The 57,671-nt window shown below is 45.7% G+C and carries 48 protein-coding genes (2 of these 48 cut by a window edge); 29 read left to right on the plus strand and 19 right to left on the minus strand.

Translation table 11 applies throughout. The annotated features are described in order from the left end of the window. The 3 genes in view from AB4Z08_RS22770 to AB4Z08_RS22780 are tightly spaced (at most 12 nt apart) and all read left to right on the plus strand, a layout consistent with a single transcriptional unit that may run on beyond the window. Nucleotides 1-2,382: the 3' portion of a glycoside hydrolase family 2 TIM barrel-domain containing protein gene (locus AB4Z08_RS22770; protein WP_441576091.1), read on the plus strand. Its footprint begins 483 nt before the window's first position; only the last 2,382 of its 2,865 coding nucleotides appear in the window; its start codon lies beyond the left edge, outside the window; the stop codon is at nt 2,380-2,382. Between the two features lie 12 nt (nt 2,383-2,394). Beyond that, nucleotides 2,395-3,561 (plus strand): mandelate racemase/muconate lactonizing enzyme family protein, encoded by a 1,167-nt coding sequence (locus tag AB4Z08_RS22775; RefSeq protein ID WP_441576092.1) that lies wholly within the window; start codon nt 2,395-2,397, stop codon nt 3,559-3,561. Between the two features lie 6 nt (nt 3,562-3,567). Next, nucleotides 3,568-4,362, plus strand: coding sequence for an SDR family NAD(P)-dependent oxidoreductase (locus AB4Z08_RS22780; RefSeq protein ID WP_441576093.1), 795 nt, complete (start codon nt 3,568-3,570; stop codon nt 4,360-4,362). Between the two features lie 94 nt (nt 4,363-4,456). Here AB4Z08_RS22780 and AB4Z08_RS22785 read toward each other — a convergent pair whose 3' ends face one another. Beyond that, nucleotides 4,457-5,452 carry a YXWGXW repeat-containing protein gene (locus AB4Z08_RS22785; protein WP_441576094.1) on the minus strand — a complete coding sequence of 332 codons (996 nt, stop codon included), beginning with the start codon at nt 5,450-5,452 and terminating at the stop codon, nt 4,457-4,459. Between the two features lie 258 nt (nt 5,453-5,710). Then, on the minus strand, nt 5,711-6,514 hold the full coding sequence (locus AB4Z08_RS22790; RefSeq protein ID WP_441576095.1) for a DeoR/GlpR family DNA-binding transcription regulator: 804 nt from the start codon (nt 6,512-6,514) through the stop codon (nt 5,711-5,713). Nucleotides 6,515-6,815: 301 nt separating this feature from the next. On the opposite strand from AB4Z08_RS22790, the gene AB4Z08_RS22795 reads away from it, so the two are divergent. From AB4Z08_RS22795 to AB4Z08_RS22830, 8 genes are all read left to right on the plus strand, one after another. Further along, nucleotides 6,816-9,986 (plus strand): SusC/RagA family TonB-linked outer membrane protein, encoded by a 3,171-nt coding sequence (locus AB4Z08_RS22795; RefSeq protein ID WP_441576096.1) that lies wholly within the window; start codon nt 6,816-6,818, stop codon nt 9,984-9,986. A 22-nt stretch (nt 9,987-10,008) separates the two neighbouring features. Beyond that, complete coding sequence (locus AB4Z08_RS22800) at nt 10,009-11,568, plus strand: SusD/RagB family nutrient-binding outer membrane lipoprotein (RefSeq protein ID WP_441576097.1); 1,560 nt, start codon at nt 10,009-10,011, stop codon at nt 11,566-11,568. A gap of 2 nt (nt 11,569-11,570) precedes the next feature. Next, nucleotides 11,571-13,886 (plus strand): glycoside hydrolase family 20 protein, encoded by a 2,316-nt coding sequence (locus tag AB4Z08_RS22805; RefSeq protein WP_441576098.1) that lies wholly within the window; start codon nt 11,571-11,573, stop codon nt 13,884-13,886. A 115-nt stretch (nt 13,887-14,001) separates the two neighbouring features. Beyond that, nucleotides 14,002-15,318, plus strand: a complete 1,317-nt coding sequence (locus tag AB4Z08_RS22810; protein ID WP_441576099.1) for a gluconate:H+ symporter — start codon at nt 14,002-14,004, stop codon at nt 15,316-15,318. A gap of 72 nt (nt 15,319-15,390) precedes the next feature. Then, nucleotides 15,391-15,861, plus strand: coding sequence for a RidA family protein (locus AB4Z08_RS22815; RefSeq protein WP_441576100.1), 471 nt, complete (start codon nt 15,391-15,393; stop codon nt 15,859-15,861). 104 nt (nt 15,862-15,965) lie between these two features. Beyond that, entirely contained in the window at nt 15,966-17,003 is a 1,038-nt protein-coding gene (locus AB4Z08_RS22820; protein ID WP_441576101.1) for a PfkB family carbohydrate kinase, read from the plus strand. Nucleotides 17,004-17,017: 14 nt separating this feature from the next. Further along, nucleotides 17,018-18,091, plus strand: a complete 1,074-nt coding sequence (locus tag AB4Z08_RS22825; RefSeq protein ID WP_441576102.1) for a dipeptidase — start codon at nt 17,018-17,020, stop codon at nt 18,089-18,091. A 228-nt stretch (nt 18,092-18,319) separates the two neighbouring features. After that, on the plus strand, nt 18,320-19,303 hold the full coding sequence (locus AB4Z08_RS22830; protein WP_441576103.1) for an ABC transporter ATP-binding protein: 984 nt from the start codon (nt 18,320-18,322) through the stop codon (nt 19,301-19,303). Here AB4Z08_RS22830 and AB4Z08_RS22835 read toward each other — a convergent pair. Continuing rightward, nucleotides 19,300-19,707 carry a YrdB family protein gene (locus AB4Z08_RS22835; protein ID WP_441576104.1) on the minus strand — a complete coding sequence of 136 codons (408 nt, stop codon included), beginning with the start codon at nt 19,705-19,707 and terminating at the stop codon, nt 19,300-19,302. The two genes, AB4Z08_RS22830 and AB4Z08_RS22835, sit on opposite strands and share 4 nt — an antisense overlap. A 66-nt stretch (nt 19,708-19,773) precedes the next feature. Here AB4Z08_RS22835 and AB4Z08_RS22840 point away from each other — a divergent pair, with 66 nt between their 5' ends. From AB4Z08_RS22840 to AB4Z08_RS22880, 9 genes are all read left to right on the plus strand, one after another. After that, nucleotides 19,774-20,439 carry a GDSL-type esterase/lipase family protein gene (locus AB4Z08_RS22840; protein WP_441576105.1) on the plus strand — a complete coding sequence of 222 codons (666 nt, stop codon included), beginning with the start codon at nt 19,774-19,776 and terminating at the stop codon, nt 20,437-20,439. A gap of 90 nt (nt 20,440-20,529) precedes the next feature. Further along, a complete protein-coding gene (locus AB4Z08_RS22845) occupies nt 20,530-20,985 on the plus strand; it encodes a YhcH/YjgK/YiaL family protein (protein WP_441576106.1) in 456 nt (151 codons plus the stop codon). Between the two features lie 89 nt (nt 20,986-21,074). Further along, complete coding sequence (locus AB4Z08_RS22850) at nt 21,075-21,707, plus strand: RNA polymerase sigma factor (RefSeq protein WP_441576107.1); 633 nt, start codon at nt 21,075-21,077, stop codon at nt 21,705-21,707. A 79-nt stretch (nt 21,708-21,786) separates the two neighbouring features. Further along, nucleotides 21,787-22,983 (plus strand): FecR family protein, encoded by a 1,197-nt coding sequence (locus AB4Z08_RS22855; RefSeq protein ID WP_441576108.1) that lies wholly within the window; start codon nt 21,787-21,789, stop codon nt 22,981-22,983. A gap of 232 nt (nt 22,984-23,215) precedes the next feature. After that, complete coding sequence (locus AB4Z08_RS22860) at nt 23,216-26,476, plus strand: TonB-dependent receptor (protein ID WP_441576109.1); 3,261 nt, start codon at nt 23,216-23,218, stop codon at nt 26,474-26,476. A gap of 20 nt (nt 26,477-26,496) precedes the next feature. Further along, nucleotides 26,497-28,137: a RagB/SusD family nutrient uptake outer membrane protein gene (locus AB4Z08_RS22865; RefSeq protein ID WP_441576110.1), complete on the plus strand. Its 1,641-nt coding sequence runs from the start codon at nt 26,497-26,499 to the stop codon at nt 28,135-28,137. Nucleotides 28,138-28,333: 196 nt separating this feature from the next. Further along, nucleotides 28,334-29,467, plus strand: a complete 1,134-nt coding sequence (locus tag AB4Z08_RS22870; RefSeq protein WP_441576111.1) for an aryl-sulfate sulfotransferase — start codon at nt 28,334-28,336, stop codon at nt 29,465-29,467. A gap of 29 nt (nt 29,468-29,496) precedes the next feature. After that, on the plus strand, nt 29,497-30,504 hold the full coding sequence (locus AB4Z08_RS22875) for a c-type cytochrome (protein ID WP_441576112.1): 1,008 nt from the start codon (nt 29,497-29,499) through the stop codon (nt 30,502-30,504). 92 nt (nt 30,505-30,596) lie between these two features. After that, nucleotides 30,597-31,631 (plus strand): Gfo/Idh/MocA family protein, encoded by a 1,035-nt coding sequence (locus tag AB4Z08_RS22880; protein ID WP_441576113.1) that lies wholly within the window; start codon nt 30,597-30,599, stop codon nt 31,629-31,631. 64 nt (nt 31,632-31,695) lie between these two features. Here AB4Z08_RS22880 and AB4Z08_RS22885 read toward each other — a convergent pair whose 3' ends face one another. From AB4Z08_RS22885 to AB4Z08_RS22900, 4 genes are all read right to left on the minus strand, one after another. Continuing rightward, nucleotides 31,696-33,009 carry a TolC family protein gene (locus AB4Z08_RS22885; protein ID WP_441576114.1) on the minus strand — a complete coding sequence of 438 codons (1,314 nt, stop codon included), beginning with the start codon at nt 33,007-33,009 and terminating at the stop codon, nt 31,696-31,698. Between the two features lie 37 nt (nt 33,010-33,046). Then, the gene (locus AB4Z08_RS22890) at nt 33,047-34,627 is read right to left on the minus strand and encodes a DHA2 family efflux MFS transporter permease subunit (RefSeq protein ID WP_441576115.1); all 1,581 of its coding nucleotides are present in this window, start codon (nt 34,625-34,627) and stop codon (nt 33,047-33,049) included. Between the two features lies 1 nt (nt 34,628). After that, nucleotides 34,629-35,696, minus strand: a complete 1,068-nt coding sequence (locus AB4Z08_RS22895; RefSeq protein WP_441576116.1) for an HlyD family secretion protein — start codon at nt 35,694-35,696, stop codon at nt 34,629-34,631. 323 nt (nt 35,697-36,019) lie between these two features. Continuing rightward, nucleotides 36,020-36,613 carry a TetR/AcrR family transcriptional regulator gene (locus tag AB4Z08_RS22900; RefSeq protein WP_441576117.1) on the minus strand — a complete coding sequence of 198 codons (594 nt, stop codon included), beginning with the start codon at nt 36,611-36,613 and terminating at the stop codon, nt 36,020-36,022. A gap of 200 nt (nt 36,614-36,813) precedes the next feature. On the opposite strand from AB4Z08_RS22900, the gene AB4Z08_RS22905 reads away from it, so the two are divergent. Both AB4Z08_RS22905 and AB4Z08_RS22910 read left to right on the plus strand, forming a co-directional pair. After that, a complete protein-coding gene (locus tag AB4Z08_RS22905) occupies nt 36,814-37,620 on the plus strand; it encodes a hypothetical protein (protein WP_441576118.1) in 807 nt (268 codons plus the stop codon). A gap of 379 nt (nt 37,621-37,999) precedes the next feature. Then, complete coding sequence (locus AB4Z08_RS22910; protein WP_441576119.1) at nt 38,000-38,488, plus strand: hypothetical protein; 489 nt, start codon at nt 38,000-38,002, stop codon at nt 38,486-38,488. On the opposite strand, the gene AB4Z08_RS22915 is transcribed toward AB4Z08_RS22910, so the two are convergent. After that, the gene (locus AB4Z08_RS22915; RefSeq protein WP_441576120.1) at nt 38,456-38,869 is read right to left on the minus strand and encodes a helix-turn-helix domain-containing protein; all 414 of its coding nucleotides are present in this window, start codon (nt 38,867-38,869) and stop codon (nt 38,456-38,458) included. The two genes, AB4Z08_RS22910 and AB4Z08_RS22915, sit on opposite strands and share 33 nt — an antisense overlap. A 135-nt stretch (nt 38,870-39,004) precedes the next feature. On the opposite strand from AB4Z08_RS22915, the gene AB4Z08_RS22920 reads away from it, so the two are divergent. Continuing rightward, nucleotides 39,005-39,943: a DUF4349 domain-containing protein gene (locus AB4Z08_RS22920; RefSeq protein WP_441576121.1), complete on the plus strand. Its 939-nt coding sequence runs from the start codon at nt 39,005-39,007 to the stop codon at nt 39,941-39,943. On the opposite strand, the gene AB4Z08_RS22925 is transcribed toward AB4Z08_RS22920, so the two are convergent. The 3 genes from AB4Z08_RS22925 to AB4Z08_RS22935 form a co-directional block, all read right to left on the minus strand. Then, complete coding sequence (locus AB4Z08_RS22925) at nt 39,923-40,630, minus strand: alpha/beta fold hydrolase (RefSeq protein WP_441576122.1); 708 nt, start codon at nt 40,628-40,630, stop codon at nt 39,923-39,925. The two genes, AB4Z08_RS22920 and AB4Z08_RS22925, sit on opposite strands and share 21 nt — an antisense overlap. 49 nt (nt 40,631-40,679) lie before the next feature. After that, nucleotides 40,680-41,288 carry a Crp/Fnr family transcriptional regulator gene (locus AB4Z08_RS22930; protein WP_441576123.1) on the minus strand — a complete coding sequence of 203 codons (609 nt, stop codon included), beginning with the start codon at nt 41,286-41,288 and terminating at the stop codon, nt 40,680-40,682. A gap of 154 nt (nt 41,289-41,442) precedes the next feature. Continuing rightward, entirely contained in the window at nt 41,443-41,907 is a 465-nt protein-coding gene (locus tag AB4Z08_RS22935; protein WP_441576124.1) for a PA2169 family four-helix-bundle protein, read from the minus strand. A gap of 92 nt (nt 41,908-41,999) precedes the next feature. On the opposite strand from AB4Z08_RS22935, the gene AB4Z08_RS22940 reads away from it, so the two are divergent. Next, nucleotides 42,000-42,566 (plus strand): hypothetical protein, encoded by a 567-nt coding sequence (locus tag AB4Z08_RS22940; protein WP_441576125.1) that lies wholly within the window; start codon nt 42,000-42,002, stop codon nt 42,564-42,566. Here AB4Z08_RS22940 and AB4Z08_RS22945 read toward each other — a convergent pair. Continuing rightward, on the minus strand, nt 42,487-43,329 hold the full coding sequence (locus tag AB4Z08_RS22945) for an MBL fold metallo-hydrolase (protein WP_441576126.1): 843 nt from the start codon (nt 43,327-43,329) through the stop codon (nt 42,487-42,489). The genes AB4Z08_RS22940 and AB4Z08_RS22945 overlap by 80 nt on opposite strands. Nucleotides 43,330-43,449: 120 nt before the next feature. Between AB4Z08_RS22945 and lgt the strand changes: the two genes are divergently transcribed. The 3 genes from lgt (at nt 43,450) to AB4Z08_RS22960 (ending at nt 46,128) form a co-directional block, all read left to right on the plus strand. After that, nucleotides 43,450-44,268, plus strand: coding sequence for a prolipoprotein diacylglyceryl transferase (gene lgt, locus AB4Z08_RS22950; RefSeq protein WP_441576127.1), 819 nt, complete (start codon nt 43,450-43,452; stop codon nt 44,266-44,268). Then, entirely contained in the window at nt 44,255-45,202 is a 948-nt protein-coding gene (locus AB4Z08_RS22955; RefSeq protein WP_441576128.1) for a CobW family GTP-binding protein, read from the plus strand. Before lgt ends, AB4Z08_RS22955 begins: the two co-directional genes overlap by 14 nt. 74 nt (nt 45,203-45,276) lie before the next feature. Continuing rightward, nucleotides 45,277-46,128 carry a DUF4846 domain-containing protein gene (locus AB4Z08_RS22960; protein WP_441576129.1) on the plus strand — a complete coding sequence of 284 codons (852 nt, stop codon included), beginning with the start codon at nt 45,277-45,279 and terminating at the stop codon, nt 46,126-46,128. A gap of 87 nt (nt 46,129-46,215) precedes the next feature. Here AB4Z08_RS22960 and AB4Z08_RS22965 read toward each other — a convergent pair whose 3' ends face one another. From AB4Z08_RS22965 to AB4Z08_RS22985, 5 genes are all read right to left on the minus strand, one after another. Next, entirely contained in the window at nt 46,216-47,082 is an 867-nt protein-coding gene (locus tag AB4Z08_RS22965; protein WP_441576130.1) for a metallophosphoesterase family protein, read from the minus strand. Between the two features lie 43 nt (nt 47,083-47,125). Then, nucleotides 47,126-48,934: a RagB/SusD family nutrient uptake outer membrane protein gene (locus AB4Z08_RS22970; protein WP_441576131.1), complete on the minus strand. Its 1,809-nt coding sequence runs from the start codon at nt 48,932-48,934 to the stop codon at nt 47,126-47,128. Nucleotides 48,935-48,959: 25 nt separating this feature from the next. Continuing rightward, nucleotides 48,960-52,430 carry a SusC/RagA family TonB-linked outer membrane protein gene (locus AB4Z08_RS22975; RefSeq protein ID WP_441576132.1) on the minus strand — a complete coding sequence of 1,157 codons (3,471 nt, stop codon included), beginning with the start codon at nt 52,428-52,430 and terminating at the stop codon, nt 48,960-48,962. Between the two features lie 262 nt (nt 52,431-52,692). Beyond that, complete coding sequence (locus AB4Z08_RS22980; protein WP_441576133.1) at nt 52,693-53,754, minus strand: FecR family protein; 1,062 nt, start codon at nt 53,752-53,754, stop codon at nt 52,693-52,695. Nucleotides 53,755-53,872: 118 nt separating this feature from the next. Continuing rightward, the gene (locus AB4Z08_RS22985) at nt 53,873-54,466 is read right to left on the minus strand and encodes an RNA polymerase sigma-70 factor (RefSeq protein ID WP_441576134.1); all 594 of its coding nucleotides are present in this window, start codon (nt 54,464-54,466) and stop codon (nt 53,873-53,875) included. A 173-nt stretch (nt 54,467-54,639) separates the two neighbouring features. Here AB4Z08_RS22985 and xseA point away from each other — a divergent pair, with 173 nt between their 5' ends. Continuing rightward, nucleotides 54,640-56,079: an exodeoxyribonuclease VII large subunit gene (gene xseA / locus AB4Z08_RS22990; RefSeq protein ID WP_441576135.1), complete on the plus strand. Its 1,440-nt coding sequence runs from the start codon at nt 54,640-54,642 to the stop codon at nt 56,077-56,079. Then, nucleotides 56,057-56,272: an exodeoxyribonuclease VII small subunit gene (xseB, locus tag AB4Z08_RS22995; protein WP_133810914.1), complete on the plus strand. Its 216-nt coding sequence runs from the start codon at nt 56,057-56,059 to the stop codon at nt 56,270-56,272. Before xseA ends, xseB begins: the two co-directional genes overlap by 23 nt. Before the next feature lie 3 nt (nt 56,273-56,275). Here the strand turns inward: xseB and AB4Z08_RS23000 are convergent, their stop codons facing one another. Beyond that, nucleotides 56,276-57,430 carry a BamA/TamA family outer membrane protein gene (locus AB4Z08_RS23000; protein WP_441576136.1) on the minus strand — a complete coding sequence of 385 codons (1,155 nt, stop codon included), beginning with the start codon at nt 57,428-57,430 and terminating at the stop codon, nt 56,276-56,278. Between the two features lie 128 nt (nt 57,431-57,558). After that, nucleotides 57,559-57,671: the 3' end of a hypothetical protein gene (locus AB4Z08_RS23005; protein WP_441576137.1), read on the minus strand. The gene runs 2,110 nt beyond the window's last position; 113 of the gene's 2,223 nt are visible here — the last part of the coding sequence; its start codon lies off the right edge, out of view; it ends in the stop codon at nt 57,559-57,561.

The following is a 57,671-nucleotide window of genomic DNA, read 5'->3' on the forward strand; positions in this document are numbered from 1 at the left end:
TGCGTTTCGCAATATGCAGTGCATACCGTGGGGGGCATCTTACGAAAAGCTACGTTATTTGTGTTGCCTGTTGCGAATATAAAAAGACTGGATGTCACTACCCGCCTGAGCAAAGATTATACGAATGGGACCCTGGATATGGATATGCGGACCACCACTGCCAATGGGAATATGCACTATCGCTTAACAGATGCCAGCGGTAAAACGGTACTGGATAAAACACTGGCATTATATGAACCACAGCAATTACCGGTTGGCCGTATACAAACATGGAACCCTGAAAGTCCCTACCTGTATACCTTAACCGCAAGCCTTATCCGGGACGGGCAGGTGCTGGAAGCCGTTACGCAAAAAGTAGGTTTCCGCGAAGTAAAAGTAAGTGGCAGTCTTTTACTGGTAAATGGTAAACCCGTGAAATTGCATGGCGTAAACCGCCATGACGTGCATCCTTTGCTGGGCCGTAGCATTACGCCGGAATTATCGCGGCAGGATGCGGAATTGTTTAAGAAAGGTAACTGCAATTATATCCGTACTTCTCACTATCCACCCTCAGAAGAGTTCCTGGCAGCAGCAGATGAAGTGGGACTTTTTGTAGAAAGTGAATCTGCTATCTGCTGGATACAGCACGGCGCTGCGCCGTTGTGGAAATTATGGAATTATAAAGATGAAAAATACCTGCCCTATTTTATCAGGGCAAACGTAGAAAAAGTAAATGCACAACGGAATCATCCCAGTATTATCATCTGGTCGCTGGCCAATGAATCACTTTGGAGTCCTTTGTTTGTGCAGGTAAATGCCATTGTAAAAGCTATAGATCCAACACGGCCTACTACTTTTCATGATCAGTGCTGGGGCGGATTTAACAATGCGCATAGTCAGGCCGATATTGCCGTATATCACTATCCGGGTATCAACGGTGCAGCGGCAACAGATACCATGAAACGCCCGGTATTATTCGGGGAATATGCACACGTTTCCTGTTACAACCGCCGCGAATTGCTGACAGATCCTGGCATCAGAGCTGCCTACGGGGCGCCGCTGGCCAGCATGTATGACTCCATGTATCATCATCCCAATTGTTTGGGTGGTGCTATCTGGGCGGGTATAGATGATATCTTTCACCTGCCGGATGGGCGTATTGTGGGCTATGGTCCCTGGGGGCCGGTAGATGCATGGAGAAGAGAAAAGCCGGAGTTTTACGGGATGCGAAAAGCCTATGCTCCGGTAGTGGTAACGAATATGCAGGCACCGGTGGTAAAGGGAAAACAATTGTTTTTGAATGTAGAGAACCGCTTTGATTTCACCACGCTGACAGCTGCCAATATACATTGCAGCATAGATGGACAAGCGGTGAAAATAACTGGCAACATTGCTCCGCATGGCGCCGGGACATTGCAGGTGCCGGTGAGTGTTTCCTCCGGAGTAGTGGATCTTTCTTTTACAGATCCTGCCGGTAAAGTAGTCAACGAAGAGCGTATAACGCTGAAAGCTGCATCGGTTGCGCCTGCAACGGCACCAGTGAGATTAAGCTACACACAAAATGAGCAAGCATATACGATTCAACAGGGAGACCATACCTTTGAAATCAGCCGGTTAACAGGCTTGATCGTATCTGCGAAAAAAGGAGAACATACTATTTTGTCACAGGGACCGGTTTGGAGTGTGGTGCCGATGAACAGTGAAGACGGCGGAAAGCCCAATGTAGCCGGAGAAACGTATCAGAATAATATCTACCCACTGAAAAATTATCCGCTGTATACCCTCTTTGCCACTTCATTGGAAATAGCCGCGAGCGACAGCGGGATTGTTGTCAAGGAAGCCGTTACGTATACAGCAGCAAAAGGAACGATCCGGTATCATTTCCGGCCGGATAATAAAGTAAGCATGACCTACGAAATGCACTACCGGGGCGAAGATTCCCTGCCACGGCAATATGGAATGCTATTACAGTTGCCAGCCACCTTTGATCATCTGAGCTGGACCCGGAAAGGTAGTTTTTCTGTTTACCCGGCAGATGATATTGCCCGTAATGAAGGGAGTGCTACTTTGCAGGCGCAGCATATCAATGGCGTAGAGCCCTGGGGAAAAGTACCGGCAGGTAAATGGAAAGATGATGCCAACGAAATGGGCAGCAATGATTTTCGTTCTACCAAACGTCATATCCTGCTGGCTTCCCTGAAAGATGCGGCCGGTAACGGGATTACCATTGTATCGGATGGGCATCAGTCGGCCCGCAGCTGGCTGCAGGATGCACACCTGCAACTGCTTATTGCTGACTACAGCAATAACGGGTCTGAGCCTTTTTATGGCTCGCCGTTTACAGATAAACAACATAAACTGCCATCACTTGTTAAAGGTGAATTGGTATTTACAATAGATTAACTGATTAGTATCATGAAAATAACTGATGTTAAGGTATGGCTGGTAGAAGGGGTGAAGTACAACTGGACCCTGTTGAAAATTTACACAGATGAAGGCTATACCGGTGTGGGAGAAGCCACCAACTGGCCGGGCAGCCCCATTGTATATCATGCAGCCAAACATGTAGGAGAGCGCATCATCGGGATGGATCCTATGCGTACAGATTTTATCTGGACCAAACTTTACCGTGACCTGAACTGGATAGGTCCTTATGGTGCGAGTCTTTGTGCCATCAGCGGTATTGATATGGCCCTGCTGGATCTGAAAGCAAAAGTATTGGGGGTGCCTTGCTACGAATTGCTGGGTGGTGCTTTCCGTAAAGATATTTTGCTGTATGCCAATTACTGGTTCACGGGTGGGGCACATACACCGGAAGACTATGCAGCACAGGCGTTACAGGTAAAAGCAGCCGGTTTTACCGGGTTGAAATTTGACCCTTTCGCCCATGTCAATTATTTTTATGGGGAGGACTTATCTTCCAACCTGAACCTCAGCGTGGCGCAGCAGGACCTGGCATTTGATGTGAGCAAGGCCGTGCGTGATGCGGTAGGTCCGGAGTTTGATATCATGATAGAAACCCATGCTATGCTGAATTTCAGGGTAGCCGTGAAAATGGCGCAGCGACTGGCGGCGTTGGATATTACCTGGTACGAAGAGCCGGTAGGTCCTGAAAGTGCGGATACCCTGAAAGCTGTAAGGGAGCGGCTACCGGGCAATGTAGCCATTTGTGTGGGAGAGCGGCATTATACCCGTCATGGGATCCGGCAGGTGTTGGAGAAACAGCTATGCGATATTATTATGCCTGATATCACCCGCTGTGGTGGTCCTTCAGAGATGAAACGGATGGCTACCATGATGGAAGCATATAATGTATTGCTGGCGCCGCATAATCCTAACGGACCTTTATCTACCATCGCCAGTGCGCATGTATGTGCTTCGGTGCCTAATTTCTTCCGGCAGGAGTTTATGTTTAATGATGTACCCTGGAGAGATACGGTGATCGATCATCCTATCAAAGACATGATCAGTAACGGGCATCTGCATTTGTCAGATCGTCCGGGCCTGGGAGTAGACCTGGTAGAAGCAGAAATGGAAAAACATCCGGGCATTTTGCAACCCCGTCCCGGATTTTATGTTTAATAAATTATGGCATTACAAATATCATTAGCCGGAAAGGTAGTCCTGGTATCCGGAGTAACCTCCGGAATAGGGAAAGGCATTGCGCAGATGATGGGGGTGGCTGGTGCGAAGGTGGCAGGCTGTGGGCTGGAAACAGCCGATAGTCCTGCTGCCCGGGCTTTCCTCAGCGACCTGCTGGCAGCAGGTGCAGAAGGTATGTACACGCAAACAGATGTCACCGATGCCACGCAACAGGCCGGCTGGATAGCCGATGTATTAGCTGCCTGGGGGCACCTGGATATCCTCGTGTCCAATGCCGGTGCCAATTTCTTTGAAGGTGCGGCCAACTGCTCAGAAGATATGTGGCAGCAAAATATGGAACTGAACCTGTCGGCGCACTGGCGGTTGTGTAAACTTTGCCGTCCTTATCTGGAAGCGAGCGGACAGGGTGTCATTATCATTATCAGCTCTAATCACGCCAATGCCACGTTGCCGGGATGCTTCCCTTATAATGTCACCAAAACAGCATTAACGGGACTCGTAAGGGTGCTGGCAATTGAATGGGGCCCAGCTATAAGAGTAGTGGGACTGGCACCTGGATTTATAGATACACCGGGCAACCAACAATGGTTTGCTTCTTTCCCGGATCCGGTGGCTGAGCGGGCGCGTACCGAGCAACTGCATCCGGTGAAACGGATTGGTACGCCTGAAGAGGCTGGCGCCTGGTGCGTTTTCCTGGCAGGAGACTATGGTGGCTTTGCCGCGGGAACCACTTATTTGCTCGACGGCGGAAGATCGGCGTTGTTGCAGGATGTTACGTGATCATCACCTGACATCAGCATTCATAAAAAAGCCGTCTGCCAGGTGCTCCCTGCAGACAGCTTTTTTTTTACATTGGATGAAATGAATAGGGTATTCAATGTCTTCCATGTCCGCCACCACCGTGACCGCCACCACCAACACGTCCACCGCCGCCGCGGGCCATACCGCCGCCTGACATATGTGGTTGTGAAAAATGTGGCTGGTGTTGCATCGCTACCTGGCGATTGCCACCACCGTTGTTAAAATGATTTTCTCCCCGGGTCGCATTAAAATGATTTTGTTCGCCGCCAGCATTATTGAAATGGTTGCCGCGATCGACATTATTAATATGGTTTTGCGCTGCGGCATTACCAGGTTGATTAATATGATTTTGCTGTGCACCTCCACGGTTCCCATCAGATAACGTGGTTCCCTGTCTCGCCTGGTGGTTGCCCACATGTCCGTTATTTTCGGCGCCCACCTGGTTTCTGTTGAGTCCAGCCCTTTGTTCGTGCGATAACTGTTCAGAAGTAGCTTGTATATGGTGGTCACGCATGGCTACCTGTTCTTCGCGGCCGGGTCTGGCGTTAATGCCACCGGGTCCGTTGAAGCTGCTGCGGTTATTGACAACCGTTCTGTTGTTGATATAAGTATTATTTACGTAGGTGTTATGAATGACCGTGGTATTGATATTCGAATACGCGGTGTTGTAATGGTAGGCATTGCCCCGCCACATACCGCCATAGAAGCCGGATCCGCCATAGCCATAGCCGTAATTAACGCCGCCGTAAAATCCTACGTGAGGACCCCAGTAGCCACCATGCCAGCTATAAATGCCACCTACAAATCCCCAGTAACCTGGGGTCCAGAGCACGCCTACACGCGGTGGCCGCACCCATACACCCGGTATCCAGTAATAACCTGCGGGTCCATACGCCCAGTAACCCGGTGTCCAGATATATCCGTCGTACGGACAAGGGGGTTGGGTATATACCCGCAATGGAGGAGGAGCCACCCGGATGGATACGCCAACACTTACCTGCGCATATGTGGTAGATCCGGTTCCCGTTACTGCTGCTAACAACAGTAAGGCGATGATGACCTTTTTCATGATTTAATGTGCTTATTCGTGATCTTGGACGGCATTGCAACAAAGAAGTTTAAAAACTAATAATCATCGATGTAGCAGGAAAAAATACGCAGGTGGTGAATGAGCTGTCTACCGCTTATTTCGATTGGGCGAAACAAACCGGTGTAGTGGAATATGATAAAATAAAACCGGCTTCTTTTTTTGATAAGAAGCCGGCGAAATAATATGGAAGCCCTGATAATTGCTCCCTGTAATGTTGTTTATAAGGAGCAATTGTTTTTATAAGATGGTCAGGTTTTTAGCCTTGTAAGGCTGCAGCTCAGGACTATCAGCAGGCAGTTCTGTAATCAGATAATGGATATCCTGCAGGTCCGCTATTTTCATCTTCATAGAAGAATTCAATTTCTCCGAAATAGCCAGTATTGCTACTTTATCGGTGGCTTTGATCATGGCTTTTTTTACCTGTATGGTTTCCCAATCCGAATCTGTTAAGCCATTCACCGGATCTATTGCGTTGGTACCAATGATACAGAGATCTGCTTTGATGTTGGAAAGATATTCAAATACTTCCCCACTTACTGTCATCTGGCTATAGGCAGATATTTGTCCGCCAATCACAATCGTTTTTATCATCGGCTTATCAAGTAGTTCTACTGCGGTGAGTACGTTTACCGTAATAAAGGTAGCGCGCAGGGTAGCCGGAATCTTTTTAATGAACTCCCGGATGGTGGTACCACCACCAATCAGTACAATCATATCATTCCAGAGTAGCTGCAGCGTTTTTTCTGCAATCACCAGTTTATTGTTCTGTGCATAGGTCTGTGATTCATGACCATAATGGTAGGCAATAGACATGGCGCCCCCTTTGATCTTCACTACTTCCCCGTCATCCGCCAGCTCATTTACATCGCGCCGGATGGTATCTTCTGACACATTGATCAGGCCAACCAGTTCGGTGTATGTAATACGGGTGTGGATGTTCACCTGTTGTATAATTAACTGCTTCCTCGCTTTTTTAGTGAGTGAAACAGGAGGAAGCTGATCCTGCGTGTTAGTACTATCCATAGCGTTGCGACGATTCAAAGGGTGATGATAGTTAAAAATCCCAGCATTTGCAAAGATTCGGACTGCCGGGTAAAATAATACTAGCGCAAAAATATAGGTTCATCCCTGATTTTGCACTTTTATTACAAGAAATAATTTTTCTGCAAAAACTATAAATTAATAAAATATTAATAATCAATTAGTTATTATATTAATGATTTCTTGTAGGTGCATAATTTGCAATTATTATTTGCAAATAATTTGCAAAAATAAATCTATTGTCTATTTTAGAGCAGTATTTCCGCATTATTTGAAAGAACTATCAACCAAACCACCCATGATGAAAAATGTCATAAAACTGACAACTTTCACAAAACTGATTTTGCCTGTAGTCGGCTTATTGTTTTGTCTTGGAAGTAAAGCTCAGACATCTGCCAACAAGCCATCATCCATTTCCGGTACTGTAAAAGGTCCGGATGGACAACAAATTATTGGCGCCACTATTTCCCTGTTATCTGCCAAAGGAGTGGGTGCTGTTACTGATGCAGAAGGAAAGTTCACCTTGCGTATTCCTGCTACACATCTGGCAGATATTACCCTTGCCGTTAGTTATATAGGGTATGAAAGGAAAGAAGTAAAAGTAGCACCCGGACAAACACAAATCAACATTCAGCTGGAACTGGCTTCCAAAGCGCTGGGAGAATTGGTAGTAACGGCGTTGGGTATCAAAAAGGAGAAAAAAGCACTGGCCTATGCAGTTACAGAAGTAAAAGGAAGCGATTTTACCCAGGCACGTGAAATCAATGTGGCAGATGCCTTGACCGGAAAAATTGCCGGCGTAAACTCTGCCAGTCTTGCTGCCGGCCCAGGTAGTTCCAGCCGCGTAACCATCCGTGGTACTGGTTCTCTGAATGGAGAAAGCCAGCCGCTGTATGTAATCAACGGGATGCCTATTGACAATACCACACAGAGTGTTCCCGCCAGCGGCAACGGTGCCATTGGTCTGAACAGTGATCGTGGTGATGGTATCGGCGGTATTAATGCAGATGATATTGAATCCATTACTGTACTGAAAGGTGGTCCTGCTGCTGCGCTCTATGGCGCCCGTGCTGCCAACGGCGTTATCCTGATTACTACCAAGAAAGGCGTAAAACAAAAAGGTATCGGCGTGGATTACAACACCACCTTTACCGCAGAAACTCCTGCTATTCTTCCTGAGTGGCAATATGAATACGGTTCCGGCCAGAACGGCGCCAAGCCAACAGATAAATCATCTGCCATCAGCGCTGGTCGCTTGTCATGGGGACCTAAAATGGATGGAAGCAATGTAGTGCAGTTTGACGGTGTAAGTCGTCCTTATTCTCCACAGAAGAATAACATTAAGAATTTTTACAGAACCGGTAACACCTTTACCAATACGGTTTCTTTTTCAGGTGGTAACGAAAGCACTACTTTCCGCGCCTCCCTGTCAGACATGAATAACCATGGTCTGGTTCCTAATCAGCATCTGAACAAAAAGATATTTTCTGCCAGCGTCAACTCCAACCTGAGCAAAAGGCTCACCGTAGAAGCATATGCACAGTACAATGTAGAAAAAGCAGAGAATAGAACAGGCGTATCTGATGCACCCGGTAACCTGAACTGGAGTACTTATATGCTGGCCAACACAGTGGATATCCGCAATATGAACCCAGGCTATGATAAAGATGGTAATGAAGTAAAATGGAACCCTTCTGACTTTGCCGGCAATCCTTATTTCATTCTCAACAAATTCGAGAACAATGATAACCGCAATCGCTTTATCGGTAATGTGAGCATCAAATATAATCTCCTGGATAACCTGTTCATCCGTGGTCGTGTAAACCATGACTATACGAATGCAGGTTATGTAGGTGTAGTTCCTTCCGGTACTGCCTATGCATCTGATGGATTTTATGCGCAATCAAGCACCGCTATCACAGAAACGAATAGTGAACTGACCCTGAACTACCAGGCTAAGCTGAGCAGAGACTTTGGTTTGACGGCCATGGCTGGTGGTAACCAGCGCAAAGGTAAATCTGATGCCATCATTTTTGACGGTAAAGGCTTCTTTGAACCTGGTTTTTATGACCAGTCCAATGTGAAGAATTTAAGCGTTAAAAATATTAACCAGCGCCAGGCAACCAACTCGGTATTCGGATCAGTAGATCTGTCTTTCAGAGATCTGTTGTTCATTTCAGCCACAGGGCGTAATGACTGGTTCTCTACGCTGTCTCCTAAAAAGAATAACATTTTCTATCCTTCAGTAGGCGCCAGTTTTCTGTTGTCAGAAGCGGTGAAAATGCCATCCTGGGTAAATTATGCAAAAATAAGATCCTCCTGGGCACAGGTAGGTGGTGGTGCACCTTTGGCTTATGCACTGAACCAAACCTACAGCATGGTACCTGGTGGTGGACATCTTGGTCAGCCATTGCAAACACCTACACAAACAAATGGTGTTGGTTCCGGTTTGTTGATTGCGCCTAACCAGGATCTGAAACCATTTACCTCTACTACTATAGAGTTGGGTGTGGAAGGTCGTTTCCTGAACAACAGACTGTCGGCAGACATTACGGTGTACGATCGTAAAACAACCGATGATATTATGCAGGCAGCTATTTCTCCTGGCTCAGGGTACAACTTTGCTTACCTGAACGTAGGTGAAATGAGTAATAAGGGTATTGAACTGATGTTTTCAGGTACACCTGTTAAGAAGAAAGATTTCTCCTGGGAAGTGAGCTTTAATGCGGCCTATAATAAAAACGAAGTACTGAAACTGAATGATGGTCTTGATAAACTGCAACTGGATGCGGCGGTAAACAGCTATGCTTTCCTTTTTGCAGAAGTAGGCAAGCCTTATAGTATGATCAAAGGATTCGGTGCCAAGAAGAATGCGCAAGGTCAAACCATCTATAATAAAAACAATGGCTACGAAGTAACCGAGCAAAAAGATCTGGGAACAGGTATTTCTCCATGGACTGGCGGTATTACCAATAGTTTCCGCTACAAACAGTTTAACCTGAGCTTCCTGATCGATGGTAAATTTGGTGGTTATGTTTATTCCGGTACCAACCTGTATGCTACCCGTTTTGGATTGAATAAAATTACCCTGCCAGGCAGAGAAAACGGATTAACGGTAACAGGTGTGGACACAGATGATAAGCCTTTTACCAAAACGTTTACCTACAGCACCGGTTTGCAGCAGTATTATGACAACTTCAAGAATATCTCTGAGAAATTTGTGTATGATGCGAGCTTCATTAAATTAAGACAGGTAGTCATCAGCTACAACATTCCAGCGAGCACACTGGCCTTCGCGAAAGTGCAGTCAGCCACCGTTTCGTTCGTTGCAAGGAATCTCTTCATTCTGTACAAGAACACACCGAATGTGGATCCTGAGTCTGCCTTCAGCAATTCGAATGCACAAGGTTTTGAAATGTTCGGTGTACCACGTACCCGGAGTTATGGTATCAACCTGATGGTAAAACTGTAGTTCACTCTTTAAAAAATTACTCATGCAACGATTTGCCAGATATAAATTTATATTACTCCTGGGGGCAGTATTGGGACTGTCATCCTGTGATAAAGGATTTGAAAAATTAAATACAAATCCAAATGCTTCTACCAAGCCTAACGTCAACTTTCTCTTTACCCAGAGCCTGTTGAAAGGTAACCTGGTATACGACAGGGCTTATTTCTACACTTCTTACCTGCACTGTGGTAATTATGTGCAGCACTTTTCCATTGCCAAAGAAATCGGCGGGTCAGGTGCAGGGGATAAATATGCGGTGAATGACTTTTATCAGAGCTTTTACTACCGTTATATCTACACGAATGCCATTCTCACGCTGCAGGAAATTATCACAGCGTTGAAAGATCCTGCTATTGCCGGAGATAACGTAAATAAACTGTCGGCCACCCGGATATGGAAAGTATTGCTGATGCAGCGTATTACTGATCTTTACGGAGACGTACCCTATTCAGAAGCAACACAGGGAAAGAACAGTGTGTTTTTACCAAAGTATGATGCGCAGTCTGATATTTACGCAGACATGCTGAAAGAGCTGGATGAAGCCATCAAAGCATTTGATGCCACTAAGGCTACTTTCGGTCCTGCGGATCTTTTATTCAAGGGAAATGTAGACCAGTGGAAGAAATTCGGTTACTCCGTAATGCTGAGAGTGGCGATGCGTACCAGCAAAGTAACGGACGGAAAAGTAGTAGCGAAGGATTGGGTACAGAAAGCAGTTGCCGGTGGTGTAATCCTGAACGGAACAGACAATGCCGTACTGGCATATAGTGATGGTCCGCAGATCTACAATAATAACCCGGTGGCTTTTGAGCTGGTAGGACAGGATTACAGCCTGAACTCCCATGGTGCAGATAACATCGAGTGGGGTAAATACAGCAAGACATGGATTGATTTTCTGAAAACGAACAATGACCCACGGTTGGGCGTAGTATCCGTAGTGTGGAATAATAATAAGCCAGATACGGCTGCTGCTATTCAGAAAGGAATGCCCAACGGAACGGATAAAAAAACAGCAGATTTTGTTACTTATTCCGAGCCGAATCCGGCGACTGTCTTAAATAACGCAGCACCTTTGCTGTTATTAACCAACGCAGAAACCAATTTATTACTCAGCGAAGCTGCCTTACGTGGCTGGATTACCGGTGATAAAGCACAATTCTATAAAGATGGCGTAACGGCTGCATTAAAGAACTGGTCGCTGTTTGGTCCGGCAGGTGTAATATCCGGCACCAAGATCGATAAATACGTAACAGACCATCCGTTTAATGCAGGTGGCACGGTGGATGCACAGATGAATCAGATCCATACGCAGTTCTGGGCAGCATTGTTCCTGGACGAACAGGAAGCTTATGCGAACTGGAGACGTACCGGTTTCCCTGTACTGACACCTGTTAACTATGTTGGTAATGCTACCGGAGGTACTATTCCCCGTCGTTTACCTTATTCAGTAGCGGAACAGGGCATCAACGGCGCGCATTACCGCGAGGCTGTCAGCAGACAGGGAGCAGATTTATTAACAACCAGAGTTTGGTGGGATAAATAATTATGAAAAAACTATTGCTTGTATTCATTCTGACAGGTGTTTGTAACATAACGATGTCACAAAGGAAAGAGGCTGCCGCAAAGGCAGCCTTGATTCCTTTGCCGGTAACAGCAGCTTACAACACAGACAGCTTTTTTATCACCCCGCATACCCAACTGCTGGCGGATCCGGGCAATGAAGGCGCCGCCGCACTGCTGCAGGGATATTTCCTGGAACAAACCGGGAAGGCGCTGCCGTCAACAGTTACGCTGCCAGCCAACGGCCAGGCATTACCATTGAAGAATGGGAGCAACTGTATCGTTTTGCATACGGATACCATCCTGGTAAAACAGCCGGAGGAATACCTGCTGCACATTACAAAAGAACAGGTGACCATCACCGCGTACGATGCTACCGGCATCATACATGGTATTGCCACCTTACGGCAGTTGTGGCAACGCAAAGGTGTTGCGACACTGGCTTTACCAGGAGCTGTGATACGTGATTATCCCCGCTTCGGTTACCGGGGTATGCACCTGGATGTAAGCCGTCATTTCTTTTCGGTAGACTTTATCAAACAGTTTATAGATCAGCTGGCACTGTATAAGATCAACAATTTTCACTGGCATCTGACGGATGATCAGGGCTGGCGAATTGAAATAAAAAAGTATCCCAAACTGCAATCTGTAGCCGCCTGGCGCAATCAGACGATGATAGGACACAAAAAAGAATTGCCCCATCAGTTTGATGGAAAGAAATATGGTGGATTTTATACCACGGAAGAAGTAAAAGCAGTGGTGGCCTATGCCGCTGCGAGACACATTAACGTGATTCCGGAAATTGAAATGCCTGGTCATGCACTCGCCGCCCTCACGGCTTATCCTGAGCTGGGATGTACGAAAGGCCCTTATAAAACAGCACAGTTCTGGGGCATCTTTGATGATGTTTTCTGTGCAGGCAACGACAGCACTTTTACCTTCCTGCAGGATGTACTCGATGAAGTAATGGTATTATTCCCATCTACGTATATCCATATAGGTGGTGATGAATGCCCGAAGGTAAGATGGGCGCATTGCTCTGCCTGCCAGCTCCGCATAAAACAGGAACACCTGGCAGACGAGCATGAATTACAAAGTTATTTTATCCGGAGAATCGGTAAATACATCAACAGTAAAGGACGGAAAATAATAGGTTGGGATGAAATACTGGAGGGTGGCCTCGCGCCCGGCGCTACCGTGATGAGCTGGAGAGGAGTGGAAGGTGCCGTAACAGCCGCTAAGCAGCAGCATCATGTGATCATGACACCTGAAGATGAATTGTATTTTGATCATTATCAGTCTTTATATCCGGAAGAAAAAACTGCCGCAGGAGGATATACGCCATTGGAAGAAGTATATGACTACGATCCTTTGCGTGCCGCCGGCGACACCACTTTGCTGCCTTATATTGCCGGTATGCAGGGGCAGGTATGGAGTGAATACCTGAATACGGTGCAGCAGGCGCAATACATGATTTTTCCCCGCATGCTGGCCATGGCAGAAAGGGCCTGGTCGCAGTCATCCGTGAGGGATTATCCTGATTTTTGCAAGCGTCTTAAAGCGCAGCAGCCATTGTTGCAACAACTGCACATCAATGCTGCCCGTAATTTTGAGGAAATCAATTATATGGCAGACAGTCTGGCAAAAGGACAACTATACATCTCTCTGCATTCTTCTGACAGCACCGCTATTATTCGTTATACCACTGATGGCAGCATGCCGGGAGCGAAAAGCAGTATTTACAAAAAGCCAATATTGCTGACAAAGAGCAGTACGATCAAAGCAGTTTTGTATCAAGCGCATCAGCGCACCAACAGACTATTTCACCAGTCGTTTTCAATAAATAAAGCCACCGGTGCCCGCATTACTTTAAAGCAGGCGTCCAATACAAAATACACCGGCAAGGCCAGCTTACTGGTGAATGGTATTGCAGCATCGAATCGCTATAACGACCAACAGTGGCTGGGTTTCAGCAACCGTGACCTCGAAGCAGTGATTGACCTGGGCAGTGAACAATTGATTCATCAGGTAGGGGCTAATTGCCTGAACTATCATTGGCAGAAAATGTGGCCTCCAACAGCGCTCGAATTTGAAGTGTCTGCAGATGGGGTACATTTCACGCCGCTGGCAACTGCCACTTCTTTCCCGGTAAACGGTATCAATGAAATACGTTTGCCTGTGAAGCCGGTGAAAACAAGGTATATAAAAGTGTTGGCCCGTAATAAAGGAGTGATCCCCGCCGGCGAGTATGGCGCAGGAGGAAACAGCCAGTTACTGGTGGATGAAATCAATATTGATTAAGCTTTTAGCTATTAGCTGTTAGCTGTTAGTAAATGCAGCGGAGATTATACATGTTACGTCTGTTACTAACAGCCAATAGCTAATAGCTAACCGCTAAAAAGCTATTTTGTTGACTATGTCTTTTTTGATTGTATTATTATGCATGGGCGTGCTGATAGTTTTGCTAACCTGGGGCAAGCTGAATGCTTTTATTGCCTTTCTGATAGTTTCCGTGCTGGCGGCTTTATTGTTGGGCATGCCGGCGGACAAGATTCCGGCTTCGTTGCAAAAGGGTATAGGCGACACCGTAGGAGGACTGCTGATCATCATAGTGCTGGGTGCTATGCTGGGTAAACTGGTGGCAGAAAGCGGCGCTGCGAGGCAGATTGCTAACTCGCTAATGCAGGTATTCGGAGAAAAGTATATGCAGTGGGCATTGCTGATAGCAGGGTTTATCATAGGTATTCCATTATTTTATGGTGTTGGCTTTGTATTGATGGTGCCATTGATCTTTTCTGTGGTGTACCAGTATAAATTGCCTGCGGTATATATTGGATTACCTACACTGGCAGCCTTATCAATTACGCATGGGTTTCTGCCGCCGCATCCTTCACCTACTGCGTTGGTAACACAGTTTAATGCCAACATGGGGCTTACGCTGTTATATGGACTGGCTGTGGCGATCCCGGCGTTGCTGCTGGCAGGGCCGTTCTTGGCCCGGTACCTGAAATATATGCCCTCCACACCATCGAGCTTATTTCAGCAGCAGGAAGTTAATGACACCCCGCTGCCTGGAAAAAGTAATAGTTTTATGACAGCTTTGTTGCCGGTATTCCTGCTCATAATTACTACCTTACTGGCTCATCTTTTCAGCGGAGGGAATGAAACCACTCATCGCTGGATATTATTTGCAGGCGATGCCACGGTCGTAATGTTGTTTGCTTTGCTGATCGCCACGTTTTCATTGGGCGTTTTTCAGCAAAGACCCGTGAAGAAGATTATGGGTATTTATGCAGAGGCGATCAAAGACATCGCCATGATCCTGTTGATCATTGCGGGAGCAGGCGCGTTGAAACAAGTGCTGGCAGATAGTGGCGTTAGTCTGGAAATTGCCAATGCGATGCAGTCCTGGCATATTCCGGTATTGGTACTGGGTTGGTTAACCGCTGCGATCATCAGGGCTTGTGTAGGTTCTGCCACTATTGCCGGCATTACAGCGGCTGGCATGATCGCCCCGCTGATGTTACAGGGACATGTAAACCCCAACCTGATGGTATTATCCGTTGGGGCCGGCAGCCTGATGTTTTCCCATGTAAATGATGCGGGATTCTGGATGTTTAAAGAGTATTTCAACTTAAGTATAAAGAATACGTTGTTATCATGGTCAGTCATGGAAACGATAGTAGGAACGGCAGGACTTTTCGGTGTCCTGATTTTGGACAGGTTCGTATAAGGTATTCTTCTCCCGAAAAATTAAAAAAGCAGCATAACCAAATCATATATTAAGAACATTAAAACAGCAACTATGGAAAACAATCATGCAGAAGAGAAATTAGCAGCCCTGGGATTGGTATTGCCCCCGGCGCCTGCGCCATTGGGTGTTTATAAACCATTTCTTATAGATGGTAAATACCTGTATCTCTCTGGTCATGGTCCTGTGCAGCATGATAAATCACTGATCATTGGCCGTATCGGAGATGCACTGGATATGGAGCAGGGTAAACTGGCGGCAAGACAGGTTGGTTTAACCATGCTCTCCACCATTAAGACCCATGTTGGTAGCCTGGATAAAGTGAAACGCGTTATCAAAGTATTGGGTATGGTGAACTGTACACCGGACTTTGAACGTCATCCATATATTATCAATGGTTGTAGTGAACTGTTTGCGGCCATCTGGGGTGAAGAGAATGGAGTAGGGGTAAGAAGTGCAGTAGGCTTCGGGTCTTTACCGGATAATATCCCGGTAGAAATAGAAGCTTTGTTTGAATTATACTAGACAGCGGTTGATTTGTATATTTGGATATTTAGCGGGTATGTTTCAGAAAAAGACTACTTTTTGAAACAGTTCACTGAATATCCAGATATCAAAATAAATAAATGATGCAAAAACCGGATGGTAACAAGGGTCTTCGGGTAACAGCCTTCGGGGAATTTTTGCTGCGGCTGCACAGTAATGGGGGCAAACGATTTCAGCAAACAGACGGATACACCGCTTACTATGCAGGTGCGGAAGCAAATGTATGTGTACTGCTGGCCAGATTGGGTATGCAGGCAGATTACATCAGCCGTGTGCCGGACAATGACCTCGCAGCAGCCGGTGTACAACAGTTGAGAAGTCATGGTGTAAACACCGATAAAATATTGTACGGCGGCGATAAACTGGGCCTGTATTTTACAGAACCAGGTAACAGCATCCGCCCCACCAGGGTGATCTATGATAGAACCGGCACAGCTTATGGGGATCTTCAGAAAGGGCAGATCAACTGGAAAGAGGTCTTCTCCCATAGTAGTTGTTTTCATTGGTCGGGTGTAGCGGCAGCAGTATCTGAAAGTGCGGCGGAAGTTTGTGCGGAAGCGCTGGAAGCTGCGCTGCAGGCGGGCATTATGATCTCATCAGATTTTAATTACCGCTCCAAGCTGTGGAAATATGGCAAACACCCATCTGTCGTCATGCCGGCGCTGCTGCAACATAGCGAAGTGACGGTAGCCGATCTGGATGCGGTGAAAGTTTATTTTGACATTGACACCGACCCTGCATTGCCGTTGGAACAAAGATTTGAAGGGTGTTATGCCGCCCTGCGCTCAAAAATGCCCCTTCTTAAAACATTGGGTATGAGCTTCCGCCAGGTAAAAGACCAGCAGCTATGGTATACCGGTGCGCTGGCGCATGAAGGGCAGTTTTATTATGGAACAGGATTTCCTCTGACGGATATTACCGACCAGATTGGTACAGGCGATGCTTTTACAGCCGGGATGTTATATGGCCTCCTGAATGATTATCTCCCGCAACAAGTCATTGATTTTGCTACCGCGTGCGGCGCCATCAAACAGAGTATCCCAGGCGACTGGGCCATTGTGAGCCGCGCGGAAGTAGAAGAGTTGATGAAGAACGGTATGTCCGGAAGAATTGTACGCTAAATAATGAAATAACTATGTTTACAATAGATGCACATCTGGATCTCAGCATGAATGCAATGGAGTGGAACAGGGATCTGCAACAGCCTGTAACCGCCATCCGTGCAAGGGAAGCCGGACTAACAGATAAGCCGGATCGCGCCAAAGGAGTGGTAGCGTTTCCGGAACTCAGAAAAGGAAATATCGGATTGGTGGTAGCTACCCAGATAGGACGCTATGTGGCGCCGGACAATACATTGCCCGGCTGGCACTCGCCGGAACAGGCATGGGCGCAAACACAAGGGCAGCTCTCCTGGTATAAGTCCATGGAAGACGCAGGAGAGATGATCATGATCAAAGACCGGAAAGGGCTGGAACAACATTTACAACTCTGGAATGACGGTACCCCTAATGATAAAAAGCCTATTGGTTATATTCTCAGCCTGGAAGGAGCGGACTCGATCATTAATTTAAAGTACCTGGAGCGCGCCTACAATAAAGGATTGCGTGCCATTGGTCCCGCGCATTATGGTCCCGGGCGTTATGCCAACGGCACAGATGCCACCGGCCACCTGAATGAACAGGGACGGCAGCTCATCAAAGAAATGGAGCAACTGAACATGATACTCGATGCCACCCACCTCTGTGATGACGCTTTCTGGGACGCCATGGAACTGTTTAACGGGTCCGTGTGGGCCAGCCATAATAATTGCCGGGCCCTGGTGAATCATAACCGGCAGTTTAGTGACGACATGATCAAAGTGCTTATTCAGAAGGGCGCGGTGATTGGTGGTGCACTCGATGCCTGGATGATGGTACCGGGCTGGGTACGTGGACAATCCACACCGGAAGCTATGGGCTGTAACCTGGAGAAAATGATCGATCATATGGATCATATCTGCCAGATTGCCGGCAATGCCCTGCACGTAGGCATTGGTACCGATCTGGATGGCGCCTTTGGTAAAGAGCAGTGTCCATACGACCTGGAAACCATTGCAGATATGCAGAAATTGCCGGACTTGCTGGCCAAAAGAGGCTATAGCACAACAGACATCGAAAACGTGATGCATGGTAACTGGCTGCGCTTCCTGCGTAATGCCTGGAAGGATTAACGTGATTTTTTGTCTTTTTACAGGATTATACTGATTTTGATGATTTTACTTTTTTGATTTTGAGAGATGATAATTTTTGGGGAGATGATAGCGAGTATGTCCGCTGTCATCTCCCAAAAAATTTTCAGATCCTATATAACCAATATAGAATCATCAAAATCAGTATAATCCTGTAAAAAAGACAAAAAATCGCTTTCATCCTGCCCGAGAAAAACTTAATTTGCGCGCATGAATTTTCTCGAGGTCTCCAATATCAGTAAACAACAGCATGGCGCTTATATTCTAAAGGATATCAGCTTTACACAACAGCAGTTTCAGAAAATTGTTATCGCGGGTGAAACCGGTTCCGGTAAGAGTTCGCTGATGAAAATTGTAGGTGGGATGGGGCAGGCCGATTCAGGAACGGTGATGTTTGAGGGTAAGAGAGTAAAAGGGGCGCTGGAAGTATTGATACCAGGGCATCCTGGCACGGCCTACCTGTCGCAGCATTTTGAATTGCGGAATAATTACCGGGTAGAAGAAATTCTCTCATATGCCAATAAGCTCACAGACGAGGAGGCCGGAGAAATATATGATGTCTGCAAAATTTCACATCTCTTAAAAAGAAAAACAGATCAGTTGTCCGGCGGAGAAAAGCAGCGCATCGCCATGGCCAGGCTCTTGATATCCTCCCCGAGACTGTTTTTGCTGGATGAACCGTATTCCAACCTGGATATGATCCATAAAAGCATCCTGAAAAATGTAATCAGTGATATGGGTGAACGGCTGGGCATTACCTGTATGCTGATTTCGCATGATCCCCAGGATATACTGCCCTGGGCAGATGAGATACTGGTGATGAAGGACGGAGAAATTGTACAGCAGGGTACTCCTCAACAAATTTATAATCAGCCGGTGAATGAGTATGTAGCCGGATTATTTGGTAAATATAACCTTATCACTCCCGGCAACGCCGCCATACTGGAAGGGTTGCCCGGCATTACACTGAATGGTAAAAATATCTTTGTTCGTCCGGAAGATTTTAAAATCGTGCGTACAAAAAAAGATGCTGTCAGTGGTAAGGTCCTGGAGCTTAACTTTTATGGTAGCTACCTCGAAGCAGAAGTGGCATTGGGAAAAGAAGTGTTGACCATTAAAACAACGGATACCCGGCTCAAAAAAGGCGCCACGGTAAACGTAGGTGTAGCACCGGAAATGGTGTGGTACTTCTAAGGCTTCATTCCCATAATACTTTTCCCCGCAAATCCGTTATAGGGCTTATTTTTCAACATCACCCAGGTTCTGTCGTAGGATACGGCGTAATGTACAATGACCACTATCGCCAGCCATAAACTTTGTTGCGGACGGCCCAGCGCTCTTAATCCATATACCGCCAATCCAAACAATATCCATTCGAGGAGGAGTCTTAATGGCCCGGGAATGGCTATCGGCGCCGGTTTGGGATCATTTGGAATGCGGAAGTTACCCCAGAGTACCGCCGCTATCAGTGGAAATCCCGCCGCCAGCACATAACGCAGCCAATCGGTGCCCAGGTACCAGCCCCAGCAACCCAATACAATCAGCATAATGATTTCAAGTACAAAACGAACGGCAAGGTTGACAGGGTGAGTGTTCATGGTATAGTTTGTTTCAAATTAAATATTTTTCGATTAACTTAACGTCTTCCGGATAATTTAATTGTTATGAGAAAATTTTTGTTTCTTTTAGGGCTGGCATTACTGCATATCGGTGGGCATTTATGGGCGCAATCGCCACTGCGGTTTGAAAACGATATCCGTACTATTCAGCAATTCGACAAAATGTATGCACCACCACCACATCCTATCTTGTTTGTAGGTAGTTCTTCCATCCGGAAGTGGGATGACCTGGAACGGAATTTCAGCAAGTATGTGGTACTGAACAGAGGTTTTGGTGGCGCTGAAACAAATGATGTGACGTATTATTCCAATGATATCATTTTCCCGTATGCTCCCAGGCAGATAGTGATATATGTAGGTGAAAACGATTTACCGTCCGCTAACGTCAATGCAGATACGTTGTTACAACGGTTTAGCGTATTGTATGCTAAAATCAGGCATGAACTGCCAACCATCACACTGATTTATATTGCTATCAAACCCAGTCCGTCAAGAGCTGCTTTTTTTGAGAAGGCCAGGCAAAGCAATGCCCTGATCAAAAGATTCCTGGCTAAGGAAAAAAATACCACGTTCATAGATATCTACTCAAAAATGCTGGATAAGGATGGCCTTCCCCGCAAGGAATTATTCCTGGAGGATATGCTGCACATGAATAAGCAGGGGTATGCCATCTGGGAAAAAGCCGTACAGCCGTATCTGTTGCGTAAGTAGTTATCCAGATGGCGGGGCTTAAACCCTAAAAGGTTGGGTGAATGGAAAAAAAAGTATCTTGCCGTTTGATTAATACATCTTTTATTACGCATGATACTGGATACACTGCAGAATGCCCATCTTTATTATCGCCTGGGAGTCAAATTTATCAAGGCCTTTGAATACCTGGCACAAACGGATCTGGCTACCCTGGAAAAGGGAAAATATGAAATCGATGGGACAAATATCTTCGCTATTGTAAATGAATATGATACTGTAGACGCGGCCACCGAACAGATGGAGTCGCACAAAAAGTATATTGATATTCAGTATATAGTGTCGGGGTCGGAGCTCATCGGACATGATTTCCTGCAGGAACAAAAGCCCTCAAAGGCATATGATGAAACGGCCGATTACCAGCTGTTTGCAGAAAATCCCATGTTCTTTTCCCGGCTGGAGAAAGGGATGTTTGCCATCTTCTTTCCTTCCGACCTGCACATGCCCAATATTAAGGTGGGTACACCGATGCCGGTGAAAAAAATAGTGATAAAAATAGCAGTTAGCTGATAGTTGCTGGCGTTCAGCGTTTCTGAATAACCTTTCTGCAACGCTGAATGCTAACTTCCCTATTCCACTTATGTAATAGCTAATGCCAGATGAACAGTGAGCAACCAAAATTATTCCGCGGGCAATTTGCTGCCGGATCACCGGCAGACGAGGCAGGAGTGCACGTACTTTTATGGAATCGTGTCCGTGAAAATGGGCAGGAGGCACTGGTAGACCTGTACGAATGCCTGTATTTTAATCTTATGAGCTACGGCGTTCGCAGCTGCGGAGACACGGAAATTACCAAAGATGCCATCAATGATATGTTCCTCGAGATATGGGATCAGCGGCACAAGCTCCCCGAAGTCAGTAATGTAAAGTCTTACCTGTTCACTTACCTGCGCCGCAAAATATTTGCAGGCATCCGCCAGACTAAAAAATCCAGTGAAGCAGCAGACGCTTACGCCGATATCAGCGAACACCATGAACTTTCCTATGAGGAATGTATTGTAGCTATACAAACTTCTGAAGAAGTAAAACAGAAGATAAAGCGTGCAATGGCTACCCTCACGCCCAGGCAGAAAGAATTAATACAACTCCGCTATTTCGATGGCCTTAGTATGGAAGAAGTCAGTAAACGGGTAGGTATCACCACCAAAACGGCTTACAATACCCTGGGGGCCGCCCTCAAAAGCCTGTCGGTGGAACTGATGATAGTGATATTGATACGGCTGCTGCAGTAAAAAAACTTTTTTAAAAAAAGTTTCCGTTTTCTTGGGAATAATTCCCGGTTTCTTACACTACTTAGTATTAACAGTAACAATGGATCAACAATTTAACGTCGCCGAAGACTTCCTGTTAGATGATTCTTTTTTACGCTATTGTATGGGAGCCAATGAGCACGACATACTGTACTGGGAAAAATGGATCGCCGAAAATCCGGAAAAGCGCACTGCTTTTGACCGGGCCCGCAGGACATTTGATGTTGTTAATGGACAACAGGGCCGGCTGGACGTAGAAGTGAACCGATTCAGGTCCCTGTTACAGGATCACATAGATCAATCCACTACTGTAAATAAAAAGGTACGTCACCTGTACCGCTGGCGCGCAGCCGCGGCTATACTCCTCCTGGTAGCAGGTGGAGCTGCCTGGTATCAGTTTGGCAACCGGCATACCCCTTCCCCGGCAGCTGCACCATTGGCGCAACAGGATATATTGCCAGGTGCTCCAAAAGCTAAGCTGCTGTTGGGCGATGGCACAGAAGTACAGCTGGATGCCATTCAGGGCAACGGGCTGAAAGAAAAAGACGGTACTCAAATTAACAAGGACAATGGGAAAATAGTATATGATGTAGCCGGTAATTCCAGTAATGAAATTATGTTCAATACTTTGTCTACCCCCAGGGGAGGAGAGTTCCAGCTGGTATTACCGGATGGAACCAAAGTATGGCTCAACGCCGCATCTTCCCTGCGGTTCCCGACAAAATTTACAGGTAAAGACAGAACGGTGTACCTCACCGGGGAAGCATATTTTGATGTGGCACAAAATGCAATGCAACCTTTTCATGTACAGTTGAACAATGGACTGAAAGTAGCCGTACTGGGCACTGCTTTTAATATAATGGCCTACGACGACGAGAATGCAGTGAACACCACACTGGTAACCGGGAAAATTAAAGTAGCGCAAACAAACGGCAGCAGTGTGCTGCTGGCTCCTTCGCAGCAGGCAGTACTGCCAAAAGGTAGTCAGGAGTTTGAGGTAAGCGAAGCAGACATAGATAAAACGATTGCATGGAAAACAGGTATGTTCGAATTTGACGACGATGATATCACCACAGTTATGAGACAGCTGGCACGCTGGTATGATGTAAATGTAAAATTTAATGGCCCGGTGCCGGATAAGCACTACACCGGTTCTATACGTAAGCAGTCCACGTTATCCCAGGCATTACACATTTTAAAAACAGCCGGGATACAGTATACAATAGCAGGCAAAGAAATCATCGTTGAAGTAAAATAATAACACCAATCAGTATAAGGATGTAACAACCAGGATCTTCGTGTAATGAATGCTTCAGGCAAAAAAAACCGGGAACGCGGCAACGTTCCCGGCTGAAATGTCTGGCGGGCATGTTATGCGCTTAATTTGACGTAAACAGCTTAACGCTCACCAAAAACTTAACAAATCTATGCTATTTAGACATGCTGGCAAATACCCCAACAGTAGGGTATTGGCGCAAATGCTGAAAGTTATGAAACTAGCTGCCTTTTTGCTATTGGTACTGGCTATGCAGGTAAGTGCAACCGGTTACTCGCAAAAATTAACCCTTAACATGCACAATGTGGCATTGTCTAAGGTATTCAGGGAAATCCGGAAACAAACCGGGTATACCTTTTTTTATAATACTGAAATGCTGGAGCAGGCAGATAAAGTATCTGTTGCTGTAGTTCAGGCTGACCTGGAATACGTATTGGGCAAATGTTTGCTTAATAAAAAGCTCAATTACAGTATTGTTGATAATACTATTATCCTTTCTGTAAAAACAAAGGAACAAACCGAAGAGGCTCCGCAACCCGTAGCTAACATTTCCGTATTCGGTAAAATCACCGATGCCATTACCCAGGAACCGCTGACCGGCGCCTCTATAAAGCTGAAAGGCACCACCAAAGGAGCCAGCTCAGATGCAAAAGGTAATTATACCCTGCAACTACCCGAAAATGGTGGTGTGCTGGTCATCTCCTTTATTGGTTATGAAACAGTAGAAAAATCCGTTTCACAGGCCGGTGCACTCGATATTGCCCTGAAGCCAAAAGCAGTACAAACAGAAGAACTGGTAGTAGTAGGTTATGGTACCCAGAAAAGAAAAGACGTAACCGGCGCTGTTTCCTCCGTAAGAGTAGGTAACATCAGTGCAAACGTATCAAAGAATATCAGCTCCGCCATCCAGGGTCGTGTACCCGGTGTATCTGTTGAATCTTCCAGTGGCGCACCAGGTGCCGGCATGATCATTACCATCCGTGGTATGAGCACGCTCGGTAACAACGCCCCCTTATATATTGTAGATGGTGTATTTGTAAATAATATTGATGGTGTAAGCCCCAATGATGTGGAATCCATTGAAATATTGAAAGATGCAGCTACCGCCAGTATTTACGGTTCCCGCGCTGCTAACGGCGTAGTCCTCGTTACCACGAAAGGTGGCCGCAAAGAATCCGTGCCCAAACTGGAAGTAGACAGCTGGTTTGGTGTACAATCTGTGCCCAAAAGAATGAGCTTACTCAACGGCGAACAATGGACCAAACTGATGAGCGCCAATATCACCGGTATTCCTGCTTACGATAGTAAAAGTGCTAACTCCAACTGGCAGGATGCTATTTTCAGACAGGCTTTTTTAACCCGCACCAATGTAAATTTCAGCGGCGGATCCCAGAACTTTACCTATAACTTATCCGGTGGTTACCTGAAGGAAGATGGTACCATCATTAATACGAACTATTCCGCTGCTAATTTCAGGGTGAAAACGGAGTATAATAAAGGAAGATTGCGTGTTGGTGAAACAGTTATCATCAAAAGAGGAGCTACCCGCAACAATCCTGGTGGTGGAGATGCTGTGCACAGCATTGTGGGCAGTGCCCTGATGATGCCTGCTACCGTTCCCATTTACGATCCTGCAAATAGTTTGGGTGGTTACGGCAAAAGGCCAACTTTTATGAAGAACCTGTCGAATCCTGTTGCCCGCCTGGAAAGTATAGACAATACTTCCAAAGACCTTTCCCTGCTGGCGAATGCTTTTGTAGAAGTAAAGCTGATAGAAGGACTTAAATATAAATTCAATGTAGGGCTTACCGAAGCACAAAGCAACTCCCGTATTTATACAGGTGCATTTGACGATGGTAACTCCGCTAATCCATTACCGGATTTGTCACAATCTACCAATACCAATAATTCCTGGTTGGTGGAAAATACCCTTAACTATACAAAGAAACTGGGTAAACACAACATCGATGCATTGATCGGTTATACTGCGCAAAAGAACATATCATCAGGCTTCAGCGCGTCCCGTGATGATTTGCCAATAGGTACTTCCGTACTGGGTGCCGGTTTGGCTACCTCCCAGCGGAATGATGGTTCTGCCAGCACCAACAGTATGGTTTCCCGCTTTGCCCGTATCATGTATTCCTATGATTCCCGGTACCTGTTTTCTGCTTCCGTAAGAAGAGATGGCTCTTCCCGCTTTGCAACGGATTACCAATATGGTTCTTTCCCATCTTTCTCTGCCGGCTGGAATATACACAATGAGCATTTCTTCTCTGGTATCACTCCGGTTGTAAATACCTTAAAACTCCGTGGTAGCTGGGGCGTACTGGGTAACCAGGAAATCGGTAACTACTTAACACAAAACAGTATTACCAGCGGTCTTAACTATGTACAGGGTGGTGTGTTGTGGCCAGGCGCTACTGCCAGCGGCTATGCTTCTCCGATAGATTTGTCGTGGGAAGAAACCAAGATTACCAACGTCGGTGTAGACGCAGGTTTCCTGGATAATAAATTGTTCGTCATTTTTGACGTGTTCAATAAGAAAACCAACGGTGTTTTGTTAAATGTGCCTTTCCCGCTTTCAGTGGGTAAAACAGGTTCCCCTACACTCAATGCCGGTGTCATTGAGAATAAAGGATACGAAGTATCTCTGGAATACACTGATAAAAAAGGTGAATTGAATTATCGCCTCGGATTCAATCTCGCACACACTTCCAATGAAATGACGGCGATCAATATTGGCTCAGGCAGACAGGAATTTGGTGGTATTTCGAGAGCCAAAGTAGGTTATCCTATTGGTGCTTTCTTCCTCATTCAAACAGATGGTATCTTTAATTCCAAAGAAGAAGTAGCTGCACACAGTAAAAATGGTGTACTGATCCAGCCCAACGCACAGCCTGGCGATATCCGTTACATCGATTATAACAACGATGGTATCATTGATAACCAGGATGAGCAGAACTTAGGAAGCCCTTTCCCTAAACTGAACTTGGGTTTATCCGCTAATCTCTCCTGGAGAGGTTTTGATATGAGCCTCTTCCTGGAGGCAGTGACCGGCAATAAAATTTATAATGCAAGAAGAAAGTGGATGGATAAAATGAATGAAGTCACCAATTTCTCCACTGATGTGCTGAATGCATGGACACCTGAAAATCATTCCAACTTCCCGCGTTTCACTTTATCGGATCCTAACAATAACAATCGCGAAAATAGTGGCAGATGGCTGGAAGACGGTTCCTACCTGCGTTTCAAGCGTTTGGAATTGGGATATACTATGCCTAAAGGTTTGACGGGTAAATGGGGTATCGACAAAGTAAGATTATTTGCTTCCGGAGAAAACCTGTTCACTATCACAAAATATAAAGGCTACAATCCGGATATCGGTGGTGCTGCATTGGCAAGAGGTATGGACAATTCATGGGATGTATATCCGTTGTCCCGCACTATTTTGTTTGGTCTGAATCTTACATTTTAATCGCTTAATTGCATTGCAACATGAAGAAAACATTTAAATATATAAGTGCACTCACGCTGGTACTGGCAACAGTAGCCGGTTGTAATGAGAAAGAATTTCTTAAGCAAACCGATCCCAATAAAATTACGGATGCAACTTTCTGGAAAGATGAGTCCAGCGTAAGTGCTGCTCTGGGTGCTACTTACAGCCCACTTCGCTCTTCACTTTACGGGTACTGGGGTTCCTACCAGGGCATCCAGGATATCAATGCGCTGGGAGATGATGTATTCACGCTGCCCGGAGAAGAACCAGGCACCTGGGGGGTTGCTACCTTCTCCAACGATGAAAATAATGGTGATCTGAGTGGTATCTTCAGCAATACTTATCAGTGTATACATCGCGCCAACCTCTTGTTGTCTAAGATAGGAGCTATCAATATGAGCCAGGAGAAGAAAAATCTCTACATGGCAGAAGCTAAATTTCTGCGCGGCTTATCTTATTATATCCTGGCTTCCAACTGGGGAGGGGTACCTGTTAGAACTGCTCCGCTGGAAACGACCGATGGTTATGCTACTCCCTGCAGTACGAAGGAGGAAGTATGGCAACAGGTAGTGGCTGATCTGACAGATGCAAAGGCCGGGCTTCCAGAAAAACGTGATCCTAAAGAACTGGGCAGGGTAACCAGTGGCGCCGCCATTGCTTACCTGGGTAAAGCATATATGTTTATGGAAGATTATACAAAAGCAGAGACTACTTTCGATCTGCTTTTCAAACCTCCCTATGCTTATGCACTCGTGGATAATTACGAAGATAATTTTACCGACAAAAATGAGAATAATACGGAATCGGTGTTTGAATGGACGTTTGCTCCCATAGGTGATCAGTACGGTGCCTGGAGCACAGAATCGCCTAATTCGCCGATGTACAATTACCTGCCGCAGTTCATCGGCCCCCCCGCTGGTGGTGGATGGTTTAAATATGTACCTTCCAATTACCTGGTAAAGGAGTTTGTGAAAGAAAAACGCCCTGCGGGTGCTGATACCAAATTTGATAAGAGAATGTATGCTTCCCTGATGTGGAAACATTCCACACTGGGTGAAGCGGATGTGACCTGGTATGATGGACGAACCTTTGACCAACTCTGGATGTCTGCACTCTCCAAAACAGTGCGCCTGTATCCGGATACACCACTGGATACCACTACCAACGGTCGTTTCCTGATTAAGAAAGGTACCAGCGCATGGCGTAGTGTAGCAAACGCAGATAACTACTGGGGGCCTACGCCTTCTACTGCTAACTACCGTGTAGTGCGTTTCGCGGAAATATTGTTATTACGTGCCGAAGCAGCAGCTCAGAATGGTAATAATGGCAAAGCTATCGATGACATCAGCAAAATCAGGGCAAGAGCCGGCCTGGCAGTTAAAACAGCAGCAGACCTGCCTGGTAAACCGGAAATTCTTGCTGAAATTGATCATCAGAAACTACTCGAATTGTTCTTTGAACAAAACCGTGTTTATGATATCAGAAGATGGAATAAGAGCGCACCTCAACTGTCGGCGATGCTGGCAGCACACCAGAAACAGGGCGCCAATGTTTTCCAGGCTAAACACTACTTTTTTCCAATACCAGCAGGTGAATTGAAATCTAATCCAAAGGCTACACAGAATGCACTTTGGAAGTAAGATCCCGCGGATTTTGTCTTTAACAGGATTATACTGATTGTACTGATTTTTTAGTTTAAATAACTGACTATTCTTTTTTAGAAGACCCTATTTTATAAATATCACAATGCTAAAACAAATCATCAAAATCAGTATAATCAGTATAATCCTGGAAAAGACAATCGCCGAAGGTGATCGCCTTCGCTAAACACTATAAATGAAAAAACATTACCTCGTTTTACTCGCCTTCCTGATAGCATGTACTGCCTGCCATCATCCGAATAAAAAAGCACCATTGCCTTACTGGCTGCAGGACGCTTTTAGTCTGGATAGTATGCAGCCGGAAAAAATACCTGCCCATTTTAAAGAAGGGTATATACTACTCAGTCAGCGCGATGAACCAGGTGTTTTATACCTGTTGAATGGCCGGGGTGGTGTGGTGTGGTATCACCAGGTAAAAGGGACCGGTTTTAAAACGGCGCATTTTACCACACACCAAACATTACTCTGCATTCTTGGTAACAAAGAATATGCGACCAGTTATGGCAACCAGATCATGGAGTTATCGTTCAATGGTGACACCCTGCTCAACCTGCAGAAAGGCCAGGCAGATTTTATTGCCAATGCACACCATGAAGTACTGCTCAATCCGGACAATAATATTGTGCTGTTAAACACGGTAGAACGGATGGTTGATCTCTCGTCACGGGGAGGCGGCCTGCGTGATACAGTACGTAGTGACGGGATCCTGGTGCTGGACCGCAAAGGACATAAGCTATGGGAGTGGACAGTGTTTGATGCGTTAGAACCAGCTGCTGATAAGGATATCATGAGTAATCGCCTGGACTGGATGCATGCCAATAGTTTGAGTTATGATAAAGACGGTAATTACCTGATCTCTTTTTATAACAACGGACAGATCTGGAAACTGGATGCCCGCACGGGCAAAGTCATCTGGAAGTTCGGCCGAAACGGGGATTTCAGCTTTCCGGATTCCGCCGCTTTCGATATGGGGCATGCAGTACATATGAATGCTGAAAACGACCTGATGTTATTTGACAATGGGGTATCCCGTCAACAATCGCAAACACTGGCCTTTCATCTGGACGAGCGCGCTAAAACAGCCACCGTCACTCTTCGTGCCCCCATACCCGCTTACCTGTTCAACGACAGGATGGGCAGCGCTTACCTGGTAGACCATAACAGCATATTGCAATGTTGTTCCAAAAGGAATACCGTATTGCTTACAGACCGGCAAGGGACGCTACTGTGGCGCCTGCGCTGCAATTTTATTCCCTACCGTGCGGAATTTATTTCCCCGGAGCAATTGCCTTCTTTTATTGTTAATTAATTTTCAGGAAGATAAATACCTCTGCAGTTATGAAGAAAATACGGAGACTTGTTACCGGCGGTTTCGTCATGGCCACCGCTGCTATTGTTTTTTATTCCTGCCAGTCGAATGTAAAGAGCGCAGAAAAAGAAGAGAAAAAGGAGCCTGTAGTAACGGCGGTATTACTCCAGGCAGATTCGGCCGCCATTCCCAACGATAAATACGGGGAGGCAGTCAGGTACGGTCAGGAGCTGATGTATAATACCGCCTACTATATAGGGCCCGAAGGTATCAACGGCAAATACCTGGGCAATAAAATGAATTGCAGCAACTGTCATCAGCAGGGAGGTACCAAGCCATTTTCTTTCAACCTCATGTTATCCCATGAGCATTATCCTCAGTACCGCGCCAGAGAAGGACATGTATTGACGCTGGCAGAAAGGGTCAACAACTGTGTTACCCGTCCGCACAACGGTCGCCCGTTGCCACTGGACAGCAAAGAGATGGTCGCTTTCCTGTCTTATTTCAGGTGGATAAATAGTTTTGTCCCGAAGGACAAGCCCTCCAAAGGCGTTAAAAATCTGGAGGTGACCCTACCGGATGTAGCCGCCAGCCCGGAACGTGGTGAAAAATTATACGTACAACATTGCGCCCGTTGCCATGGCGCCGAAGGAGAGGGGCAGCTGCGTAATGATAAAGTTACTTATACCTATCCGCCGCTATGGGGCCAGTATGGCTATCAGCCAGGTTCCAGCATGCACCGGGTGATCAAGCAGGCACAGTGGCTAAAAGCCAATATGCCTTACGATAAGGCTACCTGGGATAAACCGTTCCTCTCTGATGCCGAAGCCATGGATATTGCCGCTTTTGTAAATGACGACAGCAGGCACCACCGCCCGGATGTAAAGAACTTCGACTACCCGCATATGGAAGAGAAGGCAATCGACTACGATAAAGGTCCTTTTGCAGACACCTTTTCTACAGCCCAGCATAAGTATGGACCTTATCTGCCGGTGATAGATTATTGGAAAAGCAAAGGCTGGAAACCTTCTTACTGATTTGTGCTATTAGAAACAGAACATATTTCCTAGATTTAGGGATGCGTTCTGTTTTACTTACTTTACTACTGATGCATGTCTTTGGCTGCATCATGGCACAGCCACTACGTGTAGCCGTAGCCGGTGTATCTCACGGGCATGCTGCTTTTATATTGGGCCGCCCCGACAAAGGTGATATTCAGATTGTCGGCATCTACGAGCCGGACATCGCATTGGCGAAGCTCCGGGCCAAACAATACCATCTTCCCGAAAATTTATTTTATACCCGTCTTGATCAAATGCTGGATGCGGTGAAGCCTGCAGCAGTGCTGGCCTTTGGCGCTATTAAAGCACACCGGGAAGTGGTGGAAGCTGCCGCCCCCCGGCATATTCATGTGATGGTGGAAAAACCGCTGGCCACTACCATAACAGATGCCCTGTGGATGGACTCGATGGCACGCCGGTATAATATCCGGCTACTCACCGACTACGAAACCAGTTGGTATCCTTCCGTAGCTAAAACTTTTCAACTATTGAACGACAGTAGCTTTGCAGGGCAGGTAAGAAAAGTAACCATTAATGACGGGCACCAGGGACCCAAAGAAATTGGCTGCGGTCCTGAATTCCTGCAGTGGCTCACAGATCCTGTATTGAACGGCGGTGGTGCACTGATGGATTTTGGCTGCTATGGCGCTAACCTGATGACCCATCTTATGAAAAATCGTTTGCCCGTATCCGTTACAGCAGTCGCCCGCCACTATAAACCACTGGTATATCCCAAAGTGGAAGATGATGCCACCATCCTGGTGGATTACGGCGATGCGCAATGTACCATACAAGCTTCCTGGAACTGGACTTTCAGTCGTAAAGACATGGAAATATATGGCGATAAAGGCTACCTGATAGCTGCCGATAAAAATACCCTGGTGCAACGCAATAATGAACGCACACCTGCTGTCACCAGGCATATAACGGCTGCAGATGTACCGGTATATGAAGATCCTTTCCGCTACCTGATCGATGTACTGAACGGCAGTATTAAAATGCCGGATCACGGTTTGTATGCACCTGCCAATAATGTGATCGTGGTACGTATTCTCACCGCAGCCCGGGAATCAGTACGTACCGGCAAAACGGTTAAATTCTGATTCATAGAAATTGTAACGCAACACTATCCGGGAAGCCTTCTCCCCGGATAGTAAATCCCCTTAATCAATACCCGCCAATCGCCTTTTTATACTTTATCTGTGCCATCAGGTAATCGTACTGCGTTTTAATGTATTGCTGTTCCACTGAGCTGATGGACCTTTCTGTTTCGAGTAAGTTGTTATAGGCAAAACTTCCCAGCGCAAATTCCTTTTGCTGTTGCTGATAAATTTTTTCAGAGAGATCATAATTCCTGCGGGTAGTCTGCATATTCAGCAACGCGTTGTTCAGTTCTGTGGAGGCCTGTTGTATGTCGAACAACACATCAGCGGTTTGCTGTTGCAGCTGAGCAGTGGCCTGTTGTGTTTTAAGTTGATAGTTTCGGATGTTATGCTGGTTTTTAATATTGCCGGAGATAGGAATACTTATTTTCATACCGGCATAACTGAATGGACTCCACCATTCATGTTGGGTATAGTTGAAGTCGTTGTATAAATATTGCTGGGAATAGTTAGCCATGACCGATATGGATGGAATGGCAAATTGCCGGGCTTTGCGCAGTTGCAGTTGTATATCCTGTTGTTCCAGTTGCAGTTGTCTGATCTCTGTTCTGCTCAGATAGTCATCATTTCCGGGTATGGCCGGTGTTTCATTGATGCCAAGTGTATCCGTTAACGTTAGTGAGTCGGTAACAGGAATATTTACCTGGTATTTCAACCCGTTCATGGCGAGTGCATAATTCTGGGTGGCGCTCACCGTGGTGATTTTTGCATTTTCATAGTCCAGCTGGGCGCGGAGGTAATCTGTTTCAATGAGGGCCCCCTGATGATATTTACCGGCAGCCAGCGTATAATACTCATGGAAGCGTTGTTCATCCTGGCGGGCAATATGTTGCTGCAACCCTTTCAGCAATACATTGTAATAGGCGGTGGCAATCTGGATTTTGATATTGATTTCATCCGACCTGTTTTTTTCTTTTTGCATGGCCAGGTTATTCCTTGCGATTTTTATGTCGGTGTTAAGCGTGGGTTGTAATATTGGTTGTTGCAGCTCAATACCCAGTATGGTTGCGTTTTTAGCGCCGAGTGCCAGCAGCTCTGCTTTATCAAGTCCTCCGAAGCCGGGTGGGATAAAAGTAGCCTGTAGCTGGGTATTGTACCGGATGTTTCCATCGGCGCCGATATCCGGCAACCATTCTTTTTTGCTTTTCTGTAAGGCGTTATCTGCGAGGGTAATATTGTATTTGTTGGCCTGCATATCATAGCGGTTGGCCAAACCCATATTGATGGCTTGTTGCAGGCTTACGTTGACAGGGCCGCCTGTTTGTGCACCGGCATTGAGTGCAATGCCTGAAAGTATCATGAGAAAAAAGCGTTTCATTGATTTGTATTTGTAAGTGGTGTGTGAATCCACCAGGTTAATGTGCGTCTGTCACCGCGACGGGGACATTTGTTTTTTTATACCGGATCATCAGGATAAGTGGGACGGCCAGTAACATAATCAATGCGACCACCATAAATCCATGATTGTAACTGACCAGCAGCTGTTGTTTGCTTAAAGTGGCATCCGTAAGCTGCCAGGCCAGTTGTGTCGACTCATCGGGTCCGTATCCCTGGCTGGCCATACTTTGGGTAAGACCATTGACATAATCGGAGCTTATCGGATTGTATGGATTGATGGCCGGGATCATATTGTTACGCACAAATGCATTTTCATGACTGAGATAGATGTTCAGCAATGCTACGCCCAGTGCACCTCCCAGCTGTCTCAACATATTGGATAAACCAACCGCCTGCGCCAGGTCCTTGCCATTAAGACCAGCCGTGGCGAGTCCCATTACGGGCATCACCATCATTACGGCGCCCACGCCGCGTATCATAAATGGCCAGAAGAAATTGCCACTATTCGAATCGGGCGAAGAGAATGACAGCATGACCAGGTAGATGCAGGTACATGCCAATCCCGTCAGGATAATGATTTTAGGGTTTATACCTTTTTCCATGGTTTTCTTTGCAATGATCATCCCGATAATGGTAACCAGCATACCCGGAATCATGAAGGCGCCGGTTTGCGTGGCCGTCCAGCCCAGTGATACCTGTACAAAGAGGGGGAAAATAAAGAGGGTGCCGGTCATGATGATACCTACAATCAGGTTCATGGTACTGCCCATGGCCAGGTTGAAATTCCGGTACAAACGAAGATTTACGGCAGGGTAGTCGATGCGTAATTCCCGGATTACGAAGGCCACCAGGCCAATTATGGAAAGGATGAAGAAGAAGGTGATTTCGTTACTGGAAAACCAGTCGGCGGTGGTGCCTTCTTCCAGGATATACTGAAGGGAGCCGATGCCGATGGTCAGGAAGAGGATTCCCCACACATCTATTCTGGGTTTGGTAATGCCGGGAAGATCCTGTACAAATTTCCAGGAAAGACTGGCAGCCAGTATACCAATAGGCACATTGAGGAAAAAGATCCAGTGCCAGGAAAAGTTATCGGTGATATAGCCGCCAAGGATGGGACCAAAAGAGGGACCCAGGATGACGCCCAACCCGAAGATCACGAGGCCGGTGGTTCTTTCTTCCGGTGGAAAGGCGTCCATGATAATACTTTGGGAGGTAGATAATATACCGCCGCCGCCAATGCCTTGTATGAAGCGCCAGAAGACCAGCATCCAAAGGTTGCCGGAGCAGCCGCACATAAAGGAAGAAAAGGTAAAGAGGGCTACGGAGGAGGTGAAGTATAATTTTCTGCCAAACAAATTAGATAACATACCGGAGAGCGGTATCACGATAACGTTGGCAATACTATAGGCCGTAATGACCCAGGCTATTTCGGTAGTGGTGGCACCGATATTACCACTGATTTCGCGCAGGGATACATTGACCACTGTGGTATCAATCAGTTCGAGTACGGCACAGGAAATTGCGGTGATCAGCAATATCCATCTGGCGGAGCCGGTAGGATAAGTGATAGGAGGTAGTGCAGTAGTGGTAGTCATGTTATTGGATATTAATCTTCACGAAGGCACTCAAGCCGGGAAAAAGGGAATTGCCTTTATCCTGTGTAAAGTGATCAATGGCGATGCGGATGGGGAAACGCTGGGTGATCTTAATGAAGTTGCCCGTAGCATTATCCGCAGGCAGCAGCGAGAATTTAGCGCCGGTGGCGCCGCTGAAAGAGGCGACATGGCCACGGAGCGGAGCATCCGGATAGGCATCCAGCGTTATTTCTACCGGCTGACCGGTTTTAATTTTATGCAGTTCCGTTTCCTTGAAATTGGCCGTCACCCATAGATGCTGGTTATCTATCATCGCGCAGAGTGTTTGTCCGATGCTGATGTATTGTCCTTCTTTGATAGCGCGTTTCGTTACAAAACCATCAAAAGGAGCGGTTACATAGGCGTGGCTAAGTTCTTCCTGCGCCAGTTTCAGTTCCGCCTGTCGTTGCTTCACCAGTGCCTGGGTAGCGGATATTTGCTGATGTTCTGCTTTGGCCTGGGTTTGCAAACCAATAGAGGTGGTCATGGTGCTTTGTTCCCTGTTTACCGCTTTTTCATAGTCTGCTTTTGCCAGCAGGAGATTGGTTTTAGCTGCTTCATGTTGTTCCTGTGTGGTGGCTTTGATGTTAAGCAATTGGAGGGATCTGTCCAGGTCTCTGTTTGCTTTTTCAAGATTGGCGGCAGCGGCGGCAATGGTTTGTTTGTCGGAGGCTGCATTTTGCAGGGAGGCGTTAGCGTTTTGGCTACTGGCCAGCGCTTTCAGATCTGAGGCGCTGAGGTTTTGTTCTGCATTTTCCAGCAGTGCTATCGCCTGTTGTACTTTGGCTTGCAGGGCTATCGTATTCAGCAGCACCAGGGTATCACCCTTTTTTACCGGTTGATTATCGGTAAAGTGAACGGCATCTATGTAGGCGGCTACACCGGAACGGATGGTCACAATGTCACCGTCCAGTTGTGCATTGTCTGTGGAGGTAAAGGACCTTGATTTTATCAGGAAATAAATACCTGTACCTGCTGCAACCACGGCTATCAGGGAAATGATCAGCAGTCTTAATGGCTTCTTCTTCATGTGAATAGTTTGATCGTTAATTATAAAACCGAACGACCGGTTTGTTTTGTAAATGAAAAAATGATGATGACTTGTTGGCCGGTATTGGATAGTGTGGTTACTATACCTGGTATTATCACCTTCGGTGCTCGGACATACATTGTTRCCGGGTTACGAAAATGTTGGCACACGGATATCCGTACGGAAATAATTCCGACCAGTCGGTATGTTTTTAGCTGTAAAAAAATGGAATCGTTGTCAATTCCGTTGCAGGGGAAGAGGAGGTGTTTGTTTCGATCTTCCGTTACCGCTGTGCTTTCCGCACATGGCGGTATCTTTTGTAATTATGCTTTTATGGCGTTAAATAATCCATCCCAAAGAGGCTGTATATCTTTTGCTGCTTTATGCAATGAATCAGATACGATGGCGTTAATCCCAATACCATCACCGGTATAAATAAACAGTCTGGCAATTTGAATGTCTGTCATGGCAGACTTGATTTCTCCTTTTTTTCTGGATGTCTTTACGATATCTGTCCATGCCCGTAGTTCTTCTTTTTGCCGCTCCAGGTGTTCTGCTCTGAAATTTGGCAGGATTTTCAGTGCATCGAAAATGAGCATATAGTGATTCGTCGTAAAATCAGCTCCTATCATATATTTGGCCGTCTTCATCTGCCGCTCAATATGCGCGATATATTCATTATAAAAATCGCGCAGTGAGTCTTTCGGAAAAGAAGCGTATTTCACGGTCATTATATCTCCATAAAAATAGTTAATGACTTCTTCAAACACCTGTTCCTTGCTGCTGAAATAGTGATAGAATGCACCTTTCGACAACCCCGTTTCCGTTACTATCTCTTTCATCGTCACTTCTTTAAAGCTTTTCTGTAAAAAGAGTTTTAAAGAAGCAGTGAGAATAAGTTCTTTTGAATCATTCATAAAAAACCGACCATTTGGTATGTAAAAGTAGAACTTTTTTTATTTCCGCCAAATTAATTTGCTGGTTACAGCAGGGACGATGGGAGGTATCGCAGCCGTGAATGGTTGTCAGCAGCCCACCTGATGCGGATAAATAACCCTGCATTTCACGGAGAACGCTGATATTTTCTATTATATTGCGGCCTAAATTTTTACCGCCCATGAAATCCGTTGTTAATTATTTCAACCTGATAGGAGAATTTACGAACCCCGCTACCTTTATATGGGGGGCCATTCTCACTGGACTGCTAGCTTTTATTGTTGCCCTGGTATTGGTTATTCTCCTGCGTAAGCACATCCTGATTGACCGTTCCCATAAAGTACTCCGGTTCATTGCCTATACTTATTTTATCCTGTTGCCACTGCTGGCAGGATTTTTTGGGTTTAAGTGGGGCTTCTTTAACAGCGTGCGTAAAGATATTAAAACGCATGCAGGCGTATATGCGAAGCATGTGCCTTCTGTCTTCGATGAGCAGGCTAACAGCGCTGTACAGTCCCTGTTCGCATCAAAGGAGGGAGATGCTTCTTCCATCACCGGGATGACTTCCAATCAGCTGATAGATACGGTTGGAGTACTGGTATATAATGTATATGGAAAAACGCTGGAACAACGGGCGGCGCTGGATGGAGTACAAGGTAAACTGGCAGCTTTTATGCTTCGTACCACCAAAGGAGCGGGTGTGGCCTTCCTGATCAGAAAATATATCACCAAACTCCTGACGGAGAAATTGGGGCTTCATGAAGAGGTGAGCAATGAGCTGATGCAAAAGGAAATCGCCTCTATCATAAACGGAGGCCTGTTCGTGAACATTGCCCTGATTCAGGTAGATCATTTTCTCAAAGGGTTGCAAAAAGGCGTATTAATTACCTTTCTGCTCATTTTTGCTATCCCCTGCATCGAAATAGGTGTGGCCCATTACCTGCATCGCAAGCGTATTAAGGCAGTGCCGCAACCGGTAACTGTGTAAAGACACGATTTTTGTCTTACTCAAGATTATACTGATTTTGATGATTTTCAGGATATTGTTATAGCGAGATTAAAAAAGATTGGCGAAGATAGCTGCGTATACCCGCACTTGTCTTCGCCAATCTTTTTTAATCGTATAAAACCAGTGGAATAAAATCTTGGAAATCATCAAAATCAGTATAATCTTGAGTAAGACAAAAAAAACGCACTGTTAAATAATATTTACCTGCCATATGAAAGGAAATGCCATTCAATTATATCCGTTTTAAATGCGGTTTTTTATCCGCCTGCGATCTTTTTAGCCATAAGAAATCGTAACTTAACTATAAGTAAACAGGATAGGCGTTAACGTTATTTCATGTCATATGAAAACAGGTACTATGAGATTTAGCTGTTTCAATATCATTGTCCTCCCCATTATCATTGTGTTATCCGCTGTAAGTGCTCAAGCTCAGCAGCCCGCCTCATTCAACAACACGTATCAGCTATTAAGCCGGTTTATGGATACGGCACTCATCCCGATGAAAACCGGAGGTACCAGTCTTGCTTTTTCCTTAAAGGCCGAAATTGATCATGGCGAAATCACGAAGCTGGATTGTTCCACTAATGTGGCCGGCGATCTGAAACCACGCTTTTTCCGTTTACAGGAACTGGATATACGCTGGAATAAGTTTACGGGTAAGAGTGGGAAATATTATGTGATTATTCCCGTGTATTTTATAGTAGAACATGCCTCCGGGAAAATACAACTCAATTCAAAAACAGAATTTACCAACGGTTTTTATTTCGATGACGGAGATCTGTTTGATAACAAGCCACTGAATAATTATTTCTTCTTAAAACCTATCTATCTGCAACGCTACTTCTGATGCCGGCTTCGCATGTTGCAGCCTGTATTGTGAGGGCGTGATCCCTTCAAATCGTTTGAAAAATTTCGTGAAATTAGAATTGTCGAAAGTTAGTTTGTCGGCGATATCTGTAATTGTGAGCGTTGAATGCTCCAACATCTTCCGGGCTTCATCCATCAATCTCTTCTCAAAAAAATAACAGGGTGCATGATTGGTATGCAGCTTAATGGTATTACTCAGATGCACCGGGTGAATGAACATTTGACTGGCAAAGTCTTTAATATGATACATCTGATCAATGCTGCCATCCATGATCTGATCAATATGCTTGTTGACAGCTTCAATAAATGTAGCGGTAATTTCTGCTTTCCTGGATTGATATTTCTGAGGAAGTGCGGGCATGACTAAAAAGATAAGTAATAAAGGTACTAAATAAAAAAGCATCTATTTATCATGTTATAAAGGTCTTGTTGATTTTAACAATTCGAAAAGGTTACCTTTTCCTGCTTCGGCGTATAAAGTTTAAATTCTCCTGTTATGCGCCCTTCACTTTATTATCTAATGATCCCGGTATTAGGCATGTGTGCCTGTAGTGCCCACCATATGTCTCCGGAAGAAAAAGCTTACGCAGCTACTGCTGATTCCACCACTTTTTCCAATGACATCACCAGTATTAATTCCCCATCCCGTAAAAGAGTAAAGTCGGCAGATGCGCGATGCCGTGTTCCCAGTGTGTTTGAAGCCACTTCTAAACTGGAGCGCCTTGTTACCAGTTTAGGTGGCGTAGTAGTAGAAAGTAGTTTGCAAAATGAGTCGGTGCAGCAATACCAGTTGCCTTACAGTACAGACTCTATTAAAAGTATTCAGCTGTATACACCCACCGCTAATCTTACTTTAAAAGTACCGGTAGAACGCCTGGACTCTGTAGACCAATCACTCACGGCCATCGCCAGTTTCATAGAACATCGTGTTATCAAAGACCAGGACATGACATTGAAATACCTGGCCAACGCCATGAAGAATGAGCAACATGAAGTGAAAACGGCAAAAGAAGAAATAGCCGCTGAAAGACGCGAGAAAATCGCTGCGAAACGTGCGCCATCCGCTACTGTAAATGTAAATACAACGGTGTCGCCGGCTAACGAAGAAGCCTCCCAAAATGCAGTCGCCTACCAGGATCAGAAAGATGATGCAGTAATTGATCGCAGAATAAATAACCTTGCGATTTTAGATGATGTAGCCTATTCTACACTCACGATACAATTATATCAGCCGCAGGTGACAGACGTACAGATCGTGCTAAACCCCGCACAGATCAGTCGTGCAGGGTTTGGTACTGAGTTGCTGTCAGCAGTTAAAAATGGTGCAGAAATACTCCGCAACATCCTCCTGTTTTTTGTGCAGATATGGCCTTTCCTGCTGGCCTTTTTGCTAGGCTGGATCGGCTACCGGAAATTAATCCTGCGTAGAAGTTAAGAAAGATTCCAATACAGCATTAAACTCCGTCGGTAGTTCCATCATAGGAGCATGCCCGCATTTGGAAAGAACGACAAGAGTGGCGTTTGGCAGATAGCGCTTGAATTCCAGGGCCACGTCCGGCGGAGTAATTTTATCTTCTTCTCCCCATATCAGTAAAACAGATGTAGGGATATCCGGCAGAATAGCCGCTACATAATTACGCTGGGCCGACTTGGCCATTTTTATAATGTGAAAACATTTGCGGGCATTGGTGGTGGTGGCAAATACTTCGGCTACCAGTGCATCCGTAGCAGTAGCCGGATCATAGAAGGTATAGGCTACGCGCTCTTTTATATAAGCGTAATTACTTCGCTTAGGATAACTACCCATACTGGTATTTTCATAGAGCCCGGAACTGCCGGTAAGAATTAGTCGGGCTACTTTTTCCGGATACCGGTGTGTGTATAGGATGGCTACATGGCCTCCCAGTGAATTACCCACCAGGATTACGTTTTCCAGTTGAGCAGATTGGATATAACCAGCCAGGAACTTAACCAGGTAATCCAGGTTATCTTCTCCATGCTGATCATAAATAGGCAGTGGTGGAATGTGAATATCGAAGCGTGATTGGAAGTGTGTAACAACGCCCTCCCAGTTACTTAATCCGCCAAAAAGCCCATGCAATAAAATCATGCTTTGTTTCATAGTGTTTTTGATACAAAGCTATTGCACAACTCAGCGTAAGATCGTGATCTCAGTCACAAAAGTTGCGGGTCTGGTCCAGCAGGTATAAACGCGCTCTGCTCAAGGCTTCGCGGCTGGTATAGAGGTAGCGGGCAATATTGGTCAGTGATATTTTTTGTATGATAAAAGGGCGGCGTTCCAACAGGAACTTATAGCGTTGCAGCGGGCTTTTTAAAGAGAGAATATATTGGTGTTCAGATTGTTGTTCCAATAATTCCTGGTATAGTTGCAGGTTTACATGCAACAGATTCATATGCAGATCATAGAGGGGCTGCAGCTTTTTGATATTTATTCTCAATATCACAGCGTCTTCCACGGCAATGATGCTTACAGCGGAAGGAGCTTTCTTATTGTAGCTTTCACAGTTGGCCAGAAAGTCGTCGATGAAACTGAATTTTACGATTTTCTCATTTCCTTCTTCATCCAGGATCGAAAATTTAAACATCCCTGATATAACAAAAGCTGAATAACGGGCTACTTTTCCATAGCGCAGAAATGAATCTCCTTTTTTGATGTGCTTTACGGTGGCAATAGAATCCAGTAGCTGCCATTCTGCCTCAGTAACAACCGGATATTTTTTCATGAGACGATGGTACACAGCTGGTAATTCGTATTTCATGCAGGCATTTGTTTGATCGCAAGATAGCTTTTTTTAGCTTTTAGCCATTAGCTTTTAGCTTTTAGAAAAAATGCAGCGGAGATAAACATATATACTATGTTCTCCGCTGCATTTTTTCTAAAAGCTAAAAGCTAATGGCTAAAAGCTAAACCAGCTATTTCTTCGCCTGATCTCTTAATGCTTTTACCTTATCATGTGAACGTTTCAGTTCATCTTTTTGCTGGGCTAATAGCTCCCGGATATAGGCCGGCAGATTTTCGTGATCCAGTGCGTCTTTATAAGCCCGTTGCGCGGCATCTTCGCCTGCTTCGCAGTTAGACAGTACGGTGTGACGGTCATGGCCTGTAAAGATCGCTTTGACGTCCATCCAGGCACGGTATACTTTACCGCTGGTGGTAGTACTGTTTTCCATAGTACCGCCGGTAGCCTGTACTTCACTACCCAGTGCATTGCGGAGCTGGTGACTTTCAGCGATCATATCTGTGAAAAGCGCTTTCAGATCAGCATCTTCCGGTTTAGCTTCTTTCAAAGCTTTTTCATAGCCTTCAATACGGTCATTATTAATGGCTATCAGGTCATTCAGTACCTCATTGGTAGCAGCTGTTGTTATAGTTTCCATGGTTAAGTTTTTTTAGTGTATCAGGTAGGAGCCATAAAACATGCCAACAGATTTACCTATTTTCAGCCTTTGTCATGAAATCGAAGTAAAGTATGCGTTTGCTATTGTTGTTAATGGGCTGTTTCGTGTTACAGTCTGCTTATGCAGGAGGACTTTCGTCCTGGCTGAAACCTACGCCAGGAGGGAACAAGATGGAGTATGACGGTACAAGTGCCTATCGTGCGGAGCTGCGGTGGACAAAATGCCCGGATACGCCATCAGACAGTATTTATTTTCATGATTGGTATTTTTACCGGAATTATATTATTGGAGAACAGGATAGCGGGGTATATGTGATTGCAAATGAAACTACCTGTACCGCAATTACCTTCCATAGTGTAGAAGCGTTTAATCACTATGTGGCAGAACATCACCTTCGTCCGACTTTCTGGAAGCGTACTTATAACCCGATTCACCCCGGAGAGCAACTGGATAACTTATTATTTGCTGCGTTTATGTTAAGCCCGGTAGTAGTGCCGGTATTGCTTTTCTATTTATTTCTGCTGGGAGGATTGTTCTTTGGTAAAAAGAGGTCTGCCATTAAAATAATCTTCCTGGTAGCACTTCCGCTGTGGGTACTGATAGCGGCTTTATTACAGGGATGTCCCCAGAGCCTGTAGGAACAATCCGGTACACCGCCGTTTCCTGGTAGCGGGAAGCTACTACGATTTCTGTTCCATTTGCATGCTGGTTGAAAAGATCCTGTACCAGTTCTGGACTATTATTATCCCTTGAAAGGTGGGACAACAACAAATGGCTCATAAAAGTTGGGCGGTAATTATTAAATATTTCCAGCGCCTGTGCATTGGATAAGTGTCCTTTGCCACCGCTGATGCGCTTTTTAAGATAGTAAGGGTATCTGCCTTTGTCCAGCATTTCGGTATCGTAGTTGGCTTCCAGGAAGGCCGCATGGCATTGCTGGAAATGACGGATCACATGTTCGCAGGGAGCTCCGATGTCGGTAAATATTCCGATGGTAACCGCGTTGCCTGCCACTATGAAGCTATGTGGTTCGGAGGCGTCATGATGTTTGGGAAAAGCAGTTACTGCCAGGGAACCTATCTGCACCGGTTCGTAGGGGTTGAATGACATTACCAGTTGTTCATCCAGGGTGAGTCCCCCGTGCGTAAGAGTGCTTTTGGTGATATATACCGGGAGCCGGTATTTTTTTGCCAATACCGTTACACCGCGGATATGATCTATATGTTCATGTGAAATAAATATCGCTTTTACTTTTGTCATTGTCAGCCCCAGACGGGCCATTCTCTTTTCCGTTTCCCTGCAGGAGATGCCTGCATCCACCAGTACCGCTTCGCTGTCATTACCAATGTAATAACAGTTGCCGTTACTTCCCGAATTCAATGATGTAATAAATAGTGACATGCCGACAAAGGTAGAATTTCATGTTGAGATTTGAGGTGGCAGTTATTTATAAATGCAACTATGTTGCATATTGTTTTTTAAGGTATATTTGCGCTGGCACATTTCACTGCCTTTATTACTATGCTATTGATAGAATGGGGTATATCACCGGAAATTTTCCGCATTGGCGGTTTTGCCTTGCGGTATTACAGCATAGGCTTTATGCTGGCCTTTGTAGCGGCTTATATGGTGTTATGGTATGTATTCCGGCAGGAGCACCGTACCCGGGAAACATTAGACCGGCTGCTGATTTATATAATGGCTGGTACGTTGATAGGTGCACGCCTGGGACATTGTTTCTTTTATGATTTTGCTTATTACAAATATCATCTTTGGGAGATATTCCTGCCTTTTACCTTTACGAGTGGTCATGTCGAATTCACCGGTTACCAGGGACTGGCCAGCCATGGCGCGGCCATCGGTATACTGGTGGCCGCGCTGTTGTTTAGCTTTCGGTACCGGGTTCCTTTGATCTGGCTGCTGGATCGTCTGGCCCTGGTAGTGCCACTGGCAGGATGTTTTATCCGCATCGGCAACTTCTTCAACTCCGAAATCATCGGTACACCTTCCCGGCTTCCCTGGGCGGTGGTATTTACACGGGTAGATGCACTGCCACGTCATCCGGCCCAGTTGTATGAGGCGATTTGTTATGCCCTCATCTTCGGCGCCCTGTGGCACGGGTATAAACAGGAGATCCCCATCACCAAACCCGGGCGCCTGTTTGGTTGCCTGCTGATACTGGTATTTACTGCCCGTTTTATCATTGAGTTTGTAAAGGAAAACCAGGTGGCATTTGAAAAAGGACATTTATTGAATATGGGACAGCTCCTGAGTATCCCGCTGATTGTGCTGGGCATTTATTTTTTTAATTTTTATAAAAAGAGATATGAAGGGAGATAAGCGGATTAAGGTGTACATTTTAACCGGGTTCCTGGGGGCGGGCAAAACTACTATTTTGAATAGTTTGCTGTCGCAGTTTACGGGGTACCGGAATATTGTCATAGAAAATGAGTTTGGAAAAGTGAACATCGATGCCGGGTTAATTGATGAAAAAATAGATCAGCTATATGAACTCACCAGCGGCTGTATTTGTTGCTCGCTCGACAATGACCTGCTGGATGTACTGGGTGGCATACTACGAAACGAACAACGCCCGGATCATGTGTTCATCGAAACTACCGGCATTGCCGATGTGGGCAATATCATTGGCATGTTTCATACCCCTGATGTGAAACGGCATTATGCCCTGGTCAGCACCATCTGCATTGTGGACGCTGAGAATGTATTTGAACGCCTGCAACAGGTGCCGGAAACCGGCAAACAAATCTCCTGTGCAGATGTGATCATCATCAATAAAATAAAAGACCTGGCAGTACCGCTACTGATCTATTTATCGCAGCAGCTGGAGCAAATGAACCCGCTGGCTTTCATCACCACCACCCACAATGGCACTGTTTCCCTGCAGGATCTGCAGTTCCCGGAAAAGCCACTGGTCCCGCGTGAACCCGTTCCGTTGGTGAAATCCCCGCATAAGGTCAATACCGTATTGTTTGAATCTCCGGAAGCTTTTGATTTGAATATGCTGGTATTTGTTCTTGATTTTCATTGTAACGTATACCCGGACCAGTTATATCGTATTAAAGGATATATACAGGTGAAAGATAGCCGGGAGCGAATGCTGGTGCAATCTACGGGGAAGTATCTGCATATACTGCCGGCAGGGGAGTGGGGGGAAGAGCAGCCCTCATCGACCCTGGTGTTTATTGGAAAAGAGTTGAAAACGGCCACCATACAGCGTATATTGGCACCGGCACTGAGAGCGGTGATCCGGTAACCGGGGAATGATCGCAGCCAGAAAATATTTTTATGGAATTTATCTATTTCTGCATCTTCCATAAAATTCATTGTATGACAATCGCCCTGACTTCGTCAACGCCCATTTGGTTGTTCCTGTTTGCCATTTTTATCAATAAACCGATGCAGGGGAATGAATGCATGAGCAAAACAACGGAAGCTAACCACGCCAACGCAGCTACGAAGTCAGTTGCCGACATCCCTCTTCCTGCAGGCTACAGGCGCCTGCCGCAATCAGCAGGTACTTTTGGCGCCTGGCTACGTACGATGTCGCTGAAGCAGGATAACAAAGTATATCTCTACAATGGCCAGTTAAAAGGCAATCAGCAGGCGCAATATGCTGTGCTGGATATCTCTGTGGGCAACAAAGACCTTCAGCAATGCGCCGATGCAGTCATGCGTTTATACGCGGAGTATTTATATGCCCAAAAATCATTCGGGAAAATCAGTTTTAACGCCACCGATGGAACGAAGATGGATTATAGCGACTGGATGAAAGGGGATAGGTTCATACTTAAAGATAATCACCTCCGGAAAGTAAGGCAGGCTGCTCCTGCCAGTGGGCAGGCTTGTTTTGCACAATACCTGGAAACGGTTTTTTCCTGGGCCGGTACCATGTCGCTCAGTAAGGAGTTAATACCGGTAAAGGATACACGTAAATTACTCCCCGGAGATGTGTTTATCAGGGGCGGTGCACCTGGTCATGCAGTAATAGTGATGGATGTGGCAGAGGATGCGATGGGAGAGCGGGTTTTCCTGCTGGCACAAAGTTATATGCCTGCACAGAATATCCATGTGTTGAAGAATCCGGGTGCGGCTACACCGTGGTACCCGGCTGGTTTTTCGGGTAAGTTGCTCACGCCGGAATGGGTGTTTGATGCAAATGAACTGACGAGGTTTCCGTAGATACTGATATTCACAAGGGGGTTTCTATATATACAACAACAGCGCATTATTTATGCGCTGTTGATTGTTTTTGGGGCTAACATCCCATTATTCTGTATGTGCTATATATTCATTTTCGACCTCGCCATCTGCATATAATTTCAGGATAGCATAACCCGGTGGTGTTTCAAGATAATAACCTTCACCTGCAGATTCCTTATCTCCCTTACCCCACCAAAATCCGCTCATAGCACCATTGCAGCAATACCTTACGCCATTGTAAACAGCATTATCCGCGAGGTGATTATGACCACTCAGACATACTTTGACTTTGTCGCGGTGCCTGAAAAATAATGTTTTCAGACGTTGATGATCGGCATGACCGCCGCCTACCAGTATGGGCGTAACACCTAATATCGGGTAATGCGACATCACCAGGGTAGGAGTACCTGCAGGAACTTGTTCCAGGTCTTTTTCCAGCCACTGATATTGTTCTTCATCCAGGGATACCTTATCGTTGTTGCCATCCAGGATAATAAAGTGCCAGCCTTTACGGGTGAAGCTATAATAGCGATGAGGTATTTTCAAACGTTTTACCACATAGTCTTTTCCATACATGGCGTCCTCTTTGGACGGTGCTTTCCACCAGATATCATGGTTGCCGATGCAGCTGAAAATTTCGAAGGCTTTTAAGCTGCTGATGCAATCATCCCATATCTGCCAGAGCTGTGTGACCCTTTCTCTTTTTACATTATCATAAGAGGCGTCAAAGATGGAATCGCCACCGTTGAGGAAGAAATCTACCTGTTTGCCTTTAACATGCTCCAGGCATTTTTTGAATCGTGCAGGCGCATCAAGATCTTCTCGTATATGCACGTCCGTTATATGCGCGATGGTTAATACCGGCTTACGTTTGCCGCTATTATTGGTAGCGGCCTTTAAGGCGGCCGGCCCCAGTAGGGTGCCGGCTGCCATCAGCCCTGTATGTTTCAGAATGTCTCTTCTATTTATAGATTATTTATTGCCAGTCAAATATTTGTTTCAGGTTTGGATTCAGTGCCACCTGTGTATACGGTATCGGGCGATAGTAGTATTTAGGTTCTTTAAAATCACGTGCCCGTGTTTCCGTTACAATAGACCCGCCGGCGGTACCATTTTTTAAATATACGGTTACATCTTCGCCAAAAGATCCGGCTTTGTAATATACCAGCGGAATGCCAAGGGAATTTTTCTCTTTGGCGCCTTCTACAGGTATATCTTTACTCTTATCGATCAGGATAATGTCTTCCACGCCGTCGCCGGTCATGTCATACTTTCCGAGGCCGGGGAAATACATGCCTTCTGGTATTTTTTCCAATGTTTTACCGGCATGCCATCTCATAAGATCATCGTAGCGGTATCCTTCCAGTGCAAATTCTACTCTTCTTTCGCGGCGTATTTCCAGGATAACCCCTTTCATGGGACCCGTTACATCCTTAAATCTGGCTGCTTCTATTGGGTCAGGATTGGCGTTTGCATCGGCCATCTTTAGTATTGGCATGCCAACACGATTGCGTAGGAGGTTAACGGTTTTGTCGAGATCCGCCTGCGAGAGTTTTTCTTCTTCTGCCATTGCCTCGGCGTAGGTAAGTAATGCTTCAGCATAACGGTATACGGGGAAGTCGATGCTGCCGGCGATCACATTGTCTGTACTGTTGGCATAGCCTTTTACCTGGTGATAGCCGGTAAAGTTTTTATTTAAGCGTTGGATGTAAGGTGTTGCATCAGACGCTCTTTTGTAGCCGGGGAACACTAATGTTTGCTTTAAACGGGGATCCCTGTTTTCAAATTCCTTAGTGAAGAGGAACTTGTCGTAACCCGGAATATCGGTAAAGCGTGTACCATCTTTCATCAGGTAGGTTTGCACCAGGTCTCTTGTTGGAGATTGCTCATAATCACCAAACAGGTAACCATTAATATTGCTATTGCTCCTGGGATCTTTGCTGTAGTCGTATGGACAGGCGAGTATCACTTCCTGATTTCTCAGCAGGTCCTGGCTGGAGAAAAGGGCGCTGTAATCCTGGTTTGGATCGGCCTGGGTACCCGCATAAACGCTGAATTTGCCGGAGTTCATAATGGCAAGTGATTGTGCTTTAGCACTATCCAGGAAGCGTGTTGCGGTATTCTGCAGGTTTAGCTCCGGATGATATTTACGGAAGGTGCCTTCATAGAGGGCAATCCGGGCATATAGCATTTTGGCAGCCCACAGGTTTGGTGTACCGCTTGGTACTTTTTCCCTGATATGCTGGGTGGCAAATACAAGATCCGCCATGATATTGTCTACCACGAGGGCGCGGGGATCGCAGGGCTTGAAGAGGCTGGAGTCGCCTGGAGTAAGGGTATTCCCATACCAGGGTACGTCAGAGAAACGACTTACCATACCATAATAGAAAGCTGCCCGGTAATACCTGGCCAAGCCTGCATAATGATCCTTTACCTCCTGTACCACATCGGCTTTGCCGTAATTGTCCAGGAAATAATTGATGTTTCGTAAACGCCCCCAATCCCAGCCGCCTGAAATAGTTTGCGAACTGGGATTGCCAGTCATCATACTTTTGATTTCAACGTTGCCGGTAGTGGCCAGATTATCGCTGCTTTGATCACCCAGGTATTCGTCTGTACCAGGCAGACTAAGTAAACCGTTTACATATAAGGCGAGGTCGCTCTCGGATTTAAAGAATAAATCCGGTGAAATGCTATTCTGTGGATAGCGGTCGAGGAAGTCCTTTTTACAGGACGTGCTGATAAGCAGTATCCCGGTAATAATATAGTTTGTAATTTTTTTCATGTTGCAATGTTTAAAAAGTCCGGTGTTACAGGTCAAGATTTAATCCTACTGCATATTTGCGTTGGTAAGGGTAGGCCCATCCGTAGCCGTCTACAATAGATTCCGGATCCACATATTTTTTGATAGGGGAGAATTCAAATATATTCTCTCCTGTAACGTATACGCGTAAACGATTAATATGATAACGTTTGGTAAGAGATGCCGGTAGGGTATAGCCTATTGTTACATTTTTGATACGCAGGTAAGCCGCACTCAGCAAATACTTTGTTTGCGGGATATCCAGACCTTTCCCGTTGTTGGCGTCTGCCAGCCAGGATTGTAATACCGGGTAATACGAATTGGTATTGGCATCTGCCAGTCCTGCTTTGATATAAGAATCACTGTGTTGTGCACGGGTGGCTTCGTTATCGGCTGTGGCACGGTAGAAGTCCAGGTTCCAGGGGTAAACGTTGGCATATGGTTGTTGATAAGGCCCCCAGAACAGGTAGTGGTGAGGATAGTAATCCATCTTCGCAATTCCCTGCAGGAATACAGAGAGGTCAAAGCCATTCCAGTTCATATCGAGATTAAATCCAAAACGGTAGCGGGGACTGGTGTTACCAATCACCTTCATGTCTTTGGGATCTTTTGCCGAAGCGCCTTGTTCTATTTTGCCATTACCATCCAGGTCCTTGTATTTGGGCCATCCCGCTACGATATCCAGTGATCCCCACGGAATAATGGCGGATTCGTCCAGCTTTTTGATGTCATCTTTGTTCTGGAAATAACCATCATTGGTCAAGCCCCAAATGTCGCCAATGTTTTGTCCGTCCCAATATTTGCTACTGAAGAGTTTCTGGTCGTTTTGGTAATGTGTGATCTTTGTTTTGTCATCAGACAACGTAAACTTCAATCCAATGTTTAATGGCTGCGAACCTACATTGAAGTCGTTGCGATAGCCGAGTGTGAGTTCCCATCCGCGGGTCGACAGATCTGCCGCGTTTTGTTTCGGAGCCTTGGTTCCCAATACGCCGGGCAGCTCCGTTACCGGGGTGAGCATGCCTTTGGTATTACGGACAAAATAATCAAACGAAGCCTGGAACTTACTTTGCATAAAGCCCATATCCACACCAACGTTGCTGGTAGTTATCTTTTCCCATGTGTAATTGTTAGGATCTACCGCGAGCGCCGGAGAGCCACTGATAACGGTTTGATTGATATTGCCGTCAATCAGGTAACCGGATTTGGCGATAGGCAACGTTTGTATAAAGTCAAAAGGATTAACATTTTGATTGCCGAGGTTACCATAAGAACCTCTGAATTTGAGGGTGGATAACACGGGAGACAAACTCCGCATAAAGCTTTCCTCGCTGGCGATCCAGGCTGCCGATACAGAAGGGAATAAGCCCTGGCGTTTCACAGCCGGGAATCGGGAAGAGCCATCATACCGGCCATTGGCCTCTATGATATAGCGCTCTTTGAAAGTATAGTTAATTCTTCCAAAAAAACTCCGGATGGCATACGAATTATACGTGGTGCCCACGCTGGGGTCGCCGCTGGTCAGGGATAGATACGGCAGTGAACTGGAAATGATCTTCTGTTTGCTGGCATCTATCTGCTGCAATTCATAGCTTTCCTGGTTGTATCCGGCGAGCAAAGTGACGCTATGATTTTTGGCGATGGTTTTGTGATAGTTTGCAAACAGATCAAATACGTCATGATTAACGGAAGCATTGCTTTCGGTAATGCCGTTGCCGGAACCCTCCATACGAATGTCTTTGGGGCCATAACCAATATTGTACTGTTTTTGATCCAGATGGGATTTTAATAGTTCTCTTTTAAAGCTTGCATCTCCCGTAATCTGTAAATCGTTGTTGAAGAAGGACGCGACACCACGGATTACATCCTGGAATCCAAAACGGGTCTGTACGTTGCGTCCGCCATCTACCAGCTGTGCTGCTAGTCTGCCGGCGCCGGTATTAGCCCAGGTGCCATCCGGATTTACCGCGACCTGTGTGGGCTGCAGGTAATAAACATCTGTAATATTATAGGCTGGTGCATCTGCCCTGGTCTGGTAAATGTTCAGGTTATTATCGATCTGCAGCCATTTGATTGGCCTCACATTGAGTTTGGCGCGCATCCCATAACGTCCCCAGTCATCCTTGGCCAGCTTATTCAGGCCATTTTCCTTTGTATAATCAGCTGAAATAAGATAAGATATTGGGGCTTTTTTAGCGGTTTCCGCGCTACCACTCAGGGAAATACTATGATTTTGCGAAAAATTATTTTTACTGAAGAAGTAATTATTCCAGTTATTGCTACCCATATACGCCCATTTGGTAGGGTCGCTGGGGTCAATACGGGTATCGGGGAGAGAAGGATCATTGGATCTTTCTTTAGCCCATTTGTAGTACTCATCAGAATAGTTTACATAATCCCAGGGGGTGTTATTGGTAGCTGTTTCGAGTACGCGGGAGTAGATGTAAGGATCTGTTACGGCGTCCGGCATTACTGTACGACGCGACATCGCAAAATAATTGTTATAGCTCACAGATTGTTTACCACCGGGAGTACCCTGTTTAGTGGTGATCAGGATCACCCCGAAAGATGCCCTGGCGCCATAGATGGCGGCGGAAGCAGCATCACGTAAAACCGAAATGGAGGCTACATCAGAAGGATTAAGGCGCATCATATCTTCTGTAGCAGCTGTAATACCATCGATAATGATGAGAGGTGCCACCATCCCGTCACTACTGGCAATGGTCGCAAAACCACGGATATTGATTTTAGGTACCTGTCCTGGTTTACCACCGGAGTAACTGATATTAAGCCCCGGACTCAAGCCCTGCAAGCCCTGTACAACGTTGGCAATAGGTCTGGCAGCCAGCTGCTTTCCGGAAATCTGGTCTATTGCACCGGTCACATTTATTTTCTTCTGGGTACCATAACCAACCACAATCACTTCTTCCATAGAATTCCTGGATGGCTCCATGGTAATGGTGATGGTTTCCCGGCCGTTGAGTGATACTTCCTGCTGGTCAAAGCCCACGTAGGTCACCACGAGGATGGCATTTTCAGGCACTTTTAATTCAAAGTCACCTTTATCGTTAGTAACAGTTCCAATGCTGGTGTTCTTTAAGCGGACGCTTACACCTGGTAATACTTCCCCGGTTGGGTTCACCACATGCCCTTTTACCACATTATCCTTGCTGACCACAGCTGCGGGCGCAATTACGATCAGGTTGTCGGACATTTTCCTGAAATGCAACGATGTATTGTCCAGTATTTTATCCAATACCATATCTATGCTCCAGTCTTTCACATCCAACGATATTTTGTGATTCGACGGGAGGTTGTCATCATTGTAAACAAACCTGTAATGGCTGTTTTTTTCCAGTAATGTGAGCGCTTTTTCCAGCTGTACCTGGTTGAGCTTCACGGTGATGGTGGATTGAGAATGCACCTTTGCACTTACGTGTAAACAGGCAACGGTGATCAGCAGCATAGAAAGCTTCATAAAAATCAACAGTTTATACAACTTCCGCTTAGGCGGAAGCCAATTGTCCACTGTACTTTTTTTCATACATTTGTTTTGTTGGTTAATTAATTGTTGATGGAAAGTTTACCCAATACAATGCTGTTAACCGATATTTACACGGGGAATGGTGCGAACATTTCCCGTTTTTTTTTCGGTTAAAGCATACGTGTTAAGACGATTCGTTTACTGTTTGTTTACTGTGTTTTTTTGTGTGTCAGCAATAATTTCGTGAACATACCTTTTACTGAATCCATATTTTACCGGCAGCATCTTTATGCCAAGTGAACGATAAGGTGGTCTCCAGCGCATTCAATACCTGTTCCAGGCTTTCTGTTTCAAATACGCCGCTGAAATAAAGTTGTTTTTTACTATTGTCTTTAAAATCAATTTCAACGCCATACCATTCTTCCAGCATAGCGGCTACTTTTTCCAATTGCAGGTGTTTAAAAGCGAGTTTATTTTGAACCCAGGCCGTTTCCGTAAGAATACTGTCATGTACGGGACTGAGTTTACTCTTATATATGACTATCGGTGTGGGTGCAGCCACGGTATTATTTACCGAAGGAGCGGCTATCTGCACCGGCACAGTGAGTTTTTCATTTGGTTTGAGTGACACTACCTGGTTATCGGCATTTTCCAGTACTACTTCCACTGCCCCCTGCACCAGGGAGGTAACGGCACTATCTTCCTGTGGATACGCCCTGACATTAAAAGAGGTACCCAATACCCGGATATGAAAGGTTTTGGTATGTACCCGGAAAGGTCTTTCTGCATCTGCGGTGACAACAAAAAAGGCTTCTCCTTCCAGGGTCACTTCTCTTGGTGCATGTGCGGCAAATTGTTTTGGATAGTCCAGTTTACTGCCTGCATTCAGCCATACCCGGGAGCCATCAGGCAATAAAACCTGTGAGCGCATCCGTTTTTCTGTTACCATTTGTGCCAGCGGTGCAGGTATTTTTGTTTTGGAAGAAGTATACCACCAGTACCCACCCATAGCCAGCATCACGAGTATGCCGGCGGCAATGCCGCTGTAGAGCTTCCACATGGAGCGTTGTACAGGTACTTCCACAGGGGTGGAGGCAGGCAATGACTGCATGCGCAAATGATGCTTTTCCAGCATCTGCTGCACCTGTTGCCCGCTGTATTGCTTGCCGGCGGGTGTCCAGTTCTGTGCAAATACTTCCCGGATATAACTGGCATCGGGATACTGCTGCAGCAACTGCTGCAGGGTAGCTGCTTCGTCTTCCGTAAGTATGCCGGCCAATTCGCGGGCCAGTAACGCGTACAATCTTTCCTGATCCATAGTTTCAGTTAAGGACAAATGAGGACCTCATTTTTTTGGTGAATAGTAACATTTGTCCTTGCTACTATAAGAAGGACAAATAAACACATGAAAGTTCCCTAAAGAAAATTAAAAAAAGTTATGAATCCAGCCGGAGATAAGTTTGGGCGGTTTCATCCGAAAGGTCAAAACGGATGGCCTGGGATATTTTTTTAACGGCGATCGTCAATTGGGCATCTACCGTTTTAGTGGAAATATTCAGTAGTTCCGCTACTTCGCGGTAGCTGAGACGGTCTTGTTTGATTAAACGGAATATCAGCTGGCAGCGGGTCGGCAGACTACGAATCGCTCTTTCTATTTTTTGTGATACTTCGGCAGATACCATCCCATTTTCTGCTTCCGGCGCGATAGACAGCATATCGGTGTTTAAGTCATCCAGCGAATGATGCTGATGTCTTTTCTGTTGCTGAAGGGTATTGAGAGAAAGATTTTTGGTGCTTACATACAGGTATACTACCGGATTATGTACATGCAGTAAATCATTGCGTTTTTGCCATAACGAAAGAAATACATCAGACACAATTTCTTCTGCCAGATGAAATGAGGAAACAATGGATGCAGAAAAATGGATAAGCCGGGTGCATAACGCGATGTATAGTTCATTGTACGCCTGAATACTATCATCATAGCAGACCCTTTGAAAAAGCGATTTTATCTGCTCATTTTCTCTCATGGCGCAAAAATATATAAAACGGAATAAGTCTTTTATTAAGTGTTTGTTATGGATTTGGTTGTTCGGCGATCTTTTTTATTGTTCAACTGGCAGCAATATATACATTTTTTAGATTCCCGGGATATTCCGTTCCGCATAGGAAATAAACGTTTTACTTATCTTTACCGGTAGTAATGAACGAATCTCCATCTATAAAGCTCTCCGCACTCACCAGCAAAATTCAGCAGGCGCTTCACAGCGTGTTTGCTGAGCAAACTTACTGGGTGGTAGCTGACGTCACCAATCATTCCTTCTACCAGCAAAAAGGCTATCATTATTTTGACCTGGTAGAGAAAGATGAAAATGCGGGAGGCATCGTGGCCAAAGTATCTGCGGTAGCCTGGGGCAATGGCGCAGTGAGGATAAAGGAGTTTGAGATTGTAACAGGACAGCAGTTTAAAAATGATATCCACGTATTGATCCGGGTATCGGTGAGTTATCACCAGGTACACGGATTGCAGATCGCCTTGCTGGACATAGACACCAGTTTCACGGTGGGATTGCTGGAACAACAGAAACAACAAACCCTGCTACGACTTACCACAGAATGTGCGGACTTTGTCCGTAGAGTGGGGGACCGCTATATTACGCGTAATAACCAGTTGGCGCTCCGGTCTGTCATCCAACGACTGGCAGTGATTACTTCCGGTAATTCTGCCGGCTACCAGGATTTCAGGCATACCCTGGAGCATAACCATTTCGGTTATACTTTTAAAATTGACAACTACTTCACCGTTGTGCAGGGCGAAACAAAGGCGGAACTGGTACAACAACGGCTGATAGATATTTATAGCAGCCAGGTGCCATATGACGCGGTGGTAATTATACGTGGTGGTGGTGCGCAAACAGATTTCCTTATTTTCGATACTTTCATATTGGGCAGGGCAGTGGCTAAATTTCCCATTCCGGTGATTACCGGTATTGGCCACCAGAAGAATGAAACCATCACAGATATGATGGCGCATACGGCTACCAAAACGCCTACCAAGGCCGCAGAGCTGATTATTGCGCATAACAGGAATTTTGAAGAAGCGGTGATATCTATGCAACAGAACATTCTGATCCGCTCCCAGCAACTGTTTTCCACTCATTTCCAGGCGTTGTCATCCCTGAACAGCACGATCATTAATCAAAGCAGAACCTTGCTGGCGAATCATAAAGAGGACCTGCATGGCTGCAAAAATGTAGTGCTGCAGCATTCGTCCGCTATACTGCTGCACCGCCACCGGGAGCTGATAGGTGTGTCTAATGCAGTGCTGCAGCGGCCAAGGATCATGGTATCCAACCGTCTCAATGACCTGGACAATATGGTGGCTAACTTTCGTTCTTTCAGCCGGATGTACATACAAAGTAAACGTGGACAGGTTAGTCATTACGAAGCTTTATTTAAACTGATGAGTCCAGCCAATATCCTGAAACGTGGATTTGCCATGGTTTACCAGGATGGTCAGATCATCAGTAATGCCACTTCTCTTCAGCCGGGCAGCCATATCAGCGTGGTATTGCACGATGCATCGCTGGAGGCTACTATTACAGCAAAAAATATTACACATGAGCCAGGAACTGACATATGAAACTGCCTATAATGAATTGCAGGAAATAGCGGAGGAAATAGAAAATGAAGCCGTTTCGGTAGACCTGCTGGCAGAAAAGGTAAAGCGGGCAGCTATTCTCATAGAATTCTGTCAGCAGAAATTACGTGCCACCGAAGCGGAGGTAAATAATATTATTAAGCAGATGGAAGGAAATAAAGGAGGGGAGAAGTAATGTTTAAAATACTTCGTTAATACCGAAATAGAACCCTGATTGATCCTTTCCTCTTCCATAATCCAGGCGGATATTGACGCGTTTTTTGAATTCCCAGCGGTAGCCAATACCGTAGCTGATCAGGGATTGATCGAGTGCCAGTTCCTTGAATTCGTGAAATACGTTGCCGCCACCTACCCAGGCTACCATACCACTGCGGTTGTAGATCTTTTGGCGCAGTTCTATTTGTCCGGCAAGGTAGCTTTTGTCACGGAAGCGGCCTTCATAATACCCCCTCAAACGATTGGAGCCACCGGCTTCCGCCATTAAACTCCAGGGGACTTCGCCGGCGCGTTCTTCCCCATACAGATCAGTAGCCAGCACAGCACCTTTCCATAATTTTTTGTACCAGTCGAATTGCACATCATATTGGGAAAAAACCGCATTATTTCCAAAAAAAGAAGGAAAGACGCGATAGCCCAGGCGTACATATATGCCTTTGTAGGCATTGGGGATAAAGTCGCGGGTGTCATACACAATGAAGGGACCAGCGCCTATGCCCAGTATTTTTTCGGGCTGCATCAGTGGTTTACCGCCGGCTGTATCTATTTTTCTGGATTGTACATTATGAATCTGTGCACAAAGTCCTACAAACAATTTGCCGTTTAAATTGACGGCAAAATCGGCCAGCATTTTTTCGGTGAGTTGTACAAATTCGGTGTAATTATCTTTGTTGTTACCTGCTTCATATCCAATGCCCCAGTACTTATTGGGGCGGGAGCTGAAGGATGCTTTCAGGGCAAGCCGGAAACGATCGTGCGGGAAAATGGTGGTATTGCTGATCCCAATTCCGTAGAACCCTGTCAGTGCAGCGGATGCGTAAATAGCTGCATTGGAAACGGGGAGCAGGGAATCTTTTTTATCTGTTTTGTATTGTGCCGCCATCATTACTGCGATGCCAAAACTGGTTTCCGGTGTATACACCGGGCCGCCGATAAAGCTGAGGTCTACCTTTTTCTTCTTTTTTTCTACGTTGGTATGCCTCAGGTAATACATGATATTATCGAAGAATCCTCTGGGCGCAGATATTGTGGCCGTAGTATCGGCCTTGTCCTTGAGCTGGGCCTGCAGTATAGCCGGGGTCGCAACCAGGAAAAGTAGTAGGCTGTATTTATTCATATATGACAATGCAATGAATATAACACCATTTTTAGAAAATTGATGAAGTGGGCAGTAAAAAGTCTTTTAATACAAATAGCAGCTCGGGTAAATGCCCGGCTGCTATTGTTTTTATGGGGGATAACAAATTAATCAATAAATAATTGTGTCACGGCGGCGGTGTTGCTGGCCCATTGAACGGTGTACGTCTCATCTGCTGGCAGCTGATCGGTGACCTGCAACTGCTGTGCGGCTGCTTTTA

It is taken from the genome of Chitinophaga sp. RAB17, assembly GCF_052114225.1.
In the GTDB taxonomy this organism is placed as follows: domain Bacteria; phylum Bacteroidota; class Bacteroidia; order Chitinophagales; family Chitinophagaceae; genus Chitinophaga.

Excerpts from the sequence above, each read along its gene's own strand:
- AB4Z08_RS22810 (WP_441576099.1), top strand. The coding sequence starts at position 14,002 with ATGTCTTTTTTGATTGTATTATTATGCATGGGCGTGCTGATAGTTTTG.
- AB4Z08_RS22780 (WP_441576093.1), top strand. The coding sequence starts at position 3,568 with ATGGCATTACAAATATCATTAGCCGGAAAGGTAGTCCTGGTATCCGGA.
- AB4Z08_RS22975 (WP_441576132.1), bottom strand. The coding sequence starts at position 52,430 with ATGAAGCTTTCTATGCTGCTGATCACCGTTGCCTGTTTACACGTAAGT.
- AB4Z08_RS22930 (WP_441576123.1), bottom strand. The coding sequence starts at position 41,288 with ATGAAATACGAATTACCAGCTGTGTACCATCGTCTCATGAAAAAATAT.
- xseB (WP_133810914.1), top strand. The coding sequence starts at position 56,057 with ATGAGCCAGGAACTGACATATGAAACTGCCTATAATGAATTGCAGGAA.
- AB4Z08_RS22815 (WP_441576100.1), top strand. The coding sequence starts at position 15,391 with ATGGAAAACAATCATGCAGAAGAGAAATTAGCAGCCCTGGGATTGGTA.
- AB4Z08_RS22805 (WP_441576098.1), top strand. The coding sequence starts at position 11,571 with ATGAAAAAACTATTGCTTGTATTCATTCTGACAGGTGTTTGTAACATA.
- AB4Z08_RS22940 (WP_441576125.1), top strand. The coding sequence starts at position 42,000 with ATGCGTTTGCTATTGTTGTTAATGGGCTGTTTCGTGTTACAGTCTGCT.
- AB4Z08_RS22945 (WP_441576126.1), bottom strand. The coding sequence starts at position 43,329 with ATGTCACTATTTATTACATCATTGAATTCGGGAAGTAACGGCAACTGT.
- AB4Z08_RS22825 (WP_441576102.1), top strand. The coding sequence starts at position 17,018 with ATGTTTACAATAGATGCACATCTGGATCTCAGCATGAATGCAATGGAG.
- AB4Z08_RS22820 (WP_441576101.1), top strand. The coding sequence starts at position 15,966 with ATGCAAAAACCGGATGGTAACAAGGGTCTTCGGGTAACAGCCTTCGGG.
- AB4Z08_RS22870 (WP_441576111.1), top strand. The coding sequence starts at position 28,334 with ATGAAAAAACATTACCTCGTTTTACTCGCCTTCCTGATAGCATGTACT.
- AB4Z08_RS22875 (WP_441576112.1), top strand. The coding sequence starts at position 29,497 with ATGAAGAAAATACGGAGACTTGTTACCGGCGGTTTCGTCATGGCCACC.
- AB4Z08_RS22920 (WP_441576121.1), top strand. The coding sequence starts at position 39,005 with ATGCGCCCTTCACTTTATTATCTAATGATCCCGGTATTAGGCATGTGT.
- AB4Z08_RS22840 (WP_441576105.1), top strand. The coding sequence starts at position 19,774 with ATGAGAAAATTTTTGTTTCTTTTAGGGCTGGCATTACTGCATATCGGT.
- AB4Z08_RS22880 (WP_441576113.1), top strand. The coding sequence starts at position 30,597 with ATGGCACAGCCACTACGTGTAGCCGTAGCCGGTGTATCTCACGGGCAT.
- AB4Z08_RS22885 (WP_441576114.1), bottom strand. The coding sequence starts at position 33,009 with ATGAAACGCTTTTTTCTCATGATACTTTCAGGCATTGCACTCAATGCC.
- xseA (WP_441576135.1), top strand. The coding sequence starts at position 54,640 with ATGAACGAATCTCCATCTATAAAGCTCTCCGCACTCACCAGCAAAATT.
- AB4Z08_RS22775 (WP_441576092.1), top strand. The coding sequence starts at position 2,395 with ATGAAAATAACTGATGTTAAGGTATGGCTGGTAGAAGGGGTGAAGTAC.
- AB4Z08_RS22900 (WP_441576117.1), bottom strand. The coding sequence starts at position 36,613 with ATGAATGATTCAAAAGAACTTATTCTCACTGCTTCTTTAAAACTCTTT.
- AB4Z08_RS22865 (WP_441576110.1), top strand. The coding sequence starts at position 26,497 with ATGAAGAAAACATTTAAATATATAAGTGCACTCACGCTGGTACTGGCA.
- AB4Z08_RS22905 (WP_441576118.1), top strand. The coding sequence starts at position 36,814 with ATGAAATCCGTTGTTAATTATTTCAACCTGATAGGAGAATTTACGAAC.
- AB4Z08_RS22795 (WP_441576096.1), top strand. The coding sequence starts at position 6,816 with ATGAAAAATGTCATAAAACTGACAACTTTCACAAAACTGATTTTGCCT.
- AB4Z08_RS22860 (WP_441576109.1), top strand. The coding sequence starts at position 23,216 with ATGAAACTAGCTGCCTTTTTGCTATTGGTACTGGCTATGCAGGTAAGT.
- AB4Z08_RS22985 (WP_441576134.1), bottom strand. The coding sequence starts at position 54,466 with ATGAGAGAAAATGAGCAGATAAAATCGCTTTTTCAAAGGGTCTGCTAT.
- AB4Z08_RS22830 (WP_441576103.1), top strand. The coding sequence starts at position 18,320 with ATGAATTTTCTCGAGGTCTCCAATATCAGTAAACAACAGCATGGCGCT.
- AB4Z08_RS22835 (WP_441576104.1), bottom strand. The coding sequence starts at position 19,707 with ATGAACACTCACCCTGTCAACCTTGCCGTTCGTTTTGTACTTGAAATC.
- AB4Z08_RS22855 (WP_441576108.1), top strand. The coding sequence starts at position 21,787 with ATGGATCAACAATTTAACGTCGCCGAAGACTTCCTGTTAGATGATTCT.
- AB4Z08_RS22850 (WP_441576107.1), top strand. The coding sequence starts at position 21,075 with ATGAACAGTGAGCAACCAAAATTATTCCGCGGGCAATTTGCTGCCGGA.
- lgt (WP_441576127.1), top strand. The coding sequence starts at position 43,450 with ATGCTATTGATAGAATGGGGTATATCACCGGAAATTTTCCGCATTGGC.
- AB4Z08_RS22960 (WP_441576129.1), top strand. The coding sequence starts at position 45,277 with ATGACAATCGCCCTGACTTCGTCAACGCCCATTTGGTTGTTCCTGTTT.
- AB4Z08_RS22965 (WP_441576130.1), bottom strand. The coding sequence starts at position 47,082 with ATGGCAGCCGGCACCCTACTGGGGCCGGCCGCCTTAAAGGCCGCTACC.
- AB4Z08_RS22925 (WP_441576122.1), bottom strand. The coding sequence starts at position 40,630 with ATGAAACAAAGCATGATTTTATTGCATGGGCTTTTTGGCGGATTAAGT.
- AB4Z08_RS22970 (WP_441576131.1), bottom strand. The coding sequence starts at position 48,934 with ATGAAAAAAATTACAAACTATATTATTACCGGGATACTGCTTATCAGC.
- AB4Z08_RS22980 (WP_441576133.1), bottom strand. The coding sequence starts at position 53,754 with ATGGATCAGGAAAGATTGTACGCGTTACTGGCCCGCGAATTGGCCGGC.
- AB4Z08_RS22955 (WP_441576128.1), top strand. The coding sequence starts at position 44,255 with ATGAAGGGAGATAAGCGGATTAAGGTGTACATTTTAACCGGGTTCCTG.
- AB4Z08_RS22910 (WP_441576119.1), top strand. The coding sequence starts at position 38,000 with ATGAGATTTAGCTGTTTCAATATCATTGTCCTCCCCATTATCATTGTG.
- AB4Z08_RS22915 (WP_441576120.1), bottom strand. The coding sequence starts at position 38,869 with ATGCCCGCACTTCCTCAGAAATATCAATCCAGGAAAGCAGAAATTACC.
- AB4Z08_RS22895 (WP_441576116.1), bottom strand. The coding sequence starts at position 35,696 with ATGAAGAAGAAGCCATTAAGACTGCTGATCATTTCCCTGATAGCCGTG.
- AB4Z08_RS22890 (WP_441576115.1), bottom strand. The coding sequence starts at position 34,627 with ATGACTACCACTACTGCACTACCTCCTATCACTTATCCTACCGGCTCC.
- AB4Z08_RS22800 (WP_441576097.1), top strand. The coding sequence starts at position 10,009 with ATGCAACGATTTGCCAGATATAAATTTATATTACTCCTGGGGGCAGTA.
- AB4Z08_RS22785 (WP_441576094.1), bottom strand. The coding sequence starts at position 5,452 with ATGAAAAAGGTCATCATCGCCTTACTGTTGTTAGCAGCAGTAACGGGA.
- AB4Z08_RS23000 (WP_441576136.1), bottom strand. The coding sequence starts at position 57,430 with ATGAATAAATACAGCCTACTACTTTTCCTGGTTGCGACCCCGGCTATA.
- AB4Z08_RS22935 (WP_441576124.1), bottom strand. The coding sequence starts at position 41,907 with ATGGAAACTATAACAACAGCTGCTACCAATGAGGTACTGAATGACCTG.
- AB4Z08_RS22845 (WP_441576106.1), top strand. The coding sequence starts at position 20,530 with ATGATACTGGATACACTGCAGAATGCCCATCTTTATTATCGCCTGGGA.